Origin of the sequence: Pseudarthrobacter humi (assembly GCF_024294965.1) — a bacterium.
GTDB classification, from domain to species: Bacteria; Actinomycetota; Actinomycetes; order Actinomycetales; family Micrococcaceae; genus Arthrobacter; species Arthrobacter humi.
Genome location: NZ_JANCLV010000005.1, coordinates 110469 through 165731, shown reverse-complemented (window position 1 = coordinate 165731; position 55263 = coordinate 110469). Strand labels below are relative to the sequence as shown.

At 66.3% G+C, this 55263-nt stretch carries 59 protein-coding genes (1 of these 59 cut by a window edge); 27 read left to right on the top strand and 32 right to left on the bottom strand.

Annotated elements, in window-relative coordinates; translation table 11 throughout:
- From NFC73_RS09720 to NFC73_RS09660, 13 genes are all read right to left on the bottom strand, one after another.
- Positions 1-1152, bottom strand: the 5' portion of a protein-coding gene (locus NFC73_RS09720; protein WP_254749683.1) for a Re/Si-specific NAD(P)(+) transhydrogenase subunit alpha. Its footprint begins 57 nt before the window's first position; the window shows 1152 of its 1209 coding nt (coding positions 1-1152); the start codon lies at positions 1150-1152; its stop codon lies beyond the left edge, outside the window.
- A gap of 140 nt (positions 1153-1292) precedes the next feature.
- Entirely contained in the window at positions 1293-2105 is an 813-nt protein-coding gene (locus NFC73_RS09715) for an IclR family transcriptional regulator domain-containing protein (protein ID WP_254749680.1), read from the bottom strand.
- A gap of 105 nt (positions 2106-2210) precedes the next feature.
- Positions 2211-2903, bottom strand: a complete 693-nt coding sequence (locus NFC73_RS09710) for a 3-oxoacid CoA-transferase subunit B (protein WP_254749678.1) — start codon at positions 2901-2903, stop codon at positions 2211-2213.
- A 1-nt stretch (position 2904) separates the two neighbouring features.
- Positions 2905-3564 carry a 3-oxoacid CoA-transferase subunit A gene (locus tag NFC73_RS09705; RefSeq protein ID WP_254749676.1) on the bottom strand — a complete coding sequence of 220 codons (660 nt, stop codon included), beginning with the start codon at positions 3562-3564 and terminating at the stop codon, positions 2905-2907.
- 3 nt (positions 3565-3567) lie between these two features.
- Positions 3568-4764: a thiolase family protein gene (locus tag NFC73_RS09700; RefSeq protein WP_254749674.1), complete on the bottom strand. Its 1197-nt coding sequence runs from the start codon at positions 4762-4764 to the stop codon at positions 3568-3570.
- 107 nt (positions 4765-4871) lie between these two features.
- Complete coding sequence (gene pcaC / locus NFC73_RS09695) at positions 4872-5324, bottom strand: 4-carboxymuconolactone decarboxylase (RefSeq protein ID WP_254749672.1); 453 nt, start codon at positions 5322-5324, stop codon at positions 4872-4874.
- Entirely contained in the window at positions 5321-6139 is an 819-nt protein-coding gene (locus NFC73_RS09690; protein WP_254749670.1) for an alpha/beta fold hydrolase, read from the bottom strand. Before NFC73_RS09690 ends, pcaC begins: the two co-directional genes overlap by 4 nt.
- Positions 6132-7565 (bottom strand): lyase family protein, encoded by a 1434-nt coding sequence (locus NFC73_RS09685; protein WP_254749883.1) that lies wholly within the window; start codon positions 7563-7565, stop codon positions 6132-6134. The genes NFC73_RS09690 and NFC73_RS09685 overlap by 8 nt, the downstream gene beginning before the upstream one ends.
- A 41-nt stretch (positions 7566-7606) precedes the next feature.
- Positions 7607-8185 (bottom strand): protocatechuate 3,4-dioxygenase subunit alpha, encoded by a 579-nt coding sequence (pcaG, locus tag NFC73_RS09680; RefSeq protein WP_254749668.1) that lies wholly within the window; start codon positions 8183-8185, stop codon positions 7607-7609.
- A gap of 1 nt (position 8186) precedes the next feature.
- The gene (gene pcaH / locus NFC73_RS09675) at positions 8187-8969 is read right to left on the bottom strand and encodes a protocatechuate 3,4-dioxygenase subunit beta (protein ID WP_254749666.1); all 783 of its coding nucleotides are present in this window, start codon (positions 8967-8969) and stop codon (positions 8187-8189) included.
- A gap of 48 nt (positions 8970-9017) precedes the next feature.
- Positions 9018-10922, bottom strand: a complete 1905-nt coding sequence (locus NFC73_RS09670) for a bifunctional sugar phosphate isomerase/epimerase/4-hydroxyphenylpyruvate dioxygenase family protein (RefSeq protein ID WP_254749664.1) — start codon at positions 10920-10922, stop codon at positions 9018-9020.
- Complete coding sequence (locus NFC73_RS09665; protein WP_254749662.1) at positions 10922-11803, bottom strand: shikimate dehydrogenase; 882 nt, start codon at positions 11801-11803, stop codon at positions 10922-10924. The genes NFC73_RS09670 and NFC73_RS09665 overlap by 1 nt, the downstream gene beginning before the upstream one ends.
- Positions 11804-11941: 138 nt before the next feature.
- The gene (locus NFC73_RS09660) at positions 11942-12757 is read right to left on the bottom strand and encodes an IclR family transcriptional regulator (protein WP_254749660.1); all 816 of its coding nucleotides are present in this window, start codon (positions 12755-12757) and stop codon (positions 11942-11944) included.
- A 231-nt stretch (positions 12758-12988) separates the two neighbouring features.
- Between NFC73_RS09660 and NFC73_RS09655 the strand changes: the two genes are divergently transcribed.
- Positions 12989-14308 carry an MFS transporter gene (locus tag NFC73_RS09655; protein ID WP_254749658.1) on the top strand — a complete coding sequence of 440 codons (1320 nt, stop codon included), beginning with the start codon at positions 12989-12991 and terminating at the stop codon, positions 14306-14308.
- A gap of 47 nt (positions 14309-14355) precedes the next feature.
- Here NFC73_RS09655 and NFC73_RS09650 read toward each other — a convergent pair whose 3' ends face one another.
- On the bottom strand, positions 14356-15444 hold the full coding sequence (locus tag NFC73_RS09650; RefSeq protein ID WP_254749656.1) for an ATP-dependent DNA ligase: 1089 nt from the start codon (positions 15442-15444) through the stop codon (positions 14356-14358).
- Between the two features lie 240 nt (positions 15445-15684).
- On the opposite strand from NFC73_RS09650, the gene NFC73_RS09645 reads away from it, so the two are divergent.
- On the top strand, positions 15685-15921 hold the full coding sequence (locus tag NFC73_RS09645) for a hypothetical protein (RefSeq protein WP_056341782.1): 237 nt from the start codon (positions 15685-15687) through the stop codon (positions 15919-15921).
- A 137-nt stretch (positions 15922-16058) separates the two neighbouring features.
- On the opposite strand, the gene NFC73_RS09640 is transcribed toward NFC73_RS09645, so the two are convergent.
- The 3 genes from NFC73_RS09640 to NFC73_RS09630 form a co-directional block, all read right to left on the bottom strand.
- On the bottom strand, positions 16059-16346 hold the full coding sequence (locus NFC73_RS09640) for a MoaD/ThiS family protein (RefSeq protein ID WP_254749654.1): 288 nt from the start codon (positions 16344-16346) through the stop codon (positions 16059-16061).
- Complete coding sequence (locus tag NFC73_RS09635) at positions 16339-17475, bottom strand: WD40/YVTN/BNR-like repeat-containing protein (RefSeq protein ID WP_254749652.1); 1137 nt, start codon at positions 17473-17475, stop codon at positions 16339-16341. The genes NFC73_RS09640 and NFC73_RS09635 overlap by 8 nt, the downstream gene beginning before the upstream one ends.
- Positions 17476-17600: 125 nt before the next feature.
- The gene (locus NFC73_RS09630; protein WP_254749881.1) at positions 17601-17801 is read right to left on the bottom strand and encodes a hypothetical protein; all 201 of its coding nucleotides are present in this window, start codon (positions 17799-17801) and stop codon (positions 17601-17603) included.
- Positions 17802-18081: 280 nt separating this feature from the next.
- Here NFC73_RS09630 and NFC73_RS09625 point away from each other — a divergent pair, with 280 nt between their 5' ends.
- The 6 genes from NFC73_RS09625 to NFC73_RS09600 all read left to right on the top strand — a co-directional run bounded on the left by NFC73_RS09625 (position 18082) and on the right by NFC73_RS09600 (position 23638).
- Positions 18082-18723 carry a hypothetical protein gene (locus tag NFC73_RS09625; RefSeq protein WP_254749650.1) on the top strand — a complete coding sequence of 214 codons (642 nt, stop codon included), beginning with the start codon at positions 18082-18084 and terminating at the stop codon, positions 18721-18723.
- A 133-nt stretch (positions 18724-18856) separates the two neighbouring features.
- Positions 18857-19621, top strand: a complete 765-nt coding sequence (locus tag NFC73_RS09620) for a class F sortase (protein WP_254749648.1) — start codon at positions 18857-18859, stop codon at positions 19619-19621.
- A 71-nt stretch (positions 19622-19692) separates the two neighbouring features.
- Positions 19693-20211, top strand: a complete 519-nt coding sequence (locus NFC73_RS09615) for a universal stress protein (protein ID WP_254749646.1) — start codon at positions 19693-19695, stop codon at positions 20209-20211.
- 306 nt (positions 20212-20517) lie between these two features.
- A complete protein-coding gene (locus tag NFC73_RS09610; protein WP_254749644.1) occupies positions 20518-20865 on the top strand; it encodes a metal-sensitive transcriptional regulator in 348 nt (115 codons plus the stop codon).
- A 70-nt stretch (positions 20866-20935) separates the two neighbouring features.
- Complete coding sequence (locus NFC73_RS09605; protein ID WP_058930688.1) at positions 20936-21166, top strand: heavy-metal-associated domain-containing protein; 231 nt, start codon at positions 20936-20938, stop codon at positions 21164-21166.
- Positions 21167-21190: 24 nt separating this feature from the next.
- Positions 21191-23638 (top strand): heavy metal translocating P-type ATPase, encoded by a 2448-nt coding sequence (locus tag NFC73_RS09600; protein WP_254749642.1) that lies wholly within the window; start codon positions 21191-21193, stop codon positions 23636-23638.
- Between the two features lie 25 nt (positions 23639-23663).
- Here NFC73_RS09600 and NFC73_RS09595 read toward each other — a convergent pair whose 3' ends face one another.
- The gene (locus NFC73_RS09595; RefSeq protein ID WP_254749640.1) at positions 23664-23936 is read right to left on the bottom strand and encodes a DUF2277 domain-containing protein; all 273 of its coding nucleotides are present in this window, start codon (positions 23934-23936) and stop codon (positions 23664-23666) included.
- Between the two features lie 177 nt (positions 23937-24113).
- Between NFC73_RS09595 and NFC73_RS09590 the strand changes: the two genes are divergently transcribed.
- On the top strand, positions 24114-24377 hold the full coding sequence (locus NFC73_RS09590) for a WXG100 family type VII secretion target (protein ID WP_254749638.1): 264 nt from the start codon (positions 24114-24116) through the stop codon (positions 24375-24377).
- 79 nt (positions 24378-24456) lie between these two features.
- Here NFC73_RS09590 and NFC73_RS09585 read toward each other — a convergent pair whose 3' ends face one another.
- Positions 24457-25461 (bottom strand): EamA family transporter, encoded by a 1005-nt coding sequence (locus NFC73_RS09585; protein WP_254749636.1) that lies wholly within the window; start codon positions 25459-25461, stop codon positions 24457-24459.
- Between the two features lie 71 nt (positions 25462-25532).
- Between NFC73_RS09585 and NFC73_RS09580 the strand changes: the two genes are divergently transcribed.
- Entirely contained in the window at positions 25533-26078 is a 546-nt protein-coding gene (locus NFC73_RS09580; protein WP_254749634.1) for a CGNR zinc finger domain-containing protein, read from the top strand.
- Here NFC73_RS09580 and NFC73_RS09575 read toward each other — a convergent pair.
- From NFC73_RS09575 to NFC73_RS09565, 3 genes are all read right to left on the bottom strand, one after another.
- Positions 26075-26446, bottom strand: a complete 372-nt coding sequence (locus tag NFC73_RS09575; protein ID WP_254749632.1) for a hypothetical protein — start codon at positions 26444-26446, stop codon at positions 26075-26077. The two genes, NFC73_RS09580 and NFC73_RS09575, sit on opposite strands and share 4 nt — an antisense overlap.
- A gap of 103 nt (positions 26447-26549) precedes the next feature.
- Positions 26550-27140 (bottom strand): hypothetical protein, encoded by a 591-nt coding sequence (locus NFC73_RS09570; RefSeq protein ID WP_254749630.1) that lies wholly within the window; start codon positions 27138-27140, stop codon positions 26550-26552.
- A 25-nt stretch (positions 27141-27165) separates the two neighbouring features.
- Positions 27166-28518 (bottom strand): MATE family efflux transporter, encoded by a 1353-nt coding sequence (locus tag NFC73_RS09565; protein ID WP_254749628.1) that lies wholly within the window; start codon positions 28516-28518, stop codon positions 27166-27168.
- A gap of 128 nt (positions 28519-28646) precedes the next feature.
- On the opposite strand from NFC73_RS09565, the gene NFC73_RS09560 reads away from it, so the two are divergent.
- Positions 28647-29081, top strand: coding sequence for a DoxX family protein (locus NFC73_RS09560; RefSeq protein WP_254749626.1), 435 nt, complete (start codon positions 28647-28649; stop codon positions 29079-29081).
- Between the two features lie 96 nt (positions 29082-29177).
- Here the strand turns inward: NFC73_RS09560 and aztD are convergent, their stop codons facing one another.
- A complete protein-coding gene (gene aztD, locus NFC73_RS09555; RefSeq protein ID WP_254749624.1) occupies positions 29178-30467 on the bottom strand; it encodes a zinc metallochaperone AztD in 1290 nt (429 codons plus the stop codon).
- Positions 30468-30537: 70 nt separating this feature from the next.
- Here aztD and NFC73_RS09550 point away from each other — a divergent pair, with 70 nt between their 5' ends.
- Entirely contained in the window at positions 30538-30828 is a 291-nt protein-coding gene (locus NFC73_RS09550; RefSeq protein WP_372494621.1) for a rhamnogalacturonan lyase family protein, read from the top strand.
- 25 nt (positions 30829-30853) lie between these two features.
- Positions 30854-31822, top strand: a complete 969-nt coding sequence (locus NFC73_RS09545) for an acyl-CoA thioesterase (RefSeq protein WP_254749622.1) — start codon at positions 30854-30856, stop codon at positions 31820-31822.
- Positions 31823-31884: 62 nt separating this feature from the next.
- Here NFC73_RS09545 and dnaB read toward each other — a convergent pair whose 3' ends face one another.
- Positions 31885-33267, bottom strand: a complete 1383-nt coding sequence (gene dnaB, locus NFC73_RS09540) for a replicative DNA helicase (protein ID WP_058930676.1) — start codon at positions 33265-33267, stop codon at positions 31885-31887.
- A gap of 691 nt (positions 33268-33958) precedes the next feature.
- On the opposite strand from dnaB, the gene NFC73_RS09535 reads away from it, so the two are divergent.
- A complete protein-coding gene (locus NFC73_RS09535; RefSeq protein ID WP_254749620.1) occupies positions 33959-34414 on the top strand; it encodes a hypothetical protein in 456 nt (151 codons plus the stop codon).
- A 2-nt stretch (positions 34415-34416) separates the two neighbouring features.
- The gene (locus NFC73_RS09530; protein WP_254749618.1) at positions 34417-34989 is read left to right on the top strand and encodes a hypothetical protein; all 573 of its coding nucleotides are present in this window, start codon (positions 34417-34419) and stop codon (positions 34987-34989) included.
- Between the two features lie 67 nt (positions 34990-35056).
- Here the strand turns inward: NFC73_RS09530 and NFC73_RS09525 are convergent, their stop codons facing one another.
- Together NFC73_RS09525 and NFC73_RS09520 are read right to left on the bottom strand one after the other, a co-directional pair.
- A complete protein-coding gene (locus NFC73_RS09525; protein WP_254749616.1) occupies positions 35057-35422 on the bottom strand; it encodes a TFIIB-type zinc ribbon-containing protein in 366 nt (121 codons plus the stop codon).
- Positions 35423-35525: 103 nt separating this feature from the next.
- On the bottom strand, positions 35526-36152 hold the full coding sequence (locus NFC73_RS09520; protein ID WP_056341725.1) for a CE1759 family FMN reductase: 627 nt from the start codon (positions 36150-36152) through the stop codon (positions 35526-35528).
- Positions 36153-36605: 453 nt separating this feature from the next.
- Here NFC73_RS09520 and NFC73_RS09515 point away from each other — a divergent pair, with 453 nt between their 5' ends.
- From NFC73_RS09515 to NFC73_RS09480, 8 genes are all read left to right on the top strand, one after another.
- Positions 36606-37697 carry a hypothetical protein gene (locus NFC73_RS09515; RefSeq protein ID WP_254749614.1) on the top strand — a complete coding sequence of 364 codons (1092 nt, stop codon included), beginning with the start codon at positions 36606-36608 and terminating at the stop codon, positions 37695-37697.
- 1 nt (position 37698) lies between these two features.
- A complete protein-coding gene (locus tag NFC73_RS09510; RefSeq protein ID WP_254749612.1) occupies positions 37699-38529 on the top strand; it encodes a glycosyltransferase in 831 nt (276 codons plus the stop codon).
- A 178-nt stretch (positions 38530-38707) separates the two neighbouring features.
- On the top strand, positions 38708-39802 hold the full coding sequence (locus NFC73_RS09505) for a polysaccharide biosynthesis protein (protein WP_254749879.1): 1095 nt from the start codon (positions 38708-38710) through the stop codon (positions 39800-39802).
- Positions 39799-41589, top strand: a complete 1791-nt coding sequence (locus NFC73_RS09500) for a glycosyltransferase (protein ID WP_254749610.1) — start codon at positions 39799-39801, stop codon at positions 41587-41589. Before NFC73_RS09505 ends, NFC73_RS09500 begins: the two co-directional genes overlap by 4 nt.
- Positions 41586-41927, top strand: coding sequence for a hypothetical protein (locus tag NFC73_RS09495; protein ID WP_254749608.1), 342 nt, complete (start codon positions 41586-41588; stop codon positions 41925-41927). Before NFC73_RS09500 ends, NFC73_RS09495 begins: the two co-directional genes overlap by 4 nt.
- Positions 41924-42139 (top strand): hypothetical protein, encoded by a 216-nt coding sequence (locus NFC73_RS09490; protein ID WP_254749606.1) that lies wholly within the window; start codon positions 41924-41926, stop codon positions 42137-42139. The genes NFC73_RS09495 and NFC73_RS09490 overlap by 4 nt, the downstream gene beginning before the upstream one ends.
- On the top strand, positions 42136-43197 hold the full coding sequence (locus NFC73_RS20805; RefSeq protein ID WP_308292669.1) for a metallophosphoesterase family protein: 1062 nt from the start codon (positions 42136-42138) through the stop codon (positions 43195-43197). Before NFC73_RS09490 ends, NFC73_RS20805 begins: the two co-directional genes overlap by 4 nt.
- A gap of 24 nt (positions 43198-43221) precedes the next feature.
- Complete coding sequence (locus NFC73_RS09480; protein WP_254749604.1) at positions 43222-43644, top strand: DUF1801 domain-containing protein; 423 nt, start codon at positions 43222-43224, stop codon at positions 43642-43644.
- A gap of 170 nt (positions 43645-43814) precedes the next feature.
- Here NFC73_RS09480 and rplI read toward each other — a convergent pair whose 3' ends face one another.
- The 4 genes from rplI to rpsF all read right to left on the bottom strand — a co-directional run bounded on the left by rplI (position 43815) and on the right by rpsF (position 45613).
- Complete coding sequence (gene rplI, locus NFC73_RS09475; RefSeq protein ID WP_056341694.1) at positions 43815-44267, bottom strand: 50S ribosomal protein L9; 453 nt, start codon at positions 44265-44267, stop codon at positions 43815-43817.
- A gap of 17 nt (positions 44268-44284) precedes the next feature.
- On the bottom strand, positions 44285-44524 hold the full coding sequence (rpsR, locus tag NFC73_RS09470) for a 30S ribosomal protein S18 (protein WP_003800144.1): 240 nt from the start codon (positions 44522-44524) through the stop codon (positions 44285-44287).
- A gap of 128 nt (positions 44525-44652) precedes the next feature.
- Positions 44653-45234, bottom strand: a complete 582-nt coding sequence (locus NFC73_RS09465; RefSeq protein ID WP_056341689.1) for a single-stranded DNA-binding protein — start codon at positions 45232-45234, stop codon at positions 44653-44655.
- A gap of 73 nt (positions 45235-45307) precedes the next feature.
- Positions 45308-45613: a 30S ribosomal protein S6 gene (rpsF, locus tag NFC73_RS09460; RefSeq protein WP_011693941.1), complete on the bottom strand. Its 306-nt coding sequence runs from the start codon at positions 45611-45613 to the stop codon at positions 45308-45310.
- A 362-nt stretch (positions 45614-45975) separates the two neighbouring features.
- Here rpsF and NFC73_RS09455 point away from each other — a divergent pair, with 362 nt between their 5' ends.
- From NFC73_RS09455 to NFC73_RS09445, 3 genes are all read left to right on the top strand, one after another.
- Positions 45976-48732 (top strand): AAA family ATPase, encoded by a 2757-nt coding sequence (locus NFC73_RS09455; RefSeq protein WP_308292668.1) that lies wholly within the window; start codon positions 45976-45978, stop codon positions 48730-48732.
- A gap of 241 nt (positions 48733-48973) precedes the next feature.
- On the top strand, positions 48974-50137 hold the full coding sequence (locus tag NFC73_RS09450) for a DegT/DnrJ/EryC1/StrS family aminotransferase (protein ID WP_254749600.1): 1164 nt from the start codon (positions 48974-48976) through the stop codon (positions 50135-50137).
- A complete protein-coding gene (locus NFC73_RS09445) occupies positions 50134-50769 on the top strand; it encodes a NeuD/PglB/VioB family sugar acetyltransferase (RefSeq protein WP_254749598.1) in 636 nt (211 codons plus the stop codon). The genes NFC73_RS09450 and NFC73_RS09445 overlap by 4 nt, the downstream gene beginning before the upstream one ends.
- Before the next feature lie 99 nt (positions 50770-50868).
- On the opposite strand, the gene NFC73_RS09440 is transcribed toward NFC73_RS09445, so the two are convergent.
- Together NFC73_RS09440 and NFC73_RS09435 are read right to left on the bottom strand one after the other, a co-directional pair.
- A complete protein-coding gene (locus tag NFC73_RS09440; protein ID WP_254749596.1) occupies positions 50869-51867 on the bottom strand; it encodes a glycosyltransferase in 999 nt (332 codons plus the stop codon).
- Positions 51860-52720 (bottom strand): glycosyltransferase family 2 protein, encoded by an 861-nt coding sequence (locus NFC73_RS09435; RefSeq protein ID WP_254749594.1) that lies wholly within the window; start codon positions 52718-52720, stop codon positions 51860-51862. The genes NFC73_RS09440 and NFC73_RS09435 overlap by 8 nt, the downstream gene beginning before the upstream one ends.
- A 688-nt stretch (positions 52721-53408) precedes the next feature.
- Here NFC73_RS09435 and NFC73_RS09430 point away from each other — a divergent pair.
- A partial coding sequence (locus NFC73_RS09430; protein ID WP_254749592.1) for an Ig-like domain-containing domain occupies positions 53409-55263 on the top strand: 1855 nt, incomplete at its 3' end.

Sequence of the window (55263 nt, the reverse complement as noted above, 5' to 3'; positions counted from 1 at the left end):
CAGGGCGGGGACAAGTGCCGCCAGGGCCTCGGCCGTGGGCAGGTGCCGCACCGCGCCGTCGTGCGTAAGGCACGCGCCGGCGATCACGTCGTCGTCGAAATCGGGGGCAACGGTGCCGTCCCGGACCATCAGGGCGAGCAGGTTGGCCACGTTCTTGGCATACAGGCGGGACGCGTCCTGCGCCATCGCGGACGGTGCGTCCTTCAGCCCCACCAGCGTGACGTGGCCCTGCCCGTCGGCGGTCGGAACCAGGATGTCCTCGCCGGGAACAGCGCCCTCCACGTTGCCGCCGGACTCCGCAGCGAGGTCGACGACGACGGAGCCGGGGCGCATTCCCTGCACCATCTGGCGGCTCACGAGGAGCGGTGCGCGCCTGCCCGGGACCGCCGCCGTCGTAATCAGGACATCCGCCATGGCGACGTGCGGGGCGAGGAGTTCACGCTGGAGGGCGCCGCGGTCGGCACTGAGTTCGCGGGCGTAGCCACCCGAAGCCTCCGCCGTTTCCAAATCCAGCTTGATGAACGTGCCGCCCATCGACGCGACCTCGTCAGCGGAGGCGGGCCGGATGTCGTTGGCGGAGACCCGGGCCCCCAGCCGTTTTGCGGTGCCGATGGCCTGCAGCCCGGCAACCCCGGCGCCCAGCACCAGCACACGGGCAGGCGGGACGGTGCCGGCGGCAGTCATGTACAGCGGAAAGAAACGCGGCAGCCGGATGGCGGCTTCAAGCACGCAGCGGTAGCCGGCCACCAGGGCCTGGGAGCTGAGCGCATCCATGGACTGGGCGCGCGAGATGCGGGGCACCAGTTCCAGGGCGAAGGCCGTGACGCCGGCCTCCACGAGCGCCTGCACGGTGGCGAGTTCGGACGACGGCGAGGCCATGCCAACGGTGACGGCGCCCCTCTTCAGGGCTGCCGCCGTCGAGGGTAACACCGGGCGAACGTGGACCAGGACGTTCAGTTCGCCGGGATCCAGGTCCTGGACGATGCGGGCGCCGGCGTCGGCGTAATCGTGGTCTGCGTAGCCGGCGGCGGCCCCTGCTCGTGCTTCGATCAGGACGTCCAGGCCAAGCCCCGCCAGCTGCTTGACCGTTTCCGGCGTGGCGGCCACACGCCGCTCACCCTCATGACGTTCCCGCGGTATGCCCAGTTTCAAACCGCCAACTCCCTTACGGACGTAGTTGGCTCGAGTCTATGACCCCTTGCGCGAACTGGCAGCTAATTCCCTCAGATTCGCGTTTTGAGGGCATTTGCTGCCCGTTCGCGCGACTGCCTGCCGCGGCCAGCTTCGGGCGTTTAGCGCCGGGCGGTCAGGTCCGCCGAGACGAGCTTCGCGGTAGCCACGATTTCCCGGGCCACGGCGGCCAGATACGCTTCCGGGTCCGGCTGGGCCGCCACCGATTGGGCCTGGAGGGACACGTTCACCGCGGCCACCACTTTGGTTGGCCCGTCGTACACGGGAGCGGCAACGGACATCAGCCCGATTTCAAGCTCCTGGTCCAGCAGGCACCAGCCCTGGGCGCGGACGGTGTCCAGCACCGCCAGCAGCTCGGGAACAGTGCCCAGGCCGCGCGGCGTCAGCGGTTTAATCTCCGCCGCTGTCAGGTACTCCTTCAGTCCGGCGGGCGGCAGGGCCGCGAGCAACACCCTGCCCATGGACGTGGCATAGGCCGGGAAGCGGGTGCCCACGGTAATGCCGACGTTCATGATGCGGCGCGTGGTCACCCTTGCGATGTAGGCGATGTCGGTGCCGTCCAGCACCGCCGCCGACGTGGATTCGCCCAGCTTGAGGGACAGCTCCTCCAGGTGGGGCTGGGCCAGCTGCGGCAGGGACAGCCCGCTGAGGTAGGCGTAGCCGAGCTGCAGGACCTTGGCCGTGAGCGCAAACGTCTTGCCGTCGGTCCTGACGTAGTCCAGCTCAACGAGGGTGTACAGGAAGCGCCGGGCCGTGGCTCTGGTCAGGTCCGTCCGGGCCGCCACCTCGGTGAGGGTCATGGCCGGGTGGTCGGTATCAAAGGCCCGGATCACGGCCAGCCCGCGCGCGAGCGACTGCACATACTGGTCACTCGCCTGCGGGGCGGCCCGTGAGTCTGCAGGTGCGTTGGTCATGGTTACCAATCCTATTCGGCGCGAAGGGACAGTTGTGGCCCTCCCGACCGGCCCTGGAAACGCCGGTCTCAGGGGCCCCAAGTGTCCCTTCGCGCCGGGGTGGGGTTAGAGCGCGACGGCGGCGGCCGCCTTAAGCGGGACGGGCACCAGTTCCTGGAGTTCCTCGAAGGTGCAGCCGAACGTCTCACGGACTGTGACGCCGTCGGGCCCGGTCAGGAAGACGGCCTTGTCCGTGTACACGCGCGTCACGCAGCCCACGCCGGTGAGCGGGTACGTGCACGCGTTCACGATCTTTGAGGCGCCCTCACGGGTCAGCAGCGTCATCATCACAAACACGTCCTTGGCGCCGGTGGCCAGGTCCATCGCCCCGCCCACGGCCGGGATGGCGTCCGGGGCGCCGGTGTGCCAGTTGGCGAGGTCACCGGTGGCCGAGACCTGGAACGCGCCGAGCACGCAGATGTCCAGGTGGCCGCCGCGCATGATCGCGAACGAATCCGCGTGGTGGAAATAGGACGCCCCCGGCAGTTCGGTGACCGGGATCTTGCCGGCGTTGATGAGGTCGCCGTCGATGTCGTCGCCGGCAGCCGCAGGACCCATGCCCAGCATGCCGTTCTCCGTGTGGAGCGTGATGTTCTGCTCCGGCTTGAGGTAGTTGGAGACCAGGGTGGGCTGGCCGATGCCGAGGTTCACGAACGAGCCGGGCGCGATGTCGCGGGCCACGAGTTCGGCGAGTTCGTTGCGGCCCAGGGGCTTTTCGCTGGCCTGCATGCTGGTTTGGCTGTTGGCTTGTGCGCTCATCTCAGGCCACCTTCACGATGCTGTTGACGTAGATTCCGGGGGTCACGACGTTCTCGGGGTCGAGCCCGCCGGTGGGGACGATCTCGGACACCTGGACCACCGTGTGCTTCGCGGCAGCAGCCATGATGGGGCCGAAGTTCCGGGCGGTCTTGCGGTAGACGAGGTTCCCGACGCCGTCCGCCTGGAGCGCCTTGATAAGGGCGACGTCGGCGTGGATCGGCGTTTCGAACACCTGGCCGCGGCCATCGATAATGCGGGTTTCCTTGCCCTCGGCCAGCATCGTGCCGTAGCCGGTGGGCGTGAAGAAGCCGCCGATGCCCGCTCCGGCGGCGCGGATCCGCTCGGCCAGGTTGCCCTGCGGGACCAGCTCCAGCTCGATCTCCCCGGCCTTGTACTTGGCATCGAAGTGCCAGGAATCGGACTGGCGCGGGAAGGAGCAGATCATCTTCCTGACCCGGCCTTCCTTGATCAGCAGCGCGAGGCCCTGGTCGCCCTGGCCGGCGTTGTTGTTCACCACGGTCAACTCCGTGGCGCCGGAATCCAGCAGGGCGTCAATCAGTTCGAACGGCTGCCCGGCGTTGCCGAACCCGCCGATCATCACGGTTGAGCCATCCTTGATGCCGGACACGGCCTCGTTGACGGAATCAACAAATGTCAGCATCTCTTATGCCTTTCCTGCGGTGACGTTTTCGAGGACCACGGCGAGGCCCTGGCCCACGCCGATGCAGATCGCGGCGACGCCCCAGCGCTCACCGGAGGCCTGCAGGGACCGGGCGAGGGTGCCGAGGATCCGGGTGCCGGACGCGCCGAGGGGGTGGCCCATGGCGAGCGCGCCGCCGTGCCGGTTCACGATGGTGGGATCGATGCCCCAGGCGTGGATGCAGGCCAGAGACTGCGCGGCGAACGCTTCGTTAAGTTCGACGGCGCCCACCTGGTCCCAGCCGATGCCCGCCTTCGCGAGGGCCTTGTTCGCGGCCTCCACCGGGGCGTAGCCGAAGAACTGCGGGTCGTTGCCGTGCGCGCCGCGACCGGCGATGCGGGCCAGCGGTTCGAGCCCGAGCAGCCCGGCGGCAGCTTCACTGCCGATCCAGGCCGCGGAGGCGCCGTCGGACAGCGGCGACGCGTTCCCCGCGGTGACGGTGCCGTTCTCTGTGCGGAACACGGTCTTCAGCCCGGCGAGTTTCTCGGCCGAGGAGCCGGCGCGGATCCCTTCGTCCCTTACCAGGTCGGTGCCAGGGACCGGGGCCACCAGGTTGTCGTAGAAGCCCTCGTCCCACGCGGCGGCGGACAGATTGTGGGAGTTCGCCGCGAACTCGTCCTGCTGCTCGCGGGTGACACCGTACTTTTCGCGCAGCCGCTCCGTGGCCTCGCCCAGGGAGATGGTCCACTCCTTGGGCATGGCCTTGTTGACCAGGCGCCAGCCCAGCGTGGTGGAGGCCAGGGTCATGTCCCCGGCCGGGTAGGGCTTCTCCGTCTTGGGCAGCACCCAGGGAGCGCGGGACATCGACTCGACGCCGCCCACCAGCATGAGCTCGGCGTCGCCCGCGTTGATCTGGCGGGAGGCGATAATCGCGGCATCCAGCGACGAACCGCAGAGCCGGTTCACCGTGGTCCCCGGGATGGAGACCGGCAGGCCGGCGAGCAGGGTGCCCATCCGGGCGATGTTGCGGTTCTCCTCGCCAGCGCCGTTGGCGTTGCCGAAGACAACCTCGTCGATCCGCTCCGGATCGAGGCCCGGGGCCCGCTTCACGGATTCGGTGATCACGTGCGCGGCGAGGTCGTCCGGGCGGACGGCCGCGAGACCCGAGCCGAACTTACCGAAAGGCGTGCGAACGGCGTCGTACACAAAAGCCTGGTTCATAACTTTTCCTCTAAGTTGTGTGCGTGGTTCCCAACTAGGTCGCAGTTGATGTCGTTTTGAGGGCTCATAACGACATCTGCTGCTACCTAGTTGGGAGGGTGGGGGTGCTAGTTGGGTGGGCCGGCGGCGTTGTCCATCTCGTGGAAAACCTGCTGGGCGGTCTTGAAGGCTGTGTTCGCGGACGGAACCCCGCAGTAGATGGCGGTCTGGAGCAGGATTTCCTTGATCTCATCCCTGCTCAGGCCGTTGGTGAGGGCCGCGCGGATATGCATGGCCAGCTCCTCCCAGTGCCCGTGCGCCACCATCGCGGTGATGGTCACGGCAGAGCGCATCTGCCGTGAGATGCCCGGGCGGGTCCAGATGCCACCCCACGCGATCCGCGTGATCATGTCCTGGAAATCCTCGGTGAACCCGTCCTTGTTGGCGTTGGCCCGGTCCACATGCGCTGCGCCCAGCACCTCGCGGCGGACCACCATGCCGCCGTCGTAAATCTCTTGGCTGGTGGCATCGGGCTGGACGACGCCGTTCCGTTCTCTCCGGTTCGGGGCTGCGCCGCTCACTTGGCTGCTCCCCGGGATTCAGTCCACGAGATGAGGTTCCGAAGCAGGTCGGCCACGTGCCCGGGTGCCTCGAACGGTGCCAGGTGTGCCACCCCGCTGAGCGTTACCGCGTTGGCGGTGCCACCGCCGGCGGTGATCCCTGCCGCAATTTCTTCGGCGAACGACGGCGGCGCAACAGTATCCTCCGCACCGGCCAGTGCCTGCGTGGGGACGCTGATGCTGCCGAGGTCCGCGCGGACGTCAAAGGACGCCAGCGCCTCGCAGCAGAAGGCGTAGCTGAAGCGGTCGGCGTCGCGCAGGGCGTGCAGGAGGCGGCTGCTCCGGTCCGGTTCGCGGTCCATAAAGCCTTCTGCGAACCAGCGCTGCGCAGAGCCCTGGATCATGACGGGGGTGCCCTGGGTGCGCACGGTTTCGGCACGCTCCAGCCATGCTTCCGGAGTGCCCAGCTTGGCACCGGAGCACTGGACCGAGAGGCTCTTGAGGCGTTCGCCGTGCTTGATCCCCAGCTGCAAGCCGGTGGCACCGCCGAGGGAGACCCCGGCACAGTGGAAGGCAGCCCCGGGCGCGATGGAGTCCACAAGGTCCACCACCGCGTCCGCGAGGTCGGCCACGTCAAAGGCTTCGGTGGCGGCGGGTGAGACGCCGTGGCCGGGCAGGTCCCAGGCCACCACGTCGTAGTCGTTGCCGAGCAGGGTGGCCGCGTCGGACCACAGGACGGAGGATGTGCCCAGCGACGGCCCCACCACCAGCAGGGGACGTTCGCCAAGGGCCCGTTCGGGTGAAAGCAGTACTGCCTTCAGGGTCGGTTTAGCCACGGTTGGCTCCGTTCTGGGTAGGTGCTGCAAAGTCGGGGTATGCGGCCAGGATGCGGCGCAAGATTTCAGCTGCCTGGCCCAGGTAGCCGGTCGGGTCAAGCAGCTCGTCGAGCCGCAGATCGGTGAGCACGCCCGCCGGGACGGCCTCGCGCAGCAGCCGCCGGTAGGTGGCCCCCTGCTCGGCAGCGGGCGCCGCAAGGGTCCGGTCCACCACTGCCTGCAGCTGCACCTTGCCGCTGCGGCCATCCGTTTCGGCCAGCAGCGGCGCGACGGCGGCGCCCACCCCTTCGGCCAGGAGCAGCGGCCCGGCAAGGTCCAGGTTGCGGCGCATGGCGTCGGGAAAAACCTGCAGGCCTTCGGCAAGCTCCCGGAGCTGTCCGGCCGCGCCGAGTGCCAGGCGGAGCAGCTGGCGCAGGGCCGGCCACTCCGTGTGCCAGGCGGCATCCGGGCGTTCGTCGTTGAAGTTGGCCGCAGCCAGGTGAAGCTGGGCCACCAGCTGCGGTGCCTGGAGGGCGGCGCTGCGGATGAGGACCGACAACACCGGGTTCTGCTTCTGCGGCATGGCCGAGGAGACGCCGCGGCCGGCGGCGCGCGGTTCGGCGAGTTCGGCCACCTCGGGCCGGCTCAGGAACAGGACGTCCGTGGCGATTTTGCCGGCTGCGTCCAGCACCGAGGCCAGAGAATTGCCGAGCGACGTGACGGCCAGCCGGTTCGTGTGCCAGGGCGCGGGCGCCGCGGCCAGGCCCAGTTGCCGGGCCAGTGAGTCGGCCAGCTCAAAGGGGCTGGTGGCCGAGCCGGACGTGAGCACGGTTCCGGCAGCCAGTGTTCCGGCCGCCCCGCCGAACTGCACCGGCAGCTCCACCTGCTCCAGCTGCCGTCCTGCGGCGGCCAACCCGTGGAACCATTGCGCTGCCCGCAGCCCAAACGTAAAGGGGAGGGAATGCTGGGTCAGGCTCCTGCCCACGCCCAGCGTGTCCGCATGCTTCTCCGACAAGATGGCGAGCGCCGCCGTCGTGCATTTCAGATCCGCCAGCACCGCCTCAACGGTGTTGCGCGCGAGCAGCATCAGGGCCGTGTCCAGCACGTCCTGGCTGGTCAGCGTGGTGTGGACCGCCTTTAAGGCACCCACACGGCCGGCATCGAGCGCGGTGACATGCTTGCGAAGATCGGCCAGCAGCGGGATGACGGGGTTGCCGCCGCCCTGGGCCCGGAGCGCGATGTCGGCTGCGTCGTAGCGTCCCGCCTCGGCTGCGGAGGCCACGACGGCGGCGGCACCTGCAGGCGCCAAGCCCGCCTTCTCCAGCACGGCGGCCCAGCCCGCCTCGACGGCGAGGATCGCCGCCAGTACCGCGCGGTCACCGGTCAGCACCGTCACCAGGGGCGACGCCGAGACAGGACTGAGCAGGCCGACGTCACCGTCGGCCACGCTTCCGAAGTGGCCGGTACCGTCCGTGCCGGCAGCGTCAGTCACTGGAAGTCCAGGAAGACTGTTTCGCCCTCGCCCTGCAGGCGGATGTCCCAGGTGAGTCCGCCGTCGGGATCGCGGCGGGCAATGAGCGTCTTGCGGCGCTCCGGGTCCAGGGAGCTGAGTAGCGCGTCCGTGGCGAGGGCTTCCCCGTTCTCCGGCAGGTATACGCGGGTGAACAGGCGATTCATCAGGCCGCGGGCAAACACGGCCACGGAGATGAAGGGTGCGGCCGCTGGTTTTCCGGGGACCTGCGCGGTGGGTCCCGGGTTCACTGTGGTGAAGGTGTACACGCCGGAGTGGCCCACGGAGGCGCGGCCCCAGCCGGTGAAGGTGTAGCCGTCGCGGACCAGGGACCCGGTACGCTGCACGATCCTGCCGTCGGCGTCGGGCTGCCAGATCTCCAGGATGGCGTCCGGGATGGTTTCCCCGGCACCGTCATACACGGTGCCCTGAAGGCGGATGGAGCCCGGCGATCCGGGCGCCAGGAGTTCGTTGTCCTTCACGAACGGCAGGGCATAGCCATAGAACGGGCCGACGGTCTGGCCGGGGGTGGGAACAAGCTGGGTGGGTGTGTTCACGTTATTCCTCGTCTCCTGCTGCGCCGAGCGCCTCGTTTTCGGTCCAGGTCCGCTTGGAGCCGGTGAGGACGATGTCCCAGTTGTAGCCCAGTGCCCACTCGGGTTCAGTGAGATTGTGGTCGTAGTTGGCCACGAGCCGGTCGCGGGCGTCCTGGTCCACGATGGACTGGTAGATGGGGTCGAGCGGGAAGAGCTGGTCGCCGGGGAAGTACATCTGCGTGACGATCCGCTGGGTGAACTCCGTGCCGAACATGGAGAAGTGGATGTGGGCCGGCCGCCAGGCATTGACGTGGTTCTTCCATGGGTAGGCGCCGGGCTTGATGGTGGTGAACCGGTACGAGCCGTCGGGGCCCGTGATGCAGCGGCCCACGCCGGTGAAGTTGGGGTCCAGCGGCGCCGGGTGCTGGTCACGCTTGTGGATGTAGCGGCCGGAAGCGTTGGCCTGCCAGATCTCCACGAGCTGCCCGGCCACGGGGCGGCCGTCGCCGTCCATGACCTTGCCGGCCACGATGATCCGCTCGCCCTGGGGTTCACCGTTGTGCTGGATGGTCAGGTCAGCTTCCAGGGCGTGCACGTCCTGGTGGCCGAACGCCGGCGAATACAGTTCGATGGTTTCCGGGTCCGCGTGGTGCAGGCTTTTGGTGGGGTGCCGCAGGATGCTGCTGCGGTAGGGGGCGTAGTCCAGCCGGGGCTGGGTCTCGGCCGTGGCGCCGTCCTTGAGCGCCCGCGCGTAGGCATCGGCCATGGCGTTAATCTCTGCACTGAGATCCTGCTGTGTCTCCACTGCGGCCTCCTTTTTCTTTGTTGCTGCTGGATGGTGGTGGTGCTTGTCTTACCGGTGCTGCAGGTGGTCGTACTGGACGGCGTGCCGCACGGGGGCGTTGGGGGCGCCGTAGCCGTCGTAGGCGCCGCGGCGTTCCACCATTTCGAAGAACACACTGCCCACGGTGGCCGTGTAGAAGTGGAGGAATTCGCCGTCGGCGTCCCGGTCGTACAGCAGGTTCAGCGCCTGCAGCGTGGCCAGGAAGTCCGGTGCCAGCCCGAAGCGTGCGTCCAGGTCCTCGTAGTAGTTCGCCGGGATCTGCAGGAACTCCAGGCCGCGGGCCCTGCAGTCCCTGGCGGTGGCCACCAGGTCATCCACCGCGAAGGCGATGTGCTCCTGGTAGGTCTTGCGCTGCTGGTTCAGCGGCGCCAGGTTCAGCACCAGCCGCACGGCGCGGTCCCCGGTGGCCATGACCTGCGAACGGACCAGTCCGGTGGGGCTGGGCACCTCAGCGAACGGCTGGGGCTCCAACGCCAGGGCGCTCGTGTAGAAAAGGACGGCCTCGTCGAAATGCTGCCACGGCTGCGCAAGGTTGACGTGGTCGATCACAGCGGCGGGGCCGGCGGCGGGATTTTCCAGCCCCTCCCCGAATTCACTGGTCCAGGCTGCTGTGCCGTCCGAGGTGCCCTGGCACAGGAAGATCTCGGTGGAGTCCGGGGCGGCAAAACCCTGGAACACTTCCTCGTTGGCCTGGCTCTTGCGCGGGACCGCGGGGGCCTTCAGCTGCTGGGCGCGGGCGGCGGCAATCACAGGGGAGGCAACGTCAAAGCCAAGGGCACCAATAGCAGGGGCGGCGATGGCGGGCGACGCATCAGCCGACGGATCGTGCCCGTCTGCCGGTGCCGCCTCGTTGATGATCACCCGGGCGTGGCCCAGGCTCCAGAGCTGCACGTCCTTGGTGCGGTGCCGGCCGTTGAACTCGAAGCCCAGCTGGCCCAGGACCGTTTCCAGTCCCTGGGTGTCCGCGGCCCTGACCTCGGCGAAGTTGTAGCCTGCCGGTTCGGCCACCTGCGGGAGCGTGGCCAGTTCCATGGGATAACGACGGCGGCCTGGGGCCTGGGTGCCGTCGGCGCCAGTCGCGCCGGTGGACGCAGCATCCAGCCACTTGGCGCTCTGTTCCTCCAGCCAGATGAGCGAGCGCATGGCGTCGACGGCGGTGCGTTCCACGTCCGATTGACGGAAGACGTCGTTGAAGATCTCCAGTGACACCGGGCCGCTGTACCCCGCCCGGACCACGTGGCCCATGAACTTGGCGAGCTCGAACTGGCCCTCGCCCGGGAACACCCGGTAGTGCCGGCTCCAGGAGAGGACGTCCATGGAGAGCTTGGGGGCGTCCGCCACCTGGACGAAGAAGATCTTTTCCGGGTTGAAGGCCTCGATGGGGGCGGTGTCCCAGTTGCGGGACAGGATGTGGAAGGAATCCAGGCAGGTGCCCAGGTTGGGGTGGTCCACGGCTTCCACCAGCTTGTGGGCGTGCTCGTAGTCGTTGACGTACTTGCCCCAGGCCAGGGCCTCGTAGGCCACCTTGACGCCATGGTCCCCGGCCAGCGCAGCCAGCTGGCCGAGCTGCTCCACCCGGAGGTCGTCGCTGTCAATGCTGGCGGTGGCCACATTGGAGCAGACCAGGACGGTGTCCATGCCCAGCCGCGCCATGAGCTTGAATTTGGCTTCGGCACGCCGGAGGTTGGCGACCAGGAGGTCTTCGGACACGCTGTCGAAGTCGCGGAACGGCTGGTAAAGATCCAGCGTGAGGCCAAGGTCGGCCGCCATCTTGCGGACGTCCTCGGGCGTGAGCGGCGACGTGACCAGATCCTGCTCGAAGATTTCGATCCCGTCAAAGCCGGCGATGGCGCAGGCCTGCATCTTTTCCTTGAGGGTGCCGGAGAGGCACACCGTAGCGATTCCGGTGCGCATCAGGCAGCCACCTCTTCCTTGGCCACGAGCTCCAGGAAATGGCTGCGCATGCGTTCCGCGTCGGCTTCCAGCCCGGTGAAGATCCGGAAGGAATCGGCCGCCTGCCCTACTGCCATGCGGCCACCGTCCAGTACCTCACAGCCTTTGGCGCGGGCGCCGCGGACCAGTTCCGTATCGATCGGGCGGTAGACGATGTCCGCCACCCAGTGCCGCGTTTCCAGCAGCTCCAGGTCCAGCGGGACGCCCGGGTGGGCGGCCATGCCCACGGGGGTGCAGTGCACCAGACCGTCGGCCAGCGGCATCAGCTGCGGCAGCTCCGCCGTCGTACGCGCCGTGACTGTGCTGCCCGGGAAGAGGCCGGCCAGCTCTACTGCGCGGGCCGCGCAGCGGGCGGGGTCCACGTCCACCAGGTCCAGCGCCTTCACGCCGGCGGTGAGCAGGGCGTAGGCGACGGCGGATCCGGCACCTCCCGCGCCCAGCTGGACGACGCGGTCCAGCCGCGCGCCAGGTAGGCCGGAGGCAAACGCGGCGGCGAAGCCGGAGAAGTCGGTGTTGTGGCCAATGAAGCGGCCGTCCTCGATGACCACCGTGTTGACGGCGCCGAGCCTCAGGGCGTCCGGTGAGACCTCGTCCAGGTGCGCCAGCACAAGCTGCTTGCACGGATGGGTGATGTTCAGGCCGTTGAAGCCCAGGCTGCGGGCGCTCCTGAGCAGATCCCCTACGGCATCGCCGGAAAGTCCGAGCTCCAGCAGGTCAATGGGGCGGTAGAGGTAGCGCAGGCCCTGCACATCGCCTTCGCGTTCGTGCATGGGGGGAGTGAGGGACGGCATTACGCCGTCGCCGACCAGTCCCACAAGGTAGGACTCAGTTCGATTGCTCATCCGGGCAGCTCCTTTGATACGGCACCCGGCGGGCGGCGGCGCTTGGGGCGGCCTCGGCGGGTCGGGTGATAGGGATTACAGTACAACACTTGTTCACTTCTCGCACGCATGTTCTACATACGAACATTTCAAGATTTTTTACCGTTGCGGCAAGCGCGCAGCCAGCTCCGCCGCGGCATCCTGCAGCAGGGGGACATGGGCCAGCAGGGCTTCCATGCTGAGGCGGAAGACGGGAACGGCGGTGGCCAGGGAGGCGAAGGCATGGCCCTGGGGATTGAGCAGCGGCACGGCCACGGCGCGCATGCCGTTCTCGTTTTCCTCGTCCATCACGGCATATCCCTGCCGGCGCACCTTCTCAATCTCGGCACGGAAGGCGCCCCGGTCCGTGATGGTGTGCTCGGTGAGGGGATCCAGCGCGAGCTCCTCGAGCAGCGCTTCACGCTCCGCGTCCTCAGCAAAAGCCACCAGCGCCTTGCCGACGGCCGTCGCGTGCAGGGCGCCCAGATGCCCGGGATCGCTGGTGACGCGGAAGGCCTGCGGGCCGTCCACCTTGTTGACCGTGAGGTGATGGTGGCCGTCGCGGACACTGAGGATGGTGGCCTCCCCGGTCTGCTCGGTCACGCGGCGCAGGACCGGCAGCGCGGTGCCGGCAAATCCGTGATGGTTGGAGACCCGCTGGCCCAGCTGGAAGATCCGCAGGCCCAGGTGGTAGCGGCGGCCGTCCGGCTCATAGTCCACAAATCCGTCCCGCGTCAGGGATCCCAGCAGGCGGTAGGTGGTACTGAAAGGGAGGTCGGCGCGGCGCGAGATCTCCGCGGCGCTGGCGCCACGCGGCTCGTCACCCAGGAGGACCAGCAGGCCCAGGGCCTTGCCCACCATGTCCGTACGGTCGCCCTTGGGCGTCTTTGGCTCAGCGGCAACGTCATCGGGCGCTGTGGTTTGATTCACACTCATACGTCGATGTTGCCACATCGTGGCAACTATTTCTAGATGGTGAGCATTTTCTTGACAAGTGACTGTGCTCACAGCCATCATTGCTGTATCGCACAAGTAGCTTCCACCATGTGGCTACTGCTCCGGGTCTTTCAACGGCCTCCAGCCGCACCGCACCAGCTCCACTCAGGCCGCTGCGGCTGCGGCCCTCCAGATCCATCCGCGACAATGTCGTCACATCTAAGGAACTTCATGAGCCAGACACTTCCGTCCGCCGGGCAGGGCACCGTTGCCCCGGCCGGGACGCCAAAGAAGGCAGCCCTCGCCAGCTTCCTGGGCAGCGCCGTCGAATACTACGACTTCTTCATCTTCGGTTCCGCCGCCGCCCTGATCTTCCCCACGGTGTTCTTCCCGGACGCCGGAGCCAACGCGGCCGTCATGTCCTTCGCCACCTTCGGCTTCGCCTATGTGGCACGGCCGGTGGGCGCCGTCATCCTGGGCCACTTCGGTGACCGCGTGGGCCGGCGGAAGGTCCTGATGTTCACGCTGCTGCTGATGGGCGCCTCGACGTTCCTGATCGGCTGCCTGCCCGACTTCAACACCGTGGGCTGGTGGGCTCCGGCCCTGCTGGTGCTGGCGCGGCTTTGCCAGGGCCTCTCCGCCGCCGGCGAGCAGGCCGGCGCATCCTCCATGACGCTGGAACACGCACCGGACAACCGCCGCTCCTTCTTCACTTCCTGGACCCTCACCGGCACCCAGGGCGGCCAGATCCTCGCCGCCCTCGTCTTCATCCCCGTCCTGGCACTCCCGGACGAGATCAAGTACGGCATCGGCTGGCGCGTCCCGTTCTGGCTCAGCGCCGTCGTCGTTCTTGTTGCGTTCTTTATCCGCCGCACGCTGCACGAGCCCCCGGCGTTCGAAGAAGCCCAGAAAACCGCCCAGATCTCCAAGCTGCCGGTCGCTGACCTCCTCAAGGGCCACTGGCGGGACGTCCTCCGCGTCATTGCGTGCGCCTTCATCGCCGCAGTATCCACGGTGTTCGGCACGCTCGCCATCAGTTACGCCAAGACCGTTGCCGGTGTTGACGGCACCACCACACTCTGGCTCGTCGTTGGCGCCAACCTGGTCGCTTTGGGCACCCAGCCGCTGTTCGGCATGCTGGCTGACAAGATCGGCCGCAAGCCGGTCTTCATCTACGGCGCAGTGGCCAGTGCGGTCCTCACCCCGGTGTTCCTGCTCAGCCTGGAGTCCGGCAGCGTTCCGCTGATGTTCCTCGCGGCGATCGGTTTCTTCTCCTGCGGCTACGCAGCCTCCAACGCCGTCTGGCCGTCCTTCTACGCCGAGATGTTCAGCACCAAGGTCCGCTTCTCCGGCCTGGCGATCGGCACACAGCTGGGCTTCCTCATGGCAGGATTCGCCCCGGCCATCGTGGCAGCCATGGGTGGCATCCGGCCCGGGGGCTGGGTTCAGATCAGCATCTTCACCGCCGTCATCTGCGGCATCTCGGCCATCTCCGCCCTGACGGCCAGGGAGACCTTCAACGTCCCCACCAAGCAGCTCGGCCTGAAGTAGGGTTCCTCGGCGGGCGGCGGGTTGGGTGCCCAGTGTGAACTGGGCGCCTACGGCCGGCCGGTCTCCAGCACCGACGCCAGGTCAAAGTTCACCGGCTCCTCCAGCTGGGCGTAAGTGCACGACTCGGGGTCCCGGTCGGGCCGCCAGCGGTTGAACTGGGCGGTGTGGCGGAAGCGCTCACCCTCCATGTGGTCGTACCTGACCTCCACCACCAGTTCGGGCCGGAGTGGCACAAAGGACAGGTCCTTGCCGGCGCTCCACCGGCTGCCTTCCGCATTGCGGGGGGTCCGTTCGCCGTCCGCCTGCTTGGCCCAGGCCCAGGGGTGTCCATCGAAGTCCGTGACCAGCGTCTGGAGTTCCTTGAACAGCTCCTGCCGGCGCTTCATGGGGAAGGCGCCGATCACGCCCACGCTGGCCAGGCCGCCGTCGTCCTTGTACAGGCCCAGCAGCAACGAACCGATCGCGTCCGGTCCGCTCTTGTGCACGCGGTAGCCGGCCACCACACAATCGGCCGTACGTTCGTGCTTGACCTTGAACATCACGCGTTTGTCCGGCTGGTAGCTCCCCTCCAGCGGCTTGGCCACAATCCCGTCCAGGCCTGCACCTTCGAACTGCTGGAACCATTGCTCGGCGGCGGCCTTGTCCTGGGTCGCCGCCGTGAGGTGGACGGGAGCCTTGCTGCCCGCGAGCGCCTTTTCCAGCGCTGCCCGCCGTTCCGCGAAGGGCCGGCCGGTGTAGTCGTCGTCGCCCAGGGCCAGCAGGTCAAAGGCCACAAACTTGGCGGGGGTCTGTTCGGCGAGGAGCTTGACGCGGCTGGCGGCAGGATGGATGCGCTGCTGCAGGGCATCGAAATCGAGCCGGTCACCGGAGGCCCCCACCAGGACAATCTCGCCGTCCAGCACACAGCGGGGCGGCAGGTTTTCCTTCAGGGCTTCCACGAGCTCAGGAAAATACCTGGTCATGGGCTTTTCGTTGCGGCTGCCGATCTCCAGCTCATCGCCGTCGCGGAAAATGATGGACCGGAACCCGTCCCACTTGGGCTCATAGCTGAGGGCACCCCCTGCGGGGATACCACCGATTCCACTGACGGCCTTGGCGAGCATGGGCGGGACGGGAGGCATCACGGGAAGGTGCATAGTGCCCATTCTTGCCCGGGAGGCCCGCCGGCGGTAGGCCTGAACTGGCACGATGCCCAACTGAAGGCCGCAGCGGGGTTTGACATGCGGGATTCGCCGAATCCTGTAGTGCCGGCGGAAACGAATCGATCGCGGAGAACTAACCGGCTCCTAACGTTGAGGAAACCAGGGCGCAACATAGCCCAGCCACACTGGAAGTGCCGGCAAGCGCAGGCACCAGCTCCAGCCAGGAGGCCCCCCATGTTGAAGGAAGCCAAAGCCCATGTAACAAGAGTCCGCGCCCTGGACCAGCTCCACCGCGGCGATGAAATCGAGGCCCGCCTCTCCGTAGGCCCCAGCTACGACGACGTGGTCATCCGCCGTGGCCGTGTCCAGGAGACAGCACCGGGAATCGGCGTTGTCTGGATCATGGACCATCACACCGGCTCGCGGAAAGCGATCAATACGGACGAATGCAGCGTCTGGCGGATTGCCTGACCGAGTTTTGGGCCGCTGGCGCAGCACCACTTGCGGAACCTTGCACGCGCGAATCTTGTATTCCGGAGTCTTGCACGACGACGGCGGGCGCAGTCAGTCAGGACTGCCCGCCGGACCGCCCGAGAGATACTTCGGCCCTAACCTCCGGCCACCGACTGGATGACCAGCACCTCCTGGCCGGGCGACACCTCGGTTTCCAGTCCCTGGAGCCGGCGCACTTCGTCACCGGCAACGTAAATATTCACGTAGCGGCGAAGTGCGCCGGTTTCGTCCCGCAGCCGCCTGGCCAGCACCGGGTAATCCCCGGTCACCGAATCCAGCAGGCTTCCCACCGTCACCGTCCCGTCGGCGGGCGCAGTCAGGATGGACCGGCCGCCGGCCAGCGGCTGGAGGACGCTGGGTAGCACCACGCTGATGTCAGGCACCGCGGGCCGCTGCCGCTTCCGGAACCGGCAGTCCAGCCGCAGGGACTACGGCGGCGCGGACACACAGGACGTCGGGTAGATGGCTGACAACCTCAGCAAACGTCTCCCCTTCATCCGCGCTGGCGTACACGGTGCCGCCGCGCGTTCCGAAGTAGACGCCGGCCGGCTCGGACGAGTCCACGCCCGCGGCGTCTCGGAGGACGCTGTTGTACTCCCCCTTGGGCAGGCCCGTATCCAGGCGCTTCCAGGTGGCCCCGGCATCGTCCGTTCGGTGCACGGCAAGCTTCCCTTCGGGCGGGATCCGCTCGCCGTCGGCCTTGAGCGGCACAACCCAGGCGGTTCCTTGCCGGCGCGGGTGCGTCAGCATCACAAAACCGAAGTCGGCCGGAAGTCCCTCGGCGATGGAGTTCCAGTTCTCGCCGTTATCATCCGTGCGGTAGACGCCGTGATGGTTCTGCGCGTACAGCCGTCCTTCCACCGCAGCATCCGCCGCGATCTTGTGGACGCACTGGCCGAACTCAGGATTGGGGTCCGGCATGAAGTAGGCCGAAATACCTTTGTTGCGGGGTTCCCAGGACTCACCGCCGTCGAGCGAGCGGTACACACCGCCGGTGCTCATGGCGACGTGGACGTTGTCCCCCGCCGGATTCACCACGATCGAGTGGGCGGCGGCGCCGCCGTAGCCCGCACCCCAGTCGCTGCGGTGAGGGTGGTCCCATAGCCCGCGGTTGAGTTCGAAATGCTCGCCGCCATCGGTGGATTTCCAGACCGAAATCGGTTCGGCACCTGCCCAGACCACCCCTGGCCGCGACTCTGCGTCCGGGTAGATCTGCCAGATGCGCTCCACGGCCGCGCCGGTGTCTTCGGGAAAGGTGATGGCGCCCTGTTCAGGTTCGGTCCAGGTGGCGCCCAGGTCATCGGAGTGGGCCACAGTGGGGCCCCAGTGCTCGGACCTGACCCCCACCATGATCCGGGTACGGCCGTCCCGTGTGTCGATCCCGATGCTCGGGATTTCGCTCATCAGGAAATGCGGGCCGGAGAAGGACCATTGCTTCCGGTCCGGGCTGGTGGCCAGCCAGAGGCCTTTTTTGGTCCCGATCGCTAAGACAAAGTTCTCTTGGGTTGCCATGCACCCATGCAACCACCCCGGCCGGAGGGCCGCAACGCTATCTTCGCTATATGGACTGGTCCGAGGGGACTGCTCCGGGTGTACTGGTCCGGCGCGGCCGTGCCGGCGGCGCCAAGGAGGTCCAGTCAGTCGACGAATTCGGACTGCGTCTCGATGAAATCCCAGTCGGCTTCGGTGAGGACCGCCACCGGGGTATCCGGATGCGGCCCGCCGGCTTCTGCGATGCCCTGCAGCACCGGCAGCGGCAGTTCCGGCGCACGGAGGTTTTCCCTCAGCCATTCCTTGGTTTGCAGGTCCAGATCCAGCCACCACATGTAGATTTCCATGCCGGTCACGCACCTTTCGTATGCTTCAACGTTAGGCTCCGCCGTGCCCTCGTTCAAGGGTGGCCACAACCTGGCAATGCTCCCGATTCCGCGTACATGCAGGTAACGCCGCAGGTCAAAGGCGGAAAAAGACGAGTACCCGCTACTCGCGACGGCGCCCGTGCGGCGCCCCTAGCCTGAAGCCACAAGCAAAACTGATCATGCTGCTGGGGGCATTCAGAACCGCCGCTTCTCCCTCGCCGCCATGGTCCTTTCGGAAAACCTGGGGAGACGAAAAACCATGAAACGAACATTCGCAACTTTGGGAGTTGTGGGGCTGGCAATGCTCAGCGTCACGGCCCCGGCCAGCGCGGCAGACAACTTCACTCTTTGCCACAAGGGGAGGACCATCAGCATTGACCTTAGCGGGGTGAACGGCCTGGGTGCCCATAGCGGTCACTCAAAGGACATCATCCCGCCCAATGAGCTGCTGCCTGGCGGATTGAACTGGGACGCTCAAGGGATCGCGGACTATGAAAATGACTGCGCGGCTGCGACGCTGCCGCCGGTTGTTGTTCCGCCGGTAGTGCCGCCGGTCGTCGTACCGCCAGTCGTACCGCCGGTCGTCGTTCCGCCGGTAGTGCCGCCGGTCGTCGTACCGCCGGTCGTACCGCCGGTCGTGGTGCAGCAGACACCGGTCGCAGGCGCGGTCACACCGGCAGCGCAGACGCCCGCGCCACAGGCCGCCGCCCCGAAGGGCGCAGTCGCCAAGGCTCCAGCCGCTGTCAGCCAGGGCACCAACCAGGGCTTCAACGCGCAAACCGCCGTCGGCGGAGCAGAGGAAAGTACTACCTGGCTGGCCGGTCTGGGCGTCCTGCTAGGTGCGAGCGCTGTGGTTGCAGTGCGCCGCAAGTCCCGGACGGAATCGCCGACGGCGGGCTGACGCCCGCCAGAGCCTCCGGGGTCTGTTACCGAGGGCGTCCCGCCAAAACCCGGCGGGACGCCCTCGGCGCAATTTCAAAGCGGGCGCACCCTCCACCTGCTGAACGCAAGGCGTCCGAACGCAAAGGAACATCATGTCCAAGCACTCCAGCACCCGCGTCGTCCGCCGCGGCGTTCTGCGTGTCGTGGAAGTCCTGCGCGCGCGGGGATGGAACCGTGGAGACCTGGCAATCCTGCTGTGCGGAGTCCTGGGTTTCCTGTCCCTCACTTTCGGGGCACCCCTGCTCAAGCACGGGGAAGCCGCCGTCCCCACAGCGGAACTGTCGGCACGATACCGGGCCACGCCGTCGCCCGCTCCTTGGCCGCTGTCCGGCACGGGCGAAGCTCCGGGGGCAGCTCCAAAGACGGCAACAGCCCCTCCCCCAGACGCCGCCACCCCCGGCCCGGTCTTGCCGGAAGCCTCCGCACCCCTGCGTATTCTCTATCCCGCTGCGGCAATCGACACGGCCGTCCATCCCCTTGAACCGGACACCTCGGCCGTCGCCACACGGACAGTGGAGCCGCCCACCACCATGGACGGGTACTGGCTGACACCGTTCGGGACTCCCGGCAACGGGTCGGGCAACACCACGTACATCATCGGACACAGCTGGGAGGGCCGGGACGCCCCGTTCAACCACCTCAGCTCCGCTGCCCTCGTCGGCGACACCTTCGACGTCGTCACCGCGACCGGCACCATCCCTTACCGCGTGGACAGCGTCACCACGTACTTCAAGGACAGCCTCAAGGACAGCCCCATCTGGGACATGGTGCCGAGCCGTGTGGTCCTGATCAGCTGCTACACGGAAGATCCGTGGGGCAAGAACGTGGTTGTCTCGGCGTCGCCCGCTGCCGCCTGACACGTCCACGTGCCGTCGGCCCTTCAAGTCGGCCCTGTTCAAGTGGCTCCGCACAGGCACAGAATGATCCTATGAGTCCCGAACGATTCAGTGGTCCGCCTCCGCTGCTGGTGGGCGTGTTGCCCCATCAGCACCCGGAAGTGCTGAAGACCGCCACGGCGCTGGCGGCCAAACTGGCCGTGCCGTTGCTGTGTGCCTATGTCGACGAGGCCAGCTACCTGGTGGAATGGGATCCCACCAGGTCCGCACACCGGCTGTCGCTGCACCCGGACAAGGACGACGACGACATCCGCTCGGTCACCACGGAACTCAGGGGGGTGATCGCGGAAGCCGTGGCCGACGCCGCCACGCCGGCAACCCCCGTGGACTGGACGCTGCGGACCCTGGCGGGGGATCCGGGCCGCGCCCTAGCCCGCCTCGCCGCGGAAAGCAACTCCCCCATGATCATCGTGGGAACGTCGGAGCGCGGCCTGACCCACCGGATCTCCGAGATGCTCAACGGATCAGTGGGACTCTGGCTGACGCACCATCAGAGCCGGCCGGTGCTGGTGGTTCCCTACCGGAGGCCTGCGCATCAGGACGATGCCTGAGCCGGCTGCCTCGCCCATCCGGGGCGGTTTTCGGGTGACCGAAATAATAAAGCGAAAGTAGTTATTCGAGGTGGTAGCGGAGGGCTGTACTGGCACGTAAGCTAATTCAAGCAGAAGGATCCGGCCGCAGCGGCCGGGTGAATCTGCCCAAATACTGCTCCGGAGTGCGTATCCCCCAATAACGCACTCCGGAGCTTTTTTGTGCCGTCCCAGAGCCGCACGCGCCCAACCTCGTCGCGCTCGTCTCCGCATGGATACCCCCTGGGGGTACTTGCAAAATACCCCCATAGGGTATATGTTGGCGGCATGGAACCTTCGCTGGAAACCCTGACCACACCCGCCGGCGCTGACCCGGCGCCTCCGCACGGCTACACCGCCAACAAGGAGGCATACCTGCGCAGGCTCAAGCGCATCGAGGGCCAGGTCCGCGGGATCGCCCGGATGGTGGACGAGGACAAATACTGCATCGACATCCTGACCCAGGTCGCCGCGGCCACCAAAGCCCTGCACGCCGTGAGCCTGGGACTCGTGGAAGAGCACATCGGCCACTGCGTCGTGGGCGCCGCCGGGGAACCCGATCCGGCCCGTCGCACTGAGGCCATAGACGCCAAAGTCAGGGAAGCCACAGCGGCCATCGGCCGCCTCCTGCGCTGACCAACTACCACTAACCACCTGCCACCCAGACACGGCCGGCCCACCGCCGGCCCCTTTGAAGGAGCCAGCCATGAGCACCACCTCCACCACCGTCAATGTGTCCGGCATGACCTGCGGCCACTGCGTTTCGTCCGTCAGCGAGGAACTTGAATCGCTCGCCGGGGTTGAAACGGTCGACGTCGAACTCAACGCCGGCGGCATTTCCACCGTCACCATAACCTCAAGCCAGGAACTGTCGCCGTCCGAGATCGGCGAAGCGGTAGCCGAGGCCGGCTACCTCGTTGTTGCCAACGACGCGTAACGCTGTCCGATCGGGGGATCCCACATGAGTACAGACCATCTCCAGCACCAGCCCCAAAGCCGGGTGGTTGAACTGGATATTGAGGGCATGACCTGCGCCTCCTGCGTGAACCGCGTGGAAAAGAAGCTGGGCAAGCTCGACGGCGTCGAAGCCTCCGTCAACCTCCCGCTGGAATCCGCCCACGTCACGGTCCCGGCCGGCATCACGGACCAGCAAATAGTGGACACAGTAAACGCCACAGGCTACAAAGCAACGGTCCGCCTCCCGCGCTACCCGAGCCAAAGCCACCCCCACGCCGACGAGCACCACGCCGACGAGCTCGACGTGCCGCCCGCAAGCGGCGACGTCGGGGGCATGCGGCAGCATGCGTCTAAGCGAGGCACGAGCGAGCATGCAGAGCATGTCGCCGGTGGCGGCGCGGAAGGTGACCACGCGACCCACGAAGGCACCGCTGGCACCCACGACCACATGAAGCACGGCGGAACCTCGGCCCAGCTGCGCCCGCGCCTGATCGTGGCCGCGATACTGACGCTCCCGGTCCTCGCGATTTCGATGGTTCCGGCCGTGCAGTTCCCCAACTGGGGCTGGGTAGCCGGGGCCTTGGCGCTTCCGGTGGTCAGCTGGGCGGCCTGGCCCTTCCACCGCGCGGCGGCTGTCAATGCGCGCCACCTGGCGTCCACCATGGACACACTGGTGTCGATCGGCGTCGCCGCCGCCTACCTGTTCAGCCTCTGGCAACTGGTCCTGGATCCCCGGATGACAGAGCACCCGGCCATGGAGGGGATGGAGTCCGCCGGCCTCTACTTCGAAGTGGCCGCCGTAGTCACCACGTTCCTGCTCCTGGGCCGGTTCCTCGAAGCCAACGCCAAGCAGAAAGCGGGCGACGCCCTCAAAGCGCTGCTGAACCTCGGCGCCAAGGACGCCACCATCCTGCACCACGGATCCGAACATAAAGTCCCCGCCGATCAGCTCCTCGTAGGAGACGTCGTGGTGGTCCGCCCCGGCGAAAAAATCGCCACAGACGGTGAAGTTATCGACGGCGTTTCAGCCGTGGACGCGTCCCTGCTGACCGGCGAATCCGTTCCGGTGGAGGTGGAGCCCGGGAGCAAAGTCACCGGCGCCACCATCAACACTTCCGGCCGTTTGCTGGTCCGGGCCACCCGCGTGGGCGCCGAAACCACGCTGGCCCAGATGGCCCGGCTGGTCTCGCAGGCGCAGACCGGCAAAGCCCCCATCGCCCGCCTCGCCGACCGGATCAGCGCGGTGTTTGTCCCGATTGTGCTGGCCATCGCTGTAGTCACGTTTGGGCTGTGGCTCGCGTTCAGCGGCCCGGTGATTGACCCTGCCGAGCTCAGGGCCGCCTTTACCGCCGCCGTCACCGTCCTGGTCATCGCGTGCCCATGCGCCCTGGGCCTCGCCACTCCGGTGGGACTGCTCACCGGTACCGGCCGGGGAGCCCAGCTGGGCATCCTGATCAAGGGCCCGCAGGTCCTCGAAGACACCCGGACGGTGGACACGATCCTGCTCGACAAGACCGGCACCGTCACCACCGGAAAGCTCGCCGTGGGCAGCACTGTGGCGTTTGACGGTTACCTGGGCACCGACGTGCTGCGGTTCGCCGGCGCCGTGGAGGCGGCATCGGAGCACCCGATCGCCCACGCCATCGCGGCCGCGGCGGTTAAGGCGCAAACCGCAAACGACGACGGCGGGCGGCTTCCCGCCGTCGAACACTTCCGTTCGGCACCCGGCGGCGGAGTGGTGGGAACCGTTGATGGGCGCGTGGTCCTGGCGGGCCGGACCGGATGGCTCACGGAGAACGGCGTCCGCCCTTCCGGGGCGCAGCTGGAGGCGCTGGCCGCGGCGGAAGCCACCGGTGCCACGGCCATCTGGGTGACGGTGGACGGTAACCCTGCCGGCATCATCAGCCTCCGTGACACCGTGAAGCCGGGATCCGCGGAGGCAGTGGCAAAGCTGAAGAAGCTCGGGCTGCGCCCCATCCTGCTGACCGGGGACAACGCCGCGGTGGCCGCGCAGGTCGCTGCCGCCGTCGGCATTTCCCCTGACGATGTTTTTGCAGGTGTCCTGCCTGCCGGGAAGGTGGACGCCGTCCGTCGGCTCCAGGCGGGCGGGGCCATTGTGGCGATGGCCGGCGACGGCGTGAATGACGCCGCCGCGCTGGCCCAGGCTGACCTGGGCATCGCCATGGGATCCGGTACGGATGTGGCCATCGAGGCGGCGGACCTCACCGTCATGGGAAACGACCTGGGCCAGGTGGCACAGGCCATCGAATTGTCCCGGCGTACGCTGGCCACCATCAAGACCAACCTGTTCTGGGCGTTCTTCTATAACGCCGTCGGCATTCCCGTGGCCGCCCTGGGCCTTCTAAACCCGATGATTGCCGGGGCCGCGATGGCGGCGAGTTCCGTCCTGGTGGTGGCCAACTCGCTCCGGCTGCGCAGCTTCGGCAAGTAGGCAGCTCTTTGAGGGGTCGCGCGGCTCAGGTGGTGCCGAACCGCACGGCCGCGCGGGCCCTTGCCTTGGCGGCCTCTTCGTCCCGGTGCTTAGCGGGAGCGTGGGTGACCAGCGAATCCAGCAGGTGTTGGGTGATGTGGGCGATCTCGTGCACCGCCGCTTCGAAGGCGTCCTCGTTGGCCTTGGACGGCTTGGTGCTGCCGCTGACCTTGCGCACATACTGCAGCGCGGCGGCATGCACTTCCTCAGAGGTGGCATGGGGTTCGAAATTGTGGAGGGTTCGGATGTTCCGGCACATATGCCCATGCTAGGCTCTGGAACGCCTCGGATCGACCCCCAGCCCTGCATGGGCAGCGGTGCCCATCGACAGTGTTTTGGGGCCGGGATAGGTTCTAGGTAATGGATCTTCCGGATCAGCCGGGGGCCGCTGGGGATGCCGATCTGGATCGGATCCAAGACTAACGAGGAGAAACTGATGGCTATGTGGGGCGCAGATGTAGAGCAGCTCAGGACTCTTGGCAGCAAGCTGCAGGCCGGTGCCGGCGAGATCGAGCAGCAGAGGTCAAACCTGACCCGTGTGCTGGACAGCACCAACTGGAAGGGCCCGGACGCCGAACACTTCCGTGGCGAATGGTCAGGCACGCACACCGCGGCGCTGAACCAGGTCATCCAGGCGCTGAAGGATGCCGGTCAGAAGGCCACCAAGAACGCCAACGAGCAGGACCAGGCTTCACGCTAACAGCAGAAGCCCTACTGCGAGGGCCCGGACACTTTCACAGTGTCCGGGCCCCCTCTGCATTAACAGGGTCGCCGGGCACTCAGGGCACAGGTTCGACGTCGTTCGCGTGGTCCAGCGGGGCGGGCGTCCCGGCAACACCAGCGGCCGTCCCGGAGCGTAGCTCGTCCAGCCGTACCAGGACCACGCCGCCCACAATGAGGGCCCCGCCCAGGAGTTGGATGGCACCGGGAAGCTCACCAAGAAGCAGCCAGGCCCAGATCACGGCGAACAGCACCTCTGTCAGCGAGACGAAGGACGCCACCTTGGAGCCAAGCGCCCGGGCAGCGACAATGCCGGAAACGTACGCCAGGACCGTTGCCATGATGATCAGGCCACCCAGGGAGACCCACCAGGGCGTGACCCAGGGGCCAAGCTTGGTATCCACGGTGCTGAAGTTCATGGGGAGAAGTCCCGTGGCGGCCGCCAGCCACATAACGGCCGCCCCCACCAGCAGCCCGGCGGATGCCAGGACGATGGGTGGCAGGGAATCATTTTCCTTGGCCGTGATGAAGAAGTAGATGGCAAGGCATACGGCAGCGGCCATCCCCCACAGGACTCCGACGATGTCGATCCTGACCGTTCCGGTGAGGTCCAGCACCAGGATCAGGCCGCCGAGCGAGAGCACTGTTCCGCCGAAGGTCAGCGCCTGCGGCCGCTTCCTGCTGGCGGCCCAGAGCCAGAGAACAATGAGCACCGGGGCCAAGTACTCCAGGAGCAGGGCCACTCCGACCGAAAGGCGGGCCACCGCGTTGAAGTAGAACAGCTGGCACGCGGCAACGCCGATCAGGCCGAAAAGACCGATGGTGACCCAGTTGTCGCGCAGCTGGTACCACCGTCCCCGTAAGGCCAGAACGGCAGGAACGGCGAGAATCAGGGCGGCACCGGTCAGGCGGGCTGTTACGGCAGCGCCCGGAGACCAGCCGGTTTCCAGGAGCGCCTTGGCGAAGGAGCCGGAGAGCCCGAAGACGGCAGAAGAGAACAATGCGATTCCAAGACCGGAGCCAAGGAATCCGCCCGCGGCTGCGGGGTTAGGGGCGGCAGTCACCGACGCCTCCTGTCAGGAGTAAAGTGGGGTAATGGTCCTGACATTACGCCCGCTCCCAGTAAGGAGTCAAGATGGTCTTTGCCCCTGACACCGAAATAGCCCTGCGAACCGTGGTCAACCTGATCAACACGGCGGCCAACGGACGCGAATTACTCGCCACGGTGGCGGAGCTGGATGACTTCCTCCGCTCCGAAGGGTTCAGCGGATCCCGCGCCGGCGATGCGGCGGAGCTGTCGAGTGTCCACGACCTGCGCGGGCGGCTTGCCGCCCTCTGGACGGCAGACGAAGACGCTGCTGTGGCGGGCGTCAACCGCCTGTTGCGCGAGGCCAACGCCCTGCCCCAGCTGATGAAACACGATGAGTGGGACTGGCATCTGCACGCCACTGCCAGGGACGCACCGCTGGCAGAGCGCATGGGCACCGAAGCCGCCATGGCCCTGGCGGACGTCATCCGGAGCAAGGAAATGGACCGCATGCTGGTGTGCGAGGCAGAGGACTGCGACGCCGTGGTCCTGGACCTCAGCCGCAACCGGTCGAAACGGTACTGCGATACCGGGAACTGCGCCAACCGCGCGCACGTGGCAGCGTACCGCGCGCGGCAGGCTACCGTTCGCTAGGAGTGGCTGGAGCCGGTACCGTCAGCGTCCGGAGCCTCAGGGGCGCCGCCGGTCTGGCTGGGGCCATGTCCCCCGAATCCGTGCGACGGTTTCCGGGCTGAACTCAGGTTGACGCCGGATCCCTTGCCCAGGTGTTCGGAGTTCTCCTTGTGGCTCATGGCCAGCATGGCCGCGATCACCAGCGTGACGATGAACGCGATGCCGGCGCCCGTGAAGGCGAGGTCGAACCGCGGGGTCTTCGCGCTGCCGCCGGAGGCGAAGATCAGCACCGTAACGAAGGCGAGGACGGCCCAGAACGCAGAGAACATCAGCGGCCCCTTCACCGAGGTCCGCAGCTTGCGCGGTTTTCCTGGTTTCTGGTCTGCCAAGGTAGTTCCTCTCCTACAGCCATGCCGAAGGGCGTGCTGGTTCGAATGTGTGGGGTTGTTCCGGGCGCGTTTTCTACGCCGGGTAGAACCGTTCGCTTCTAGTTTACGGCTTCGCGGAGGCGGGCCGGGAATCGTGCCTTAGACTCAGCCCCGACAGGACCCACAGCACACCGGAGATGATGGCTCCGCCGCCGGCAACGCCCAGCAGGGCATGGGCCCCGAGGCTGATGAAGAAGGGCAGGATCGCCGCGGTACCAAGGCCGATGATGCCCGAGGCCAGCCAGTCGCGGGCCAGCACGTGCCGGCCGCGATACGTGAGGCCGCAGTACAGCTCCACGGCTCCGGCCAGGCCAAGTCCCACTGCCGCGACGACGCCGAAGACGCGGTCCCCGTGAAGCAGCACCAGGGCAACACCGGCGCCTGCCAGGGCTGCCCCTGCGGCGGAGAGGATCTTGCCGGGCATGCCGTCACGCGCGTAGCCGGTCTTCGGGATGGCCCAGAGCAGCAGCAGTCCCGTGGCCAGCAGATACAGCCCGCCCGCCCAGCCCATGACCTGGACCGACGGTCCGGCCCAGAAAATGGTCACGGCGCCGAACACCAGTGCGGCAACGGCCCGGAGCAGTACCGGCTTCCACAGGTCTGCCTGCTGGGCGGTGCCGGCGGGAGCATCTGTGGGCGTCAGTGGTTGGTTCACCGGTCCAGTTTAGTGGCCGCCGGCCCTATGGCGAACCCAGCACCATCCAGTGGTCCGACCGGGCGCGCAGGCCCAGCGTCAGCGCCCGGGCGGCCATATACCCCAGCGCAAAGGCGGCCCACAACCACACGAGGCCTGCAGCGGCGGACAGGCCGGAGACTGCAACGGCAACGAGCAGGGGGACGTAGACAGCGAGGTTGGCCACGCCCGCCAGCGCCAGGTACCTGGCGTCTCCGGCGCCGATCAGCACGCCGTCCAGGACAAAAACATAACCGGCAAGAGGCTGCCCGGCGGCCAGGATCCACAGGGCGTAGGTCAGCACGGACTGGACGCCGGCGTCGGAAGTGAACAGCCCCCCTGCCCAGGGCGCGGCGACGGCCAGCAGGACTCCCGTGGCCACGCCGAATCCGATGCCCCAGCGGATCATGGTCCGGGTCAGGTGCCGCGCCCTGGCGGCGTTGGAGGCGCCCAGTTCCTTGCCGATCAGGGCCTGGGCGGCGATGGCAAGGGCATCGAGGGCAAAGGCGAGGAACGAGAAGATGGTCATGGCCAGCTGGTGTGCCGCCAGGTTGACGGCACCTTGCCCCGTGACCACAAAAACCGTGGCCAGGATGGCGATGCGCAGGCTCAAGGTGCGGAGCATCAGCCACGAACCGACCCGGGTCATTGCGCGGATGCCGCTCCAGTCGGGCCACAGGCGGATGCCGTGCCGGGCGGCATTTCGCTGGACCATCACCAGATAGACGGCCGCCATGGCCCACTGCGCCACGCTGGTGCCTGCCGCTGAACCCGCAACGGACCAGTCCAGCCCGTAGACCAGCCACAGGTTAAGGACAACATTCAGGGCAAAGCCTGCGGTGGCCACGAGCAGCGGCGTCCTGGTGTCCTGCAATCCGCGCAGGACGCCGGTGCCCGCGAAGATGAGCAGCATGGCCACCAGGCCGGGCATGGACCAGCGGAGATAGTCAACGGCGAAGGAGTGCACCTCACCCGCCGCCCCCATCAGGGACACCAGCGGTTCAGCAGCCCAGAAACCGGCCACCGCCAGGATCACGCCCAGCAGAAGTGCCAGCCAGACGCCGTCGCGCCCTGCGGCGAGTGCCTTGCCCAGCTGGCCGTGTCCCATCGCGCGGGCCACCGCAGGGGTGGTGGAGTAGGCGAGGAAAACCATCAGGCCGACGGCGGTGTGCAGCACGGCGGAGGCGAGCCCCACCCCGGCCAGCTGGGCCACGCCGAGATGGCCCACAATGGCCGAATCCGCGAGCAGGAACAGCGGTTCGGCGATCAGTGCGCCGAACGCCGGCACGGCGAGCCGCAGGATTTCCCGGGCATGGCTGGCGGGACGCTGGATGACAGCGGGGGCGGATTGATTGGGCACGGTTTCAGCCTAACGGCCGGCACCGCCCGCGTGGCCGCTTCGCTTCCGTGACGCCGGAAGTCATGACAAGGGACACAATGGCGGGCCATTAGTTGACACTTCAACCAATTGTCAGAGAGACTCGATTCATGAATCAGTCACGCCTCACCACCACCGCCATCACCGTCCTGCGCGTCGCCCTCGGCTTCCTCTTCGCCGCCCACGGCTGGCAGAAGTTCACCGAATGGACCATCGCCGGCACCCAGGCCGCGTTCACCCAGATGGGCGTTCCGGCAGCCAGCGTGTCAGCGCCCTTCGTCGCAGGCCTCGAACTGGCTGGCGGCATTGCCCTCATCCTGGGCGTACTCACCCGCGTGGTGGCCGCCCTGCTGGCCGTCAATATGATCGGTGCCTTCTTCCTGGTCCATGCCTCGGCAGGAGTCTTCGCCGACAAGGGCGGGTACGAACTGGTGCTGCTCCTGGGCTCTGCCGCCCTGGCACTCGCACTCACCGGAGCCGGCCGCGTCTCCGTGGACCGCGTCCTGTTCGGCCGTAAGGGCTCCAAACTGGCAGTTCTCGCCTAAGCGGACTCCTCTTCAACGAGCAACGCCCGACGGCGGACAGGCACCCAGGTGCGGGTCCGCCGTCGGGCGCTTAACGTCTTGGCAATGGCAGGAGCGTCAGCCGGTCACCCCGGTCAGTTCGTTGGGCACGCGGTCCAGGTCCGCGGTTTTGATGATTTTCCCGGTTTTGAGATCCACGGCATGGATCCTGGAAGCCGCCGGCTCTGTGACGTAGGCGGTTGAACCCTGGACAAACAGGGTTGGGCGGGGATCCTGCCAGGCATCCGGCTCCGTCCAGGCGCCAACCACGGAAATGGCAGTGGTCTCCTCGCCCGTCGTCGGATCAATCACATGAAGCGCCCCGTCCGTGCCCAGCACCAGAGCCTCCCCGCCCGGACCGCGGCCCAAGGAACGGAAGGAATAGCTGGCGCCCAGATCCACCAGCTGCAGCGTCCCGGTGTCGGTGTTGACCAGCGAGATCCGGGTGGGCCGCTCCAGGTCGGCGTCCCTGTCCACCTTGTAATCGCCGAGGATCACGGGAGATTCGTGGCTTCCGGCCTGGTTGCCCATGCGGCCGTACGGGTCAGGGCTTGCAACCTTGGTGAAGGCGCCGTCGCGGTAGACCAGCATGCCGTCCTCACAGCCCACCACCACGGATTCATGGCCCGCCACCGCCTCACCATGCACGCCGGGGCACTCCTCGTTGCGGAGCAGTTCACCGCGTCCCTGCCCGCCACCATTTCCCGGCGCGCTCAGCAGCGCCAGGCCAGTGCGGCCTTCCTCGTTCCCGAGGGTGACCAGCAGCTTCCCATCCTCCAACGCGACGGCGACGCCGTGGTGTGCTTCGGGTGTGGTGTAGGTGCTGGTCTCGGGCAGGCCGGCCTTGAGTGCGTCAGTCAGCGCGGCCGGATCAAAGACCTCCACCTTCCCTGAACCGTCATTGAACAGCACTGTCTTCCCGGCGTGGCTGACTACGTGGCCGGCCTTGCTGGCGTTGAAGGCCCGGTCCGTCAGCCGAGGTGCGGCGGCATAGGAGTGCCCATGGTCGCCGTGCGCCTCGGTCCACACACCGGCATCGAAGACGCGGAAGGAATCTCCGGTGGCCACCAGAACGTGGCGGCCGTCGCCCGCCGGGCTGAGGCGGTTGAAGCCTTCCAGCGGCACTTCCTCCACGGGCTTCAGCGTCTTCGCATCAAGAACCGTAATGCCCGCGTCGTGGGTCAAGACCAGCCTAGGAGTGGGGGCCCGGCCTTCCTTCGCCTGCCCCGCTGCGGCGGAAGCGCCGGCCGAGTCAGGGCCTGCGCCCTGCGACGGTCCGGAGCCCGCGCCCGGAGCAGCCCCGCATGCCGTGAGGAGCAGTGCCGAAACCGCGAGAACTGCCGGGAGCTGCTGGGGATAAGTGCGCATATGGCCGGGATGTGAGTGAGTTTTTATCATATCGCTAACAATAATCATTATCAATAGAGACGCAAATCGGATGACCTCGACTGTGTCATGGCGGGCACCAAGGGCACCCCGGTCATCCAGGCCGATGCATGATCCTGTGTACCGGCAGTCGGTTGCGCGCGAGAATATCGCCTACAACCAACCGCCGCACCCCAGCTTCTTCATCGGAGTGGGCATGGAACTGCCCGCACAGCCGGATATGACCTATGCCGGCACAAAGCAGCCTCCAGTAGTCCACGGACAGAACTGCCCTGTCGGCCCCACAAGGGCGGGCGGGGCAGTTCCTGATGCAGGTATGTGTCGGCCCCGACCCCTCCGGTAACACCGCGCCTCAGTAAGATCTCAGCATGACTGAGACCGCGGCCAATTCCGTAACCCTCCGCTTCCTGGCTGCCCCCACGGATGTGGGCCACAGCGGCTCGGTGGATGCGGGGACCGTCCTCGAATGGGTGGACAAGGCTGCATACGCTGCCGCCGTGGGCTGGGCCAAGTCCTACTGCGTCACCGCCTACGTGGGCAACATCCACTTCGCGGACCCCGTGAACAGCGGCGACATGGTGGAGGTGGAGGCCACTATCGTCTACACGGGACGCTCCTCCATGCACATCCGGACCGTCGTCTCGTCAAGCGACCCCAAGGGCGGGCCTGCCACGATGCGCAGCCAGTGCATGGTGATCTTTGTGGCGGTCGGCGACAACGGCAAGCCCATCCCCGTCAAACAGTTCGAACCCGTCACGGCCGCGGAGATCGAACAGCGGGACCACGCCCTGGCGCGGGTCAAGGTCCGTGAACGCATTGTCGAAGCCATGAACGCCCAGGAATATACCGACGCCGGGACCGCCGAACGCGTGACGCTGCGGTTCATGGCTGCCCCCACGGACGTGAACTGGGGCGGGAAAGTGCACGGCGGAATCGTGATGAAGTGGATCGACGAAGCCGCCTACGTCTGCGCGTCCCGCTACTGCGGCATGGACACCGTGGCGGTCTTCTCCGGCGGCGTGCGCTTCTACCGGCCCCTGCTGATCGGCCACGTAGTGGAGGTCGAGGCCAGGCTGGTTTACACCGGGACCAAGGGCATGCACATCGCCGTACACGTGCGCTCCGGAGATCCGAAGGGCAAGGAACTGAACCTCACCACATATTGCCTCACGGTGATGGTGGCCCGCGACGCCGACGGAAACTCCGTGCCTGTCCCCAACTGGGTGCCGGTCTCGGCGGAGGACAAACGCCTGCATACCCACGCCCGCGAACTGCTCGAGATCCGTGGGACCGCCCCGGGGAACCGGCTGCCCAACCACCTGCTGGGGCGGGACTAAGACTAACGGATCCACCTGCTGGGGCAGGCTGAACCAGCCAGCCGGCCCCGGCAGGAACGGTCCTAGAAGCCGCTGCCGCCGGCGTCGGCCGCCATGTTGGCGAAGCGCGAGTAATGACCCTGGAATGCCACCACTATGTCCTTGGTGGGGCCGTTACGGTGCTTGGCGATCAGGATGTCCGCCTCGCCCGCACGCGGGGATTCCTTGTCATAGACGTCCTCACGGTGCAGCAGGATGACCATGTCCGCATCCTGCTCGATGGAGCCGGATTCGCGGAGATCAGAGACCATGGGCCGCTTGTCCTGGCGCTGCTCGGAGCCACGGTTGAGCTGAGACAGGGCGATGACCGGAACCTGGAGTTCCTTGGCCAGCAGCTTCAGCGCACGGGAGAACTCGGAGACTTCCTGCTGGCGTGACTCCACTTTCTTGCCGGAGCTCATGAGCTGCAGGTAATCCAGGATCACGAGCTTCAGGTCATGCTGCTGCTTGAGGCGGCGGCACTTGGCCCTGATTTCCATCAGCGACATGTTCGGACTGTCATCAATGAAGAGCGGGGCATCATTCATCCGGCCCATGGTGGTGGCGATCTTGGACCATTGCTCGTCCTTGATGGTGCCCTTGCGAAGGTCCTGCAGGCCGATGGTTGCCTCGGCGGACAACAGGCGCATGGCGATTTCGTTCCGGCCCATTTCGAGCGAGAACATAACCGTGGCCAGGTTGTTCTTGATGGCCGCAGAGCGGGCGAAGTCCAGGGCGAAGGTGGACTTACCAACTGCCGGACGGGCGGCGATGACGATCATCTGTCCCGGGTGGAGTCCATGCGTGAGTTCGTCGAGTTCGTAGAACCCGGTGGGTACGCCGGTCATGCCTTCCCCGCGGTGTCCGGACGCTTCGATCTCGTCCACCGTGGCTTCCATGACGTCCTTGAGGACCACATAGTCCTCTGCTGTGCGGCGCTCCGCCACGGCGTAAACCTCGGCCTGCGCCTGGTTGACCAGGTCCTCCACCTCACCGTCGGAACCGTATCCGAGCTGGACGATTTTGGTGCCTGCGTTGACGAGCCGGCGCAGAATGGCGCGTTCTGCCACGATTTCGGCGTAGTAGCCGGCATTGGCGGCCGTGGGGACAGTCTGGATGAGCTCGTGCAGGTAGGCGGGTCCGCCGATCCGGTTGATCTCGGCGCGCTTGGTCAGCTCGTCCGAGACGGTGACCGCATCCGCCGGCTCGCCGCGGCCGTAGAGGTCGATGATCGCCTCGTAGATAGTCTCGTGCGCCGGTCGGTAGAAGTCCTGGCCCCTGAGGATTTCCACGACGTCCGCGATGGCGTCCTTGGAAAGCATCATTCCGCCGAGGACGGACTGTTCGGCGGGAATGTCCTGTGGTGGCTTACGGCTGCCTTCTGATCCGCGGGTACCCTCGATCGAGTCCAGGTGCGTTACTGACAAAGCTGCCGTCCTCCATAGTGTGCCGCGACTTGATGCGGCGAGTAAGTCATTCACCTGCCGGGGTGCCCTCCTGCGGGACCTCCACGGGACGGCATACGTTCAGGTCTATCAGCGGCCTCCGACAATGAAGCCCGGCGGGCCCGATTGAAGCCTTCGCAACGTTGAGTCTGCGCAACGCGCGTGGGAGTTATCCCCATGTTCCGCAAGTTATCCACAGAATGCGCCGCAGCAGCCGGGCCGAAGTCCTCCGCTGCTGCGACAGCATAGGTCCGCGACGGCGTCACAGCGCCCCAAAAGCAGGTATCCCGCAACGGTAGCCGCCACCGCCCCAGCGTCCAAGCCCACCAACCCGGAGGGTTGTGGATAACCTGTGCACTAAGGGGCATAGCTTGTGCACAGCCTGTGGGTGAACCTGTGGAAACAAAAAAACTTTTGCCGCATACAGGCGTCTGACCTGCGAAAACGTTCGTCTAGGATGTGGACTAAATTCTTTTTTTCTCAACCTTCATCCACAGCTTGCGACGCGGCGCTGCTTGAAAGGTCCCGCTTTCCGAGTGTCTCCACCGGTGATTCATGCCCGCTTGGTGATGCACGACACACCACCAGCCATGTTTTGACGCCACAGCGAATCGGCTGTATGCAACGGCAGGAATGTGCTGTGGATAACGGGCATCTGGCATAAGCTCTGACTATGGGCGATGTACTGATGGTGTTTCTGCCGGCCGGCGTGCTGGCGGCAATAATCTGGGCATTTACGACGGCCCTCAGACCCCGTAATTCCGGGACGTCCGACGCCGAGAAGTACCAGCAGGACCTGGCGAGACGCTCTGCGGAGCACTATGCCGAGCAGGTACGCGTGGCAACAGCCGTGCGTGCCCGCCTGGAGGCCAACACCCGGCCCAGCCAGAACGAACAGCAGCAATCACAGCAGGAAGACCATGCCCGGGCTGCACGTCGCGGGCAGTCCGGAGCGGGTGCCGGCCAGTATGGCTATGCGGCCCTCCCCGGTGGGATTCAGGACCCTCAACTGGCAATGCAGTTGCAAACGATGGCGCACGACGGGCATAAGATCCAGGCCATCAAACTCCTCCGCCAGGCAACCCAAACTGACCTGGCAACAGCCAAAAAGTATGTAGATCGGCTTTAGAAATGGAATCGCTCGTGATCCCCGTTATCATCCTCGCGGTTGTGGCCGTCGGTGTCGTATTGGCTGCCCGGGCGGTCAGCAGGCGGCAGGCGGCCGCCAAGCAGCCCGGCACCGCCCCTGCGCTGGATCCGGTGGAGGTGGCCCGCCGGGCTGCCGCCAAGCTCTCTGAGGACCAGCACCGCAGGTTGTACGCGCTGATTGCCCAGGGACAGGCGATGGCGGCCATCAAGATGTACTACGAGGCCACAGGAGAAGGACTGCGGGCATCCCGGGACGCGGTGGGGGCGCTGGCCGCCCACCCGCAGGCCTACCGCAGCCCGGCCGCTGAAGCGGCGGAGGCAGAGCCCGACGATGACGACACGCCCCAGCGGTTCCCCTACCGCTACCGGGCCATTGCCAGCAAGGGCGATGTGACGCGAGAGGTCAGCAGCAATATGCTCAACGACGAGATCTACGGCCGTATCCGCACGCTGGCGCGCAGTGGCGACACCGAAGGCGCCGCCACTGCGCTGACCAAGCACTCGGACATCTCCATGAAGCAGGCGCGCGAGTTCATCGCCCTCCTGGACGACTAGGGCTCGTGGGCGGCTACGCTCCTGCACCCCAGGGCTCTCAGCCGCGGCACAGTGCGCCGTCCGGCTGTCAGAAGTCGAAGATGTCTCCCAGCCAGCCTTCCTTCTTTTTGGGCCGCCGTCGGTCGTGGTCGCGGTCATACCCCGGCTTGTCGTACTTCCGGTCGTCGTAACGCGGCTGGTCGTAACGCGGCTGCTCGCGGCGGGGTTCAAAGTTCGGATACAGCGGGGGCGGAACCGGGGCAGCGACAGGCGCCGCGGCCGCAGGCCGCGCCGGGGTAGGAGCGCGGCCGTTCATGGCGTCGTTGGCGCGGTCGATGATCTTGTCCAGCTCACCGCGGTCCAGCCAGACGCCGCGGCACTGCGGGCAGTAGTCGATTTCGACGCCGCTGCGTTCGCTCATGATCAGGTCAATTGAATCCACAGGACACTTCATGTTCCGGTCAACGACCGGGGACGCCGAATAGTTCAGCAGCCGGGATCCCGGGCGCTGACGGGGGAGCTTTGCGGGCGGGCGCTGACTTTGCGGACCGCGCGCCTTAGCGTCCGCCGGAAATGCCTGCCAGGAGTTGCGCGAACGGCAGGGACTCCAGTGCCGCCGGTTTGCGGCCGGGCTGATCCTCCGCGAGGAGGGCGGCAAACTCAGCCGCCGCACGGTCGATCCGCGACGAGAGGGGTGAGCCGCCGTCGTCCGTGTTTCCCCAGTCCTGGGGGCCGGCGAAAACGGCCGTAGCGGCCATCCTGGTGCGCAGGTAGCTGAACAGCGGGCGCATCGCGTACTCGAGGACCATCTGATGGCGGTCCGTGCCGCCAGTGGCACCCAGGAGCACAGCCTTCCCGTCCAGGGACTTGGGGTCCAGGACGTCAATGAAGGATTTGAACAGGCCGCTGTAGGAGGCGCTGAACACCGGGCTGACGGCAATGATGCCGTCGGTTGCCTCCACGCCGGCAATGACATCCGCCAGGCGAGGGGCCGCATAGCCCGTGACAAAGTTGTTGGCGATGTCCACCGCGAGGTCCCGGAGCTCAACGACCTCAACCTTCACCTCGAAACCCGCATCGGCGAGGCGGTGTTCTGCTGCAGCGGCGAGCTGGTCGGCGAGCAGCCTGCTCGAGGACGGCACGCCCAGGCCGGCGGACAGTACGGTAATGCGGCGGGTTTCCACGTGGACTCCTGAGGTTCGGTACAGCTCATTCTACATGCGTTTGCATGTATCGAGATAACCGATGCCTGTCCGCGTTTATTCCAGCGGTGCCAGGTCACCGGCGGTTGGACTCCGGCTGGCATGAAATGAGCATCTGCGTTTCCGGGTATGCGCGGGAGGGGCACCCCTTCTACCTAAAGCGCTTACGGGATGAGTCCCCGGTGCACCTAACAGATCACTTGGCGTTGCCCCTCCACACCTAGCTCCGGCGGGAGCACGAAATTCCCTATGTAGGACGCGATGCAAAAAGCGAGTACTCAGTACTGGTGTTTACCTGGCCGGGCTGGTCATATGCTCAATTTACGGGCAGAGTCACTCGGCCGGGGGTTTCGAATTCCTCTAGAGGCACTGGCTGGATTAGTCGCCGGGGCCGAGACACCATCCGACCGAGACCACCCCAGACAGGAGACGACCATGCGCACCTGGCAGAGCAAGGCACTGCACTTCGACATCCACGGCCGCATCACGATCCGCGTCGACGCAAAGGCGCCGTCAGCGACCCAGCTACAGAGCATGTTGGCGTGTTTCGCCACCGACACCGAACGGCCGGCCGACATCGTCGTCGACGCCGGGCCAGAGCCAATGCCGGATGCGGGTCTGCTCGAGCACGAGCTGGCGTACACGGGGAACAGCGTGCGCTTCCAAGACGATCGGGTCCAGATCGTGAGGGACGCAGAGCAGTGGCGCATTCACGGGCCGGGCGAGCTGTTGACCTCCGTGGTCCCTGTTCTCGATGTCGCCATGGTTGGTCGAGGAGCCGGCATGATCCACGCGGCAACGATGGCGTACCGGGGTCACGCGATTGCGCTTCCCGCCGCCGGAGGGACCGGTAAGACGAGCACCGCTGCCAAGCTGATGAGACGCGAGGGATGGTCGTTCATGGGTGACGACTGGGCCTTCCTCGCCGAGGACGCCACGCTGCTCGGCTACGCGAAGCCGATGTTCATCAAGCCGCACCACCGGGCCATCTACCCGCACCTGTTCGAAGGTGTCCGGAAACCCCTCGTCCCGTCACAGCTCTCGAAGAGCGTCGGCCGTCTCACGACGCTGGTGCATCCTTACGTCATTCGTTATCCGCGCCTCGCGGACTTCTCCCGGCGATGGTCGCCGGAGCACCGCATGGTCGAGGCGGCGACCGCGTTCCCTGGGCGAGAAGTGACGACCTCGGCCCCGCTCGCGGCCGCCATCTACATCGAGCGCTTCGAGGGCGCCCGGTCTCGGATCGTCGAGCGGACGAGCGACTGGATGGTCGACCGCATGATCGGCAACTTCCATATCGAGATGGCGGGCTTCTCGCAGCGCGTCGTGACTGGCTTGGCGGCCACGTCCGTCCTCCCGTGGCGCGAGCACTTCGCGGCGAAGGGGGTCGTGCTGAGCAAGGCACTCGACGGACGTCCATGCCACCTGCTGCAGGTGCCCTCCGCGTACACGGCGGACGAAGCGTCGGACGACATCGTCCGGTATCTCGAGGAGCTGCTACCGTCGGTCCTCGACCAGGAGGCCTGACGTGCGGGACACAGAGGGTCACAGCCCTGCCGAGGTCACCGCGGTCGTTCCGGCTCGCAACGCGGAGCACCTGCTCCCGCGCTGTCTGGGGGCCCTGCGCCAGTCAGGTGTAGCCGAAATCATCGTTGTGGACGGCTGCTCCACCGACCGGACCGTCGACCTCGCCCTCGCGGCCGGTGCCCGGGTCCTGAGTGACGAGGGGCGCGGCCTGCCATGGGCTCGAACGCTCGGTGTGCAGAGCAGCAGCACCCGTTGGGTCGTGCTCGTCGACGCCGACGTCGTGTTCGGGCCCACAGGGGTTGCCGACCTGCTCACGGAGCTGGTCGAGGGCGGCTACGACGCCCTCCAGGCCGGTCTGGAGAGTGTCGCCGGACCAGGCTACTGGGGGCAGGCGCTGGCACATCACCATCGCACCGGCCGCAGCCGCAACTGGTTCGGTCTCGTGGCGACGGTCGTGGACCGCGACCTGATGCTGGGCGTGGGTTTCGACGACTCGTTCAAGTCGGGAGAGGACATCGAGCTGCGTTGGCGGATGCGGGAGTCAGGGCTGCGAACAGCGGTGTCACGCCGGGTCGTCGTCGAACATCGTTTCGCCGCAGACGACTTCGACTTCGCGCTCGACCAGTTCCTCATGGACGGAACGGGACTGGGACGGATGGTCCGCAAGCACGGCTGGCGCGGTGCGAGGTTGGCGCTGCTGCCCTTCGCCGCGGCAGTCCGCGGCAGCGCCTTGAGCCTCGCCGCGGGCCAGCCTCGGTGGCTCCGCTACTACTTCGCCTTCTGCTGGTATAACTACGCAGGCCTGGCGAAGGGGTTGCGTCGTGAGCGCTGAGCGGGGGACCACTGTCAGGGACGGCTCGACCGTCCGGCACTCCGCTTTGCGCAGCTCGCTCGGTCTCATCGTGGGCAAGGCCGCCCAGACGGGCGCGGGTTTCGCCTTCTGGGTGGTGGCCGCGCGCGCGACGTCCGACCGTGAGGTCGGGCTCACCATGGCCGCCGTCGCGGCGGTGATGATCTGCACGCAGCTCGCGGTGCTGGGCGCCGGGTCGGCCGTGATCGTCGCGGTGGGACGAGGGGAGCCGCCCGCGCGGGTGCTGGACGCGGCGTTCGCCATCGTGGGGGTCGCCGGCACCTTGCTGGCCCTCGGCTACCTCGTGCTGCAGTCGGCCGTCACTCCGGACACGGCCTCGCTATCGGTTCTTTTCTGGCTCACGTTCCTCGTGGCTGCGGTCACCGGCACCCTGGTCATCGTGCTGGACCAGGCGCTCGTGGCGTTGGGACGCGGTGCCAGCGCGAGCTTAAGATACGCGTTGGGCGGCGGGGTCTCACTCGGGGCTGCAGCGCTCGTGGCCTGGGGGGCGCATGGCGCCTCCGCCGACGTGCTCATGGCCTGCTGGACCCTCGGGACGACCGTGGCGTGCGTGGTCGGCGCAGTCCAGCTGCGAAGACTGGTCGGCTACCGGCCGCGGTTGTCCTTGCGCCCGGCGCGCGGCCGTCCACTGCTGGCGGTGGGCCTTCCGTACCAGCTCCTCACCCTCACCGAGCGCGCTCCTGGGCTGGTGCTGCCGCTCCTGCTCGCGCACATGGTGGCGCCGGAGGCAGCTGCCTACTGGTATCCCGCATGGATGATGGCCTGGGCCGCCTACTCCGCTCCGATGCTGATGGGCATCGTCCAGTTCTCCGAGGGTGTCCGCGACCCGGCCCGCCTGGTGTCGACCACCTGGGCGAGTCTCCGTTGGTCACTCGTCGTCGGAGGTCTGACCGCCGCCGTCCTCGTCCTCCTCGCCCACCCGCTGCTCAGCCTGCTGGGGGAGCGGTACGCCGACTCGTCCGCCGGCGCTCTGCGGTGGTTGGCGGCCGGACTGGTGCCGTACGCGGTGCTGCAGGCCTACAACGCCGTGTGCCGGGCCCTCGGTCGCTACACGGAGGCGATCGTGGTCGGCGTGATGCTCGGAGTCGCCCTCTGCGCTGCAGCGCTGTGGACCGCCGACAGGGGCCCCACCGCCATGGCCCTTGCGTGGCTGGTGGTGCTCTCCATCGTGGCCGCGGCGGTCGGCCTCCGGCTGATCGCCGTCCTCCGACGCGTAAGGAAGAACGCACGATGAAACACACGATGACCGGCACGCTCGATGCGACCAGCCGCACCCAGGGACGTTGGAAGCCCCGTGACGTGTGGTGTGCACTGGCGGGCGGCGTGTCGCTGGCGCTTGCCGCGGGGGCCGCCTCCACGGTGGCCGTACCCGTGAACAGCGACCTGGGGCTCGTCGCCGTGCTCCCCTATCCGTTCTGGGTGGGGGTGCTGCTTCTGAACGTCGCCTTCGTCGTGGCGCTGCGGGGGGATGCCGCAGGCCCGGCGCGCCGCCCGGTCATGGTGTGGCTCGTCGTGGTGCTCGTCCTCGTGCTCTTCGGGACCGCAGCCTTCGTGACGGACGTGCCGCGGGGTGAGGTGGCGTTCCGTCATCTCGGCATCGCCGACGCCCTCTCGGGCACCCAGGGGATCGCCCCGGACACCGACGCGTACTTCAACTGGCCGGGTTTCTTCGCCCTCCTGGCGGCGGTGCTCGAGGCGACCGGTCTCGACCCGGTGGCCGTTGCCCTGTGGGCGCCGGTGCTCAACATGGGTCTGTGGCTCGCTGCCCTGGGCGTGCTGACGGGCTACCTGACGCGCGATCCGCGACGGCGCTGGCTCGTGCTCTGGATCTTCTGCCTCGGCAACTGGCAGGACCAGGACTACCTGTCACCACAGGCTTTCGGCTTCTTCCTGTACCTCGTCGTTATCGCGCTGGTCCTCGGCCCGTTGGCCGCGCGGCCCCCCAAGTTCCGCGGCTTCCGAGACACCGACCTGACGGCGTGGTGGCGAGGGCGGTCGCCCGCCGAGTCCCGGCCGGGGCACCGCGTGAGCGCCCTCGTGGTGGCCCTACTGCTCGTCACGGTCATCTGCGCGAGCCATCAGCTGACACCGTTCATCATGCTCATCGCCATCACCGCTCTCACCCTGAGCGGGCGTGTCTGGCCCAGCCGGCTGCCGCTGATCGCCGCAGTCGTGCTGACGCTCTGGCTCGTCTACCCCGCGAGTGCCTACCTCATCGGGAACCCGCCCCTGGCGGAAGCAGGACTGCTGGCCGCGACCGAGGCGAACGTCATCGACCGCCTGGGCGGGACCGCTGGTCACGTGCTCGTGGTGCAGGTCCGGATCGTTCTCACCCTCGTGTTGTGGGCACTCGCCGCGGCGGGGGCGGTGCGTGACTGGCGCAGAGGACGTCTCGACATTCGGGTGGTCCTCCTGGCCGTCGCCCCACTGCTGCTCTTCCCCGCGCAGCTGTACGGCGGGGAGATGCTCATCCGCGTCTCGCTGTTCGCGCTGCCCTTCATCGCCTTGCTGGCGTGCTCGGTCCTCCTTCCTACGGACGCCAGCACACGCCCCTCCGCCCGCGCCGCGGGGGGCCTCGTCCTCACCTGCTTCCTGCTGGCCGTGCTGACCGTGACGGGCCGTTTCGGGAACGCCCAGTATGACGTCTTCACCGACCCTGAGATCGCCGCCGTCGCCGCCGTGCAGCGTCTCGCGCCCCCCGGCTCGACGATCATCTCGGCTGCCCACCCGACCCCGTGGCGCAGCGAGGCCTACCTCGAACACCGGGCCCGGACGATCGACGACATGTGCCGGTCCGACTTGTCGACGGCGACGTGCGGCCCACTTGTCTACGACTACGCCCGGCACAGCCCTGGCGGTGCCGTCATATTGCTCACGCGCTCGTCGGAGGCGAGTCTCGTGCTCCAGGGCGCCAGCAGCGCGGGCGGCTTCGCCGAGCTGGAGAAGTGGCTGAGCACGCAGGACGGCGTCGAGCTCGCGTTCAGCAACGCCGACGCACGCGTATACCGGGTGACGCCATGAACGGCGTCAGCGTCAGCCGGCACACCCTGGTGCTCGGTCTCGCGGCCGTCGCGCTGTCGGTGGTGACGCTCGTCGGGCTGCCGACACCGCTGCAGGCGGTCGCCGCGATAGCGGTCCTGATCCTGCTCCCAGGGCAGGCACTGGCCCGACTCCTGCAGGTGACCGACCTCGCGCTCGGCGCTTTGCTCGTCCTGGCGCTCGGCCTCGCCACGCTCACGGTGGTGTCCACGGCGATGTTTTACCTCGCTGTGTGGTCCTGGCAGGCGTGCGTCGTCACGATGGGCGTCATTACCGTCCTCGCGTGCCTGGCACGCGCACGACAGGAGGCCGCGTCATGATCGACGTCATTATCAACCTGGCGGGACTGCTCGCGGCTGCCGCCCTGCTCATCACCCTCATCGCGCTCGAGGTCCGACGCGCCGGACCAGATGCCGGGCAGCCCACTCGCCTGCGGCTCCTTGGCCTAACGGTGAGCCCCATGGTCGTCGCCGTCATGTGGACGATGTACCTGCTCCTCTTCCTTCCACGCTTGCTGGGTCTTCTCACGTGAGCCTGGCGGCGAGGTGGTGGCTCCTCAGCGACCTCCACCTGGGCGTGTCGGACGATGACCCCCGCTCCCCCGGCAGCGTGCTGCCCGGGTTCCTGCGCCGCGAGGTGCTCGCGGACTCCGGTCCGCAGCAGCACGTCGCCTTCGTCGGTGACACGTTCGAGCTGGCCGGGTTCGCCGAGGACGAGAGCCTGGCCCGGCTTGAGTCCATCCTCGCCCGCCACCCGGAGACGTTCCGGGCGCTGGGGGCGTGTGCGGCGCGCGGTGTGCAATTGCACTTCGTGTGCGGCAACCACGACGTGGAGCTGGCCCGGCCCTCGGTTGCCGCCCGCCTGTCGGCGCTGCTGTCACCCGCCGAGCCCACGCGGGTCCGGGTGCACCCGTGGTTCCTGCACGTGCCCCATGTGCTCGTGGCCGAGCACGGGCACCAGCACCACGCGCTGCACCGGATGCCCGAGGTGCTCCGCGCGGCGGTCAGCGGCACCGATGAGCTGAACCTACCCCCGCTGGCCGCCTGGAACGCCCATCCGTCGAGGTCGCGACTGAGCCGCGCCGGGGCGGTTGCCCGGGCCTGCCTGGCGTCCGAGCGGGCGGAACGCCGAGTCCGGGAGCTTGCGTACGACGAGCTGTTGCAGACCGAGTCACTGCGGCTCGCTCTCGACGGGGTGGCCGTCCGGGACCTGGCGCGCCTGTCCCGGTTCCGGACGGTGTCGGCCCTCCCGGTCGCCGCGACTCGCATGGTGCTCGCGGCCGCCGGGCGCAGAGCCGCCGGCGAGGAGGCTCCTGCTGCAGCGGGCCGGTTCGCACGTACGCTCGAGGCGCACGGTTCCGGGGTGGCCTGGTACGTCTCGGGGCACACCCATCGGGCCCTCGAGGCGGCGATCGAGGCGTCCCCCACCCGGTACATCAACACCGGCACGTGGTGTTCGGACGTCCGCGGTCGCGGACCTGACCAGTCGGACCGTCGGGCGTTCCCGTACGGCGTGGTCGACGTCGCCGGCGACGGCACCACCAGCGGCGGGCTGCGGTACTGGCGTCCGGACGGTGCAGCTGACAAGTAACCAGGGCTCTGCCAGACTTCCGTCATGGCTGAAAACAAGACCCAGGCAACCGGCGCCTCAGTGGACGAATTCCTGGCCGCAGTGAAAGACCCTGTCAGGCACCGAGATGGCCTGCGGCTGCTGGCGCTTATGAGGGAGTTCACCGGCAAAGAGCCCGAGATGTGGGGGCCGACCATCGTGGGCTTTGGGCGGTACCACTACAAATACGAGAGCGGCAGGGAAGGGGATGCGGCGGCGGTGGGCTTTTCACCCCGGAAGGCAAGCCTCTCGCTCTACGGGCTGACGTACGGGCCCGAGGCTGCGGAACTGCTGCCCCGGCTCGGGAAGCACAAGACCGGTGCGGGGTGCCTGTACGTGAACAGGCTTGAGGACGTAGACCAGGCGGTGCTGGCCGAGCTGATCAGGGCAGGCTATAGGCACGTGACCACGGCCCTTCACAGCCCCTGACTTCCCGCCTCCCCTCCACAGCAACGCGGGGTCACTTAACGCCCTTCAAGAGGCTTTTTTCGGGCATTTAGTGACCCCGCGTTGCCTGTGGAAGAAGACACAAAAAACCCCCGCCGCCGGTGACGGCCACGGGGGTTTTTGTGCAGTTTGAGGCTGCGTAACCGGAAAGGCTACTTGCCTGCGACTACGTTGAGTTCGATCACAGCGGCAACGTCAGCGTGAAGGCGGACGTTGGCCTGGTAGGAACCAACCGACTTGATGTGTGCCGGCAGTTCAACCTTGCGCTTGTCGATTTTGCCAAGGCCAGCGGCCTCAACAGCGTCGGCTACGTCGGCCTGCTTGACAGTGCCGAACAGGCGTCCGGTCTCGCCGGCCTTGACGACGAGCTTGACCGGCTTGGCGGAGAGTGCAGCGGCCTGCTTCTGAGCGTCTTCCAGGGAAGCGTGCTCGCGGGCGGCGCGGGCAGTCTTGATGGACTCAACCTGCTTCTCGCCACCCTTCGACCAGGTCAGGGCGAAGTTGCGGGGCAGCAGGTAGTTACGTGCGTAACCGTCCTTGACCTCGACAACGTCGCCAGCGGCACCGAGACCGGTTACTTCGTGGGTCAGAATGAGCTTTGCCATGTTAGTCAGTCCCTTCCTTAGCCGCGGCCAGCGCCGGAGTAGGGCAGCAGTGCAACTTCGCGGGCGTTCTTGATTGCCTGGGCGATCTTGCGCTGTTCCTGCACCGTGACGCCAGTGACGCGACGGGCGCGGATCTTTCCGCGGTCGGAGATGAACTTGCGCAGCAATGCTACGTCCTTGTAGTCGATGACAGTGATGTCAGCGGCCTTCAAGGGGTTGGACTTTGGTTTGGGCTTACGGAGTTCAGCCTTAGCCATCGTGGAGCTCCTATTCTATGGAGCCCGTGGATGTTGATCCACGGGATGGTGGTGGTCCGACGGCCGCAGCCACGTCAGGTGCCTTGCGGCACTATCGGCGGTCCCGGCGTCGGGCCGAAATGATTGGTTTAGAAGGGAGGTTCGGAATCGGGGCCGTTGCCCCAGCCACCACCTGCATTGGAGACACCGGGCGTCGCCCAGGGATCCTCCTGTGCAGCCGGCTGGTTGCCGCCACCGAAGCTTCCACCGGAGTTGCCGCCCTGGTTTCCACCAGTGTTGCCTCCTCCGAAGCCACCGCCGCTGTTGCCGCCGCCGAAGCCACCCTGACCACCCTGACCGCCGGAGCGCTGGGTGCGGTTGACCTTGGCATTGGCGTAACGCAGGCTCGGGCCGATTTCATCGACTTCGAGCTCGATAACGGTGCGCTTTTCGCCTTCTTTTGTTTCGTAGGAACGGCTCTTCAAACGGCCGGAAACAATCACGCGCATGCCCTTGGTGAGGGACTCGGCGACGTTCTCGGCTGCTTCACGCCAAACCGCTGCGCGGAGGAACAGGGTTTCCCCGTCCTTCCACTCATTGGACTGGCGGTCAAAGGTGCGCGGGGTGGAAGCGATGGTGAAGTTCGCGACTGCCGAACCTGACGGTGTGAACCGCAATTCCGGGTCACTGGTGAGATTACCGATGACCGTAATAGTGGTTTCGCCTGCCATCTACTGCCTCCTTGTTCGATCCTGGGTGAAGAATTCGATCCTGCGGGGTAAAGAATGAAAATCGGAGCTGAAATTACTCAGCAACAACCTTCTGCTCTTCGGGGCGGGTGATCTTGGTGCGCATGATGGTCTCGTTAAGAGACAGCTGGCGGTCAAGTTCCTTGGCGGTGTCCGGCTTGGCGGTGAAGTTCACCACGGCGTAGATACCTTCGGACTTCTTCTTGATTTCGTAAGCCAGTCGACGACGGCCCCAGATGTCAACCTTTTCGATGGTTCCACCATCGTTGGTGATGACGTTCAGGAACTTCTGAAGCGACGGCTCAACGGTACGCTCTTCGACCTCGGGGTCGATGATTACCATCAATTCGTAAGGACGCATATGTGAACCCACCTCCTTTGGGCTAAGCGGTTACGGCATTTCCGTAACAGGAGGTTCATTTGCGATGCCGTGCGATGCCCGGCCAACAGAACGGAGGCAGGGCGCAGCACAGACTTCAATATCTTAGTGTATTTGGACCGGATAGGCGATTCGCGCTTGACTCAAGGCTACGCGTAGCGCGCGCGTCGCCGGAAGTGTCCGGCGGGCTATGTGGATAACCCTGGAAACAGGCTCCGCGCATGAGGCAAAAATCTCTGGTGCCCGCCGCGGAACAGGGCTATATTTGCAAGAACGGCTGGGTACCGTGCTGGACGCAATGACGCGGCCAGGAAAGCCGGTCCACGTGTCGCGCAAGCGGCTGGATGGACCCAGGATTTTGGATAGAGCAAGCAGTTCGGTCTCCTTCTTCGATGGATGGGGACCACATGTCGTTAATTGGCAGAAGCAGGGAATTGGACCGGATACTCTCAGTAATCCGGGGTCCTAAGGATTCAGCCCTCAAGGTGGTGGGCCGGCACGGGATGGGCAAATCCGCCCTCCTGTCCGAGATTCCCCGCCTTTCCGACTTCCGGACCGTTTTTCTCACCGCGAGCGTGTCCGAGTCCGACTGGCCGCTCTCCGGCCTTACCGCGCTCCTCACCGGCATCGACGATCCCGTCCTAAACCGTTTCGCCGATGAACTGCTGCGCGATTCCAGCGGCGCCATGAACGTCCCCACTGTCTCCACCATGCTGCTCAACGGGCTGCACCAGCGCTCGTCATCCCGGACGGTCATCGTCATCGATGATGCCGACCAGCTGGACCCCAGCAGCCAGGCCGTGATCGGCTACCTGGCACGCCGGCTGACCGGGACGGATATGGCCCTGTTTATGAGCGTGCGGGAAGAGACTGCCGAAAGTCCCTTCGCCTCCCTGCCGGCCCTCCAGCTGGCGCCGCTGAGCTACAACGACACGGTCCGCATGTTGGAGTCCATTCCGGCTCGGCGGACCGCGACAGCGGCGGTCCACGCAGTTGCAGCGGCCACCCAGGGGAACCCACTCGCCGCCGCCGAGCTTTTTGGGCTGCTGCTGGAACGCCAGGCCGAGGGAAAATACGCACTCCCCGTCCCGCTCCCCGGCAAAGGCAGCTTCGAGGCCGAGTTCGCCGCCACCGTGGGCGGGCTCTCGCCAAGTGCGAGGCAGGTCCTGGACCTTCTCTCGCTGTCCTGCCGCAGCGATATCGCCACCTTGGAACGGGCATGCGACCAACTGTGGGGCGGGATCGACGAACTGCTGGCAAATGGCATGGTCAACAGGTCCGGACCACACCTGAGGATCCAGGACCAGCTGCTCCGGGGCTACGTTTATGCCGCCATGACACCGGCAACTCGGACCGCCAGCCACCGTGCCATGGCGGCCGCGGCGGAGCCCGCGGATCCCTATGCCCTCCGCTGGCATCTGAGTTTTACCGCTTTGGAGCGGCAGACTCCGTTTGGCCTGCTCCGGTTTGCCGTTGACCTGATCCGAAGCGGCGAGGTGCCCTTCGCCGTCGAGTACATTGAACGGGCCCTGACCATCAACCCCTGGGAAGCGGAAACCACCGCCAGGCTCACCACTGTGGCCGAACTGCTGTTGAACAGGGGTGAGTTCGTCTACGCCAAGCGCTACCTGGACTGGGCCCAGCGGGTGACGCGGAACCCTGCCTTGGTCCTTCGGCTGACAGGCCTCGCCTTCGAGATCCAGTTCATCCAGGGCGGCGCCGTGCGCTCCAGCATGGTGCTCCGGCTGGTGAAGGAATTCGGACAGCATGATCCGGCATTTGCAGCCCGCCTGCTCGTGGCCGCTGCGCTGTACTACGCGGACCGTTGGGAGCTTGAGGACGCCACCGGCGTGGTGCAGTACGCCGAGAAGTACCTGGACCATGCCTCCCCCGACTGCCTGGCGCTGGCGGAGAGTGCCCGGCGACTCATCGAGGTGATCGGCGGGAAGTCCGGACAGTTCGGCCGCAAGACCGACGGCGGGAACGAAACCGTGGCGTCCCTTCTGGTACAGGGCCGCGCGCTGGCCTATGCCGAACACCATGCTGCCGCCCAAGAGGCCTTTGCCCGGGTGCGGAACGTCCTGGAGGCCAATACCGTCAATTGGCGGGAAACCGCCGATTACTTTGCTGTGGACAACGAAATCCGTGCCGGCAACGTCCGGAAAGCCGTGAAACTGATCGAGGACCTTGAACTGGCCGAACCGGAAACCAAATACCACCGTGGAATGCGGCACGTCTTCCGGGTCTGGCGGGCCAATGCGCTCGGAAACGAGGAACTCGCCCACGCCTATGCAACAGACGCACAGCACTTCTCCGGGGCGGAAAGCCACCCGGCCATCACGGCGCAACTGGCCGCGTGCCAAGGGCATTTTGCCCTCATGCGCGGAAATCTCGCCGAGTCCTTCGCGCAGCTGTCACGGGCAGCGGAGATCGGCCAGGCCTTCAGCAATCCGACTCTGCTGCGCTGTGAGGCCGATCTGGTGGAAGTCCTGGTCAGGCTGGGCAGGCATAGGGAAGCCGCCCAGGCACTGTGGCACTTGGAAAGCCGGGCGGTGGGCCTGCGTTCGCCGTGGCTCATGATGGCGGTTGCCCGGAGCCGGGCGATGCTGGCTGACGGCGAGCAGTCCCTCCAGATGTTCAATGATGCACTTGCAAACAGGAACGCCCAGGAGTCCTTGCTGGAACGCGCCAGGACACTGCTCTGCTACTCGGAACGCCTCAGCGCCTTCGGCCGCATTCGGAGCGCCCGGGACGGTCTGCTTCGTGCCAAAGTGATGTTTGACGAAGCGGGTGCCCATGCCTGGGCCCAGCACGTGGACTCGCTGCTGCTCGACGAGCGGGTGGAACCAGCCGGCACGCCCGACAATCCGGCGATGCTGATGCTTGCAGACCACGAACGCGTGCTGGCGCGAATGGTGGCCCGCGGGTTGCGGAACAAGGAAATCGCGGCCACCCTCTATGTTTCCGTCCGTACAGTCGAGGTGCGCCTGACTGCGATTTACAGGAAGCTCGGAGTCGAATCACGAGCCCAGCTGACGGCCCTTGCGGCCGGCAAGGCAGCCGCCCTGGCTAAGGAGCCGTTCGTCCTTCCTGCCGTCTAGGACAGTAGCGGGGCGGCGTGCCCCCGGATGAGGTGCGCCCCGGTCGGGCCCCGGCTGAGGCGCCGGCGTTGCAGGTACCCGCAGTTCCCGCATTGTTCCCGGTCAGCGCCCGCAGTACCGCCGCCGTTCCGCACCGGAACGGGCCGGAACGGACTAATTTTGCAATAGGCAATGCACATCCCGGAGCTGCACGTGGGAAGGACTCGGATATGAGAACGGCCACCAGGAAGGCCGGTGCACGGTGACTGCGGAAACCGTCCTTGCCCGCATCAACGTCATGGAACCTTGGCTCGGCGACGAAGAAGCGCGAGCCGTCGCGGACGTACTGGCCTCCGGTCTGCTCTCGCAAGGGCCCAAGGTCAGGGAGTTCGAGGCGAGGTTCAGCGTCTCTCAAGAAGTGCGCCACGCCGTCGCAACCTCCAGCAGTACCACCGCACTGCACTTGGCGCTGATAGTGGCCGGCATAGGTCCCGGCGATGACGTGGTGGTTCCGTCGCTGGCCTTCATCGCCACGGCGAATGCGGTGACGTATATCGGGGCACGGCCGGTCTTCTGCGACGTGGACCCCGCTACCGGAACTGTGACGGCGGCCACGGTCCGGGCGGCGTTGACCCTGGACACGCGGGCCGTGATCGTGGTGGACCAGTCCGGCGTCCCCGTTGACCTGGACCCCGTCCGCGAACTGTGCGACCGTCACGAAATCACTGTGATCGAAGACGCCGGCTGCGCCGTAGGCTCGGAATACAAGGGCAGGCCCGTGGGCACGGGGGCCGACATTTCCGTGTGGTCGTTCCACCAGGACAACGTGCTGACCACTGGCGAGGGCGGGATGCTGACAACCCACCGGGCGGACTGGGCGGCACGGGCCCGGAGCCTCCGCGGCCACTCCCTGAACGTGCCGGCGGCGGACCGTCGCGGACCCCGCATTGCCGCGCCGGAGGTGTATGTCGAGGTCGGCTTCGACTACCAGATGACGGATCTGCAGGCCACCGTCGGCATCGTGCAGCTGGGCCGGCTGGGCGAGATAGTGGCTCGCCGCCGGGAGATCGCCGCGAAGTATGAGGCAGGGCTTTCCGGCCTGGCTGGTCTGCGGTTTGTGGCCGACCCACCGTACGGGACGGCCAACTTCCAGTCCTTTTGGGTCGAAGTCCTCCCGGATTTCGCCATTGACCGCGAAGGGCTCCTGGCCCGCCTGGCCGATGCCGGAATTTCGGCGCGCCGCGGCGCCATGGCGGCTCACCGGCAGCCTGCCTACCGGTGGCGCGAAACTGGCAACGCAGGGCTCCAGAACACCGAACGGCTGACGGACCGGACCCTGGTTCTCCCGATTTTCCACGGTCTGGACAACGTGGGCCTGAACCGGGTCATGAACAGCGTACGGGCGGCCGCCGGTGTACGCCGGTGAGCGAACTCGGGCTGATCGCAGCAAGCGGGCTGGCCCGGGAGGTCCTGACCATGGTCCGCGCCAGCGGGCAGTATGACGTCGTCGGGCTGCTCGACGACGACAAGGAAATGGCAGGCGTCACCGTGGACGGCGCGCCGGTGCTGGGGACCATTGACGACGCCTCCAAGTTCACGCACGCACTGGTGCTGGTCTGCCTGGCCTCGGGAAAGTCCCGGGAAACCGTGGTGGAACGGCTGGCGGCCCTGGGCGTGCGCGATGCCCGGTACGCCACTGCGATCGACCCCACCGTTGAGTGTCCCGAGGGTTGCCGGATTGGCCGGGGCAGCATCATGCTGCGGAATGTGACGCTGACGGCAGCGGTCACGCTTGGGGCGCATGTTGTGGCAATGCCGTCCGTGACTTTCACGCACGACGACGACGTGGCGGATTTCGCGACGTTCGCGGCGGGTGTGTCGCTGGGCGGCGGAGTCCGGATCGGCCGGGCGGCCTACCTGGGACTGAATTCCAGCGTACGTGCACGGACTTCAGTGGGGTCCTACGCGACCGTTGGAAATGGGGCGGCAGTGTTGAGCAACGTACCCGACGGCGAAACATGGGTCGGCGTCCCCGCCCACCCTATCGATCAGGAATAAGCCAGGGAAAGCACTCCGGCGGCAAGGCCCACTCCATGGCGGGGGCCAACCTCAGTGCAGCCCGCTCCTCGACCGTGCCAAGTTCGTCGACGCGTTCGCTCACTGGACTTCCCTCCATGGTGTGCCTACGAGCGCTGTCCCGGCCGATGCGCGGCCCTCGACATGAGCGATCCGACGCCCTCGCAGATAGCCAGCGGCAGTGCACGCCAGAACGGCCATCACCGCACCCGCGCGGCCCAAGCCTTGGGGGTCTGATCCCCGGCCCCAATCACGAATCCCGGAAAAAACGGCCCGTGGCAGTACGCTGCGCACGTAGCGCCGCTCAGGGCCGAGTGCCCGCTTGTGGCCAACGATCTGGCTTACCCGCGCCTTGGAGATACCTTCGGACCAGGAACGCGACAGCATGTAGGGGATGGTTCCCCTGTCGGCAGGGACGTGATGACGAACCAGGGCGGCCGGCTCGTAGACGATCCGTGACCCAGGCGCGCCCATCTTCGAACGGATGCAGATTTCGGTCTCCTCGCACCCGAGCGGTTTCGTGCCCTGCCGGCCGAGGGAGACATTGAAGCCTCCAACCTGGCGGAGGACTTCGAGCCTGAAGGACATGTTTGCGCCGATGACGTTCCGGACCTCGGAGGCCACCTTGGGCATTCCGCGGTGGCTGCATCCTACGATCCAGTCGAGCTCTTCACCGAAGTAGCCCGGACGGCTTGTTTCCCACACCGGTTCCACGCGGCCGCCGACGGCCAGGACATCAGGATCGTCATAAAGGGCGAGCAGCCGCTCCAGCCAGTCCGGGGCTGCCTCGGCGTCGTCGTCCAAGAAAGCCACGATGTCGGAATCTGCCAGGCCCACCCCGGTATTTCGAGCGCCTGAGAGCCCCGGGGGACCGGAGCTCTCCACGACTGTCACGTTGTCCACGATCTCGATAAGCCGCTCATACAGAGCCTCGTTGTGGTCAATCACCACCAGGACCTCCTGGGGTGCAACTGTTTGGGCCCGGACGGACTCGATGACATCCAGTAGCAGGTCCCAACGCTTCGCGGTGTAGGTACAAATGACAATAGAGGCCGTCGGCGGCGGGTTAAGGCTAAACATGCTGGCCTCCCCGAGCCGCAGAGAGGACTGTTTGGGGATCCATGGGCGTCCGCGGGACGCTGATATTTGCGTAGGTATATTTCACCCGGCGGAGGGCTTCAGGTCTGGCGCCCGCGGTGGGCGCCTCCCACATGGTGCATTCGCGCGCCAGCGTTCCCAGTACCCGCCAGCCGTCACGGAACGTCTGCAGGTTCGACGCGCCGGAGATCCGGTCCAGCTCCAGGCTGGGGACTTCGGCAATGCGCAGACCGGCCTTTGCCGCCCGGACAATCAGCTCGGTCTCAATTTCAAAGCCGTCCGATTCCAGCTGAAGGATCTCCAGGCATTCCCTCCGAAACGCAATATATCCATAGCAAAGGTCAGAGTAATTGCTGTGCAGGACCGCATTGGCCAATCCGGTCAGAGCGCGGTTGCCGGCCTTCCTCAGCCGGGTCAGGTCTTCGGATCCTCCGCCCGTGACATGGCGCGAACCCTTAACAAAGTCGAAATCGTGCTGAAGCGGGGCAACGAACCAGCCGATCTCCTGGGGATCCATGCTGCCATCCGCATCCAGCATGACAATGATGTCCCCTGAGGCTGCGGCAAAACCCGAACGGAGGGCCACGCCCTTACCCTTGCGCTGCTCATCGACGATGACAAGGTTGTCACGGATAGCGCGGGCTACTCCCACCGTGTTGTCCGTGGAACGGCCGTCCACGATGACAACCTCGTCCACATACGAGGGAATCCGGCGAAGCACCCACGGGATATTCCTCGCCTCGTTCAGGGTGGGGATGACGACACTGACTGACGCCCTCGGAGCTTCGAAGGCCAGCGTCGGGAATGTTATTGGGAGCTGGGTTGAAATAGACAAATGCCTCACCACTTCATGACGCTTGCGGATTTAGTCAACTCCGCGCTCGGCTCGGAAGTCGGGCGCGGCACTAGCGCTTCATCCGGTCATGGGTCTGGTCTCTGGCCCAGCTCTCATTCATTGCCATTGACTCTGGCCGTGAAAAGAGCCTACGTGGCGCTCCATGAGCTATCACGAGTAGTCAGTACTCGCTTTTAAGAGCACTCCCGCTGGCCATTCGTAAGTACAGGGATTTACCAACAGGTGAATTCTTTAGGTATGGGGTATTGGGAACCCAGTAATTATTAGGTACAGGGCTGTCATTGTGCGGCCTCATTGGGCGCTCCTACGCTGGGTGCCTAGGGCTTCTGCCGTCGTTTCTGTCGACGCATATGCGGAGCTCAGGCGTGACATCCAAGAACCCAGGAGATCAGCCATGAAGGTAAATAGGCCCGTCAAGTGGCTAAGCCAGGCACTCGTCCTGCGCACCCTAGGCGTAAGGCGGGGAGAGGGTCGCTCGGCTGGTCTTCGCCTACGCGGGTCGCGGAAATTGCGGCTCCCTGCACTGCTGACAGCGCTGCTGCTTGCGCTGTGTGGTGTTCTGGTGGTGCCGGTTGCGGCGTCGGCTGCTCCGGGTGATGTTGGGGTTGAGGGTCCGTCGCATTCGGGGACGGGGACGCCGACGGGTACGAAGCGGGCGGAGAGTGCGTTGTGGTTCAACGACGGGCTCTGGTGGGGGAACCTGTGGGACACTGCCAGCTCTGATTTTCATATCTTCCGGTTCAATGCCGCGACGAGCTCGTGGGTCAATACGGGTGTGGCGACGGAGACGCGGGCGAACACCCATCATGACGTGTTGTGGGACGGGACGACGCTGTATGTGGCGAGCCATCAGTTCGTCGACGACGGTCTGCCGGCTTTGGCGAACTTCCCGACTTTGATGCGGCGTTACAGCTACAACTCGAGTACGAAGACGTACTCGCTGCTGTCTTCTACACAGATCAACAACTATAAAATTGAAACCCTGACCATCGATAAGGACTCGACGGGTCGTGTGTGGGCCACGTGGCAGCAGGGGAACCGAATCTATCTGAACGCCACTGGCACGGATGGCAAGACCTGGGGAACGCCGTTCCAGCATCCTGCGTCGTTGAGCAACGTGTCTGTGGACGACACATCGGCTGTGATCGCATTCGGACCCGGCAAGATGGGCCTGATGTGGAGCCGGCAGATGGATAGCGCCACCGACGGCATGTACTGGAGCTACCGTGCCGACAGTGCCGGCGGAGCCCCGAATACTGGATGGAGCACTCCTGTGGCGGCGGTCTCGGGGCTGGCCAGCGCTGATGACCACATGAATTTGAAGTGGCTGGACTCCTCGGGTGACCGGGTTTTCGCCGCCGTCAAGACGTCCTTCACGTCCGCCCCCCAGCCGCTGATCCAGCTGTTGGCGTTGAATGGCACGACCTGGTCGGCGCACCCGATCGCGCCTGTGTCCGAATGCCCGAACCGGGTGATCGTCCTGATTGATGAGAGCACGCAGAGGCTGCGTACCTTCGCTACCTATCCGAAGCCGAGTGGCACGACGAACGCCGGTGTCTGCACTTCGTCGGGAGGTGCGATCTACGAGAAGTCCGCGCCGCTGAACGACCCCGACAGGCTCGCCAGCGCGACGAAGACGGCTCGCATCGTGGACGCCGACCAGTATGTGCACAACGTGACGTCAACGAAGCAGAACCTCAACACTCAGACTCGGGGCACGGCCAACAGCGGCCTGCTGTTGCTGGCCGACGTGAACGCCACAAGCCGGTACTGGCACTTTTACGACCCCAGCGGTGGTGGTGGTGATACTACGGCTCCGACGGTGACGGGAATCTCTCCGGCTGATGGGGCAACTGGAGTGGCGGTGACAGCAAATGTGACTGGCTCGTTCTCGGAGGCGATGGATGCCTCGACGATCACCTCGAGCACGTTCACGCTGAAGGCGGGGACGACAACCGTGCCGGCAGCTGTGACTTACAGCAGCACGGGCAACCTTGCGACGTTGAACCCGACTGCTGACCTGGCCGCAAACACGACATACACTGCGACGATCGAGAGCGGCCCCACTGGGGTGAAGGATGTTGCCGGCAACCCGCTGGCGACGGACAGGACCTGGACCTTCACCACGGCTCCCGCGGGCGGCGGTGATACTACAGCTCCGACGGTGACAGGGACGTCTCCGGTTGCTGGTGCGACCGGTGTGGCGGTGACGGCGAATGTGACGGGGTCGTTCTCGGAGGCAATGGATGCCTCGACAGTCACCTCGAGCACGTTCACGTTGACGGGGCCGGGGACAACGCCGGTGCCGGCAGCTGTGACGTACAGCAGCACGGGCAACGTTGCGACGTTGAACCCGACTGCTGACCTGGCCGCAAACACGACATACACTGCGACGATCAAGAGCGGCCCCACTGGGGTGAAGGATGTTGCCGGCAACCCGCTGGCGACCGACAGGACCTGGACCTTCACCACGGCTCCCGCGGGCGGCGGCACGCCCCAAACGGTCACGCTCACGGCCACCG

Bases quoted from the DNA above. Each gene is read 5' to 3' on its own strand.
- NFC73_RS09665 (WP_254749662.1), bottom strand. From the start codon at position 11,803: ATGAGCAATCGAACTGAGTCCTACCTTGTGGGACTGGTCGGCGACGGC.
- NFC73_RS09630 (WP_254749881.1), bottom strand. From the start codon at position 17,801: ATGGAAATCTACATGTGGTGGCTGGATCTGGACCTGCAAACCAAGGAA.
- NFC73_RS09515 (WP_254749614.1), top strand. From the start codon at position 36,606: ATGCGCACCTGGCAGAGCAAGGCACTGCACTTCGACATCCACGGCCGC.
- rplI (WP_056341694.1), bottom strand. From the start codon at position 44,267: ATGGCAAAGCTCATTCTGACCCACGAAGTAACCGGTCTCGGTGCCGCT.
- NFC73_RS09715 (WP_254749680.1), bottom strand. From the start codon at position 2,105: ATGACCAACGCACCTGCAGACTCACGGGCCGCCCCGCAGGCGAGTGAC.
- rpsR (WP_003800144.1), bottom strand. From the start codon at position 44,524: ATGGCTAAGGCTGAACTCCGTAAGCCCAAACCAAAGTCCAACCCCTTG.
- NFC73_RS09440 (WP_254749596.1), bottom strand. From the start codon at position 51,867: ATGTTTAGCCTTAACCCGCCGCCGACGGCCTCTATTGTCATTTGTACC.
- NFC73_RS09670 (WP_254749664.1), bottom strand. From the start codon at position 10,922: ATGCGCACCGGAATCGCTACGGTGTGCCTCTCCGGCACCCTCAAGGAA.
- NFC73_RS09530 (WP_254749618.1), top strand. From the start codon at position 34,417: ATGGAATCGCTCGTGATCCCCGTTATCATCCTCGCGGTTGTGGCCGTC.
- NFC73_RS09550 (WP_372494621.1), top strand. From the start codon at position 30,538: ATGACCTCGACTGTGTCATGGCGGGCACCAAGGGCACCCCGGTCATCC.
- NFC73_RS09525 (WP_254749616.1), bottom strand. From the start codon at position 35,422: ATGAAGTGTCCTGTGGATTCAATTGACCTGATCATGAGCGAACGCAGC.
- NFC73_RS09590 (WP_254749638.1), top strand. From the start codon at position 24,114: ATGGCTATGTGGGGCGCAGATGTAGAGCAGCTCAGGACTCTTGGCAGC.
- rpsF (WP_011693941.1), bottom strand. From the start codon at position 45,613: ATGCGTCCTTACGAATTGATGGTAATCATCGACCCCGAGGTCGAAGAG.
- NFC73_RS09490 (WP_254749606.1), top strand. From the start codon at position 41,924: ATGATCGACGTCATTATCAACCTGGCGGGACTGCTCGCGGCTGCCGCC.
- NFC73_RS09610 (WP_254749644.1), top strand. From the start codon at position 20,518: ATGGAACCTTCGCTGGAAACCCTGACCACACCCGCCGGCGCTGACCCG.
- NFC73_RS09705 (WP_254749676.1), bottom strand. From the start codon at position 3,564: ATGCTGACATTTGTTGATTCCGTCAACGAGGCCGTGTCCGGCATCAAG.
- NFC73_RS09605 (WP_058930688.1), top strand. From the start codon at position 20,936: ATGAGCACCACCTCCACCACCGTCAATGTGTCCGGCATGACCTGCGGC.
- NFC73_RS09600 (WP_254749642.1), top strand. From the start codon at position 21,191: ATGAGTACAGACCATCTCCAGCACCAGCCCCAAAGCCGGGTGGTTGAA.
- NFC73_RS09615 (WP_254749646.1), top strand. From the start codon at position 19,693: ATGAGTCCCGAACGATTCAGTGGTCCGCCTCCGCTGCTGGTGGGCGTG.
- NFC73_RS09495 (WP_254749608.1), top strand. From the start codon at position 41,586: ATGAACGGCGTCAGCGTCAGCCGGCACACCCTGGTGCTCGGTCTCGCG.
- NFC73_RS09480 (WP_254749604.1), top strand. From the start codon at position 43,222: ATGGCTGAAAACAAGACCCAGGCAACCGGCGCCTCAGTGGACGAATTC.
- NFC73_RS09595 (WP_254749640.1), bottom strand. From the start codon at position 23,936: ATGTGCCGGAACATCCGAACCCTCCACAATTTCGAACCCCATGCCACC.
- NFC73_RS09650 (WP_254749656.1), bottom strand. From the start codon at position 15,444: ATGCACCTTCCCGTGATGCCTCCCGTCCCGCCCATGCTCGCCAAGGCC.
- NFC73_RS09625 (WP_254749650.1), top strand. From the start codon at position 18,082: ATGAAACGAACATTCGCAACTTTGGGAGTTGTGGGGCTGGCAATGCTC.
- NFC73_RS09655 (WP_254749658.1), top strand. From the start codon at position 12,989: ATGAGCCAGACACTTCCGTCCGCCGGGCAGGGCACCGTTGCCCCGGCC.
- NFC73_RS09710 (WP_254749678.1), bottom strand. From the start codon at position 2,903: ATGAGCGCACAAGCCAACAGCCAAACCAGCATGCAGGCCAGCGAAAAG.
- NFC73_RS09465 (WP_056341689.1), bottom strand. From the start codon at position 45,234: ATGGCAGGCGAAACCACTATTACGGTCATCGGTAATCTCACCAGTGAC.
- NFC73_RS09580 (WP_254749634.1), top strand. From the start codon at position 25,533: ATGGTCTTTGCCCCTGACACCGAAATAGCCCTGCGAACCGTGGTCAAC.
- NFC73_RS09660 (WP_254749660.1), bottom strand. From the start codon at position 12,757: ATGAGTGTGAATCAAACCACAGCGCCCGATGACGTTGCCGCTGAGCCA.
- NFC73_RS09455 (WP_308292668.1), top strand. From the start codon at position 45,976: ATGGACCCAGGATTTTGGATAGAGCAAGCAGTTCGGTCTCCTTCTTCG.
- NFC73_RS09645 (WP_056341782.1), top strand. From the start codon at position 15,685: ATGTTGAAGGAAGCCAAAGCCCATGTAACAAGAGTCCGCGCCCTGGAC.
- NFC73_RS09505 (WP_254749879.1), top strand. From the start codon at position 38,708: ATGATCTGCACGCAGCTCGCGGTGCTGGGCGCCGGGTCGGCCGTGATC.
- NFC73_RS09620 (WP_254749648.1), top strand. From the start codon at position 18,857: ATGTCCAAGCACTCCAGCACCCGCGTCGTCCGCCGCGGCGTTCTGCGT.
- NFC73_RS09700 (WP_254749674.1), bottom strand. From the start codon at position 4,764: ATGAACCAGGCTTTTGTGTACGACGCCGTTCGCACGCCTTTCGGTAAG.
- NFC73_RS09500 (WP_254749610.1), top strand. From the start codon at position 39,799: ATGAAACACACGATGACCGGCACGCTCGATGCGACCAGCCGCACCCAG.
- NFC73_RS09560 (WP_254749626.1), top strand. From the start codon at position 28,647: ATGAATCAGTCACGCCTCACCACCACCGCCATCACCGTCCTGCGCGTC.
- NFC73_RS09545 (WP_254749622.1), top strand. From the start codon at position 30,854: ATGACTGAGACCGCGGCCAATTCCGTAACCCTCCGCTTCCTGGCTGCC.
- aztD (WP_254749624.1), bottom strand. From the start codon at position 30,467: ATGCGCACTTATCCCCAGCAGCTCCCGGCAGTTCTCGCGGTTTCGGCA.
- NFC73_RS09535 (WP_254749620.1), top strand. From the start codon at position 33,959: ATGGGCGATGTACTGATGGTGTTTCTGCCGGCCGGCGTGCTGGCGGCA.
- NFC73_RS09635 (WP_254749652.1), bottom strand. From the start codon at position 17,475: ATGGCAACCCAAGAGAACTTTGTCTTAGCGATCGGGACCAAAAAAGGC.